The organism is Micromonospora sp. L31 (assembly GCF_052068075.1).
GTDB lineage: Bacteria > Actinomycetota > Actinomycetes > Mycobacteriales > Micromonosporaceae > Micromonospora > Micromonospora purpureochromogenes.
In genome coordinates, this window is sequence record NZ_JBQHDC010000020.1 from 1 (window position 1) to 46,495 (window position 46,495).

49 protein-coding genes and 3 pseudogenes are annotated in these 46,495 nt (G+C 74.5%); 26 read left to right on the forward strand and 26 right to left on the reverse strand.

Translation table 11 applies throughout. The annotated features are described in order from the left end of the window. Nucleotides 1-1,152 precede the first annotated feature (1,152 nt). Complete coding sequence (locus tag ACTMS9_RS29870) at nucleotides 1,153-2,781, forward strand: alkaline phosphatase D family protein (RefSeq protein WP_441166567.1); 1,629 nt, start codon at nucleotides 1,153-1,155, stop codon at nucleotides 2,779-2,781. Nucleotides 2,782-2,859: 78 nt separating this feature from the next. On the opposite strand, the pseudogene ACTMS9_RS29875 reads toward ACTMS9_RS29870, so the two are convergent. The 4 genes and pseudogenes from ACTMS9_RS29875 to ACTMS9_RS29890 all read right to left on the reverse strand — a co-directional run. Then, nucleotides 2,860-3,291: pseudogene (locus ACTMS9_RS29875) on the reverse strand (hypothetical protein); the annotation flags it as partial. 81 nt (nucleotides 3,292-3,372) lie between these two features. Further along, nucleotides 3,373-3,552: pseudogene (locus ACTMS9_RS29880) on the reverse strand (hypothetical protein); the annotation flags it as partial. Between the two features lie 255 nt (nucleotides 3,553-3,807). Continuing rightward, nucleotides 3,808-4,917 carry a DUF3626 domain-containing protein gene (locus ACTMS9_RS29885; RefSeq protein WP_441166568.1) on the reverse strand — a complete coding sequence of 370 codons (1,110 nt, stop codon included), beginning with the start codon at nucleotides 4,915-4,917 and terminating at the stop codon, nucleotides 3,808-3,810. A gap of 53 nt (nucleotides 4,918-4,970) precedes the next feature. Further along, entirely contained in the window at nucleotides 4,971-5,435 is a 465-nt protein-coding gene (locus ACTMS9_RS29890) for a VOC family protein (RefSeq protein WP_280840859.1), read from the reverse strand. Between the two features lie 196 nt (nucleotides 5,436-5,631). Between ACTMS9_RS29890 and ACTMS9_RS29895 the strand changes: the two genes are divergently transcribed. Genes ACTMS9_RS29895 through tsaA form a run of 3 tightly spaced genes read left to right on the forward strand, consistent with a single transcriptional unit; the run spans nucleotide 5,632 to nucleotide 7,849 of the window. Continuing rightward, complete coding sequence (locus tag ACTMS9_RS29895) at nucleotides 5,632-6,489, forward strand: MEDS domain-containing protein (protein ID WP_441149591.1); 858 nt, start codon at nucleotides 5,632-5,634, stop codon at nucleotides 6,487-6,489. After that, nucleotides 6,486-7,439: an anti-sigma factor RsbA family regulatory protein gene (locus ACTMS9_RS29900; protein WP_441149592.1), complete on the forward strand. Its 954-nt coding sequence runs from the start codon at nucleotides 6,486-6,488 to the stop codon at nucleotides 7,437-7,439. Before ACTMS9_RS29895 ends, ACTMS9_RS29900 begins: the two co-directional genes overlap by 4 nt. Continuing rightward, nucleotides 7,436-7,849: a tRNA (N6-threonylcarbamoyladenosine(37)-N6)-methyltransferase TrmO gene (tsaA, locus tag ACTMS9_RS29905; protein WP_441166569.1), complete on the forward strand. Its 414-nt coding sequence runs from the start codon at nucleotides 7,436-7,438 to the stop codon at nucleotides 7,847-7,849. Before ACTMS9_RS29900 ends, tsaA begins: the two co-directional genes overlap by 4 nt. A 23-nt stretch (nucleotides 7,850-7,872) precedes the next feature. Here the strand turns inward: tsaA and ACTMS9_RS29910 are convergent, their stop codons facing one another. Continuing rightward, nucleotides 7,873-8,502 carry an MBL fold metallo-hydrolase gene (locus tag ACTMS9_RS29910; RefSeq protein ID WP_441149594.1) on the reverse strand — a complete coding sequence of 210 codons (630 nt, stop codon included), beginning with the start codon at nucleotides 8,500-8,502 and terminating at the stop codon, nucleotides 7,873-7,875. Continuing rightward, nucleotides 8,499-9,587 carry an S-(hydroxymethyl)mycothiol dehydrogenase gene (locus tag ACTMS9_RS29915; protein ID WP_441149595.1) on the reverse strand — a complete coding sequence of 363 codons (1,089 nt, stop codon included), beginning with the start codon at nucleotides 9,585-9,587 and terminating at the stop codon, nucleotides 8,499-8,501. Before ACTMS9_RS29915 ends, ACTMS9_RS29910 begins: the two co-directional genes overlap by 4 nt. A gap of 143 nt (nucleotides 9,588-9,730) precedes the next feature. Here ACTMS9_RS29915 and ACTMS9_RS29920 point away from each other — a divergent pair, with 143 nt between their 5' ends. Further along, a complete protein-coding gene (locus ACTMS9_RS29920) occupies nucleotides 9,731-10,150 on the forward strand; it encodes a hypothetical protein (protein WP_154936846.1) in 420 nt (139 codons plus the stop codon). Between the two features lie 13 nt (nucleotides 10,151-10,163). Here the strand turns inward: ACTMS9_RS29920 and ACTMS9_RS29925 are convergent, their stop codons facing one another. The 3 genes from ACTMS9_RS29925 to ACTMS9_RS29935 all read right to left on the reverse strand — a co-directional run bounded on the left by ACTMS9_RS29925 (nucleotide 10,164) and on the right by ACTMS9_RS29935 (nucleotide 13,332). Further along, the gene (locus tag ACTMS9_RS29925; RefSeq protein WP_441149596.1) at nucleotides 10,164-11,459 is read right to left on the reverse strand and encodes an MFS transporter; all 1,296 of its coding nucleotides are present in this window, start codon (nucleotides 11,457-11,459) and stop codon (nucleotides 10,164-10,166) included. Further along, nucleotides 11,456-12,118, reverse strand: a complete 663-nt coding sequence (locus ACTMS9_RS29930; RefSeq protein WP_441149597.1) for a GntR family transcriptional regulator — start codon at nucleotides 12,116-12,118, stop codon at nucleotides 11,456-11,458. Before ACTMS9_RS29930 ends, ACTMS9_RS29925 begins: the two co-directional genes overlap by 4 nt. A 92-nt stretch (nucleotides 12,119-12,210) precedes the next feature. Then, complete coding sequence (locus tag ACTMS9_RS29935) at nucleotides 12,211-13,332, reverse strand: CapA family protein (protein ID WP_441149598.1); 1,122 nt, start codon at nucleotides 13,330-13,332, stop codon at nucleotides 12,211-12,213. Between the two features lie 99 nt (nucleotides 13,333-13,431). On the opposite strand from ACTMS9_RS29935, the gene ACTMS9_RS29940 reads away from it, so the two are divergent. Further along, nucleotides 13,432-14,346, forward strand: coding sequence for a glycosyltransferase family 2 protein (locus tag ACTMS9_RS29940; protein ID WP_441166570.1), 915 nt, complete (start codon nucleotides 13,432-13,434; stop codon nucleotides 14,344-14,346). A gap of 42 nt (nucleotides 14,347-14,388) precedes the next feature. On the opposite strand, the gene ACTMS9_RS29945 is transcribed toward ACTMS9_RS29940, so the two are convergent. From ACTMS9_RS29945 to ACTMS9_RS29955, 3 genes are read right to left on the reverse strand one after another with little or no spacing between them, the layout of a single operon-like run. Next, nucleotides 14,389-15,297 carry an alpha/beta fold hydrolase gene (locus ACTMS9_RS29945; RefSeq protein WP_441166571.1) on the reverse strand — a complete coding sequence of 303 codons (909 nt, stop codon included), beginning with the start codon at nucleotides 15,295-15,297 and terminating at the stop codon, nucleotides 14,389-14,391. After that, nucleotides 15,294-16,196 carry an SDR family NAD(P)-dependent oxidoreductase gene (locus ACTMS9_RS29950; protein ID WP_441166572.1) on the reverse strand — a complete coding sequence of 301 codons (903 nt, stop codon included), beginning with the start codon at nucleotides 16,194-16,196 and terminating at the stop codon, nucleotides 15,294-15,296. The genes ACTMS9_RS29945 and ACTMS9_RS29950 overlap by 4 nt, the downstream gene beginning before the upstream one ends. 38 nt (nucleotides 16,197-16,234) lie before the next feature. Continuing rightward, on the reverse strand, nucleotides 16,235-17,734 hold the full coding sequence (locus tag ACTMS9_RS29955; RefSeq protein WP_441166573.1) for a flavin-containing monooxygenase: 1,500 nt from the start codon (nucleotides 17,732-17,734) through the stop codon (nucleotides 16,235-16,237). 112 nt (nucleotides 17,735-17,846) lie between these two features. Here ACTMS9_RS29955 and ACTMS9_RS29960 point away from each other — a divergent pair, with 112 nt between their 5' ends. Beyond that, nucleotides 17,847-18,503, forward strand: a complete 657-nt coding sequence (locus tag ACTMS9_RS29960) for a TetR/AcrR family transcriptional regulator (RefSeq protein WP_441149603.1) — start codon at nucleotides 17,847-17,849, stop codon at nucleotides 18,501-18,503. A 35-nt stretch (nucleotides 18,504-18,538) separates the two neighbouring features. Here the strand turns inward: ACTMS9_RS29960 and ACTMS9_RS29965 are convergent, their stop codons facing one another. Together ACTMS9_RS29965 and ACTMS9_RS29970 are read right to left on the reverse strand one after the other, a co-directional pair. After that, nucleotides 18,539-18,997 (reverse strand): hypothetical protein, encoded by a 459-nt coding sequence (locus ACTMS9_RS29965; RefSeq protein WP_441149604.1) that lies wholly within the window; start codon nucleotides 18,995-18,997, stop codon nucleotides 18,539-18,541. Continuing rightward, nucleotides 18,994-19,470, reverse strand: coding sequence for a hypothetical protein (locus tag ACTMS9_RS29970; RefSeq protein WP_441166574.1), 477 nt, complete (start codon nucleotides 19,468-19,470; stop codon nucleotides 18,994-18,996). The genes ACTMS9_RS29965 and ACTMS9_RS29970 overlap by 4 nt, the downstream gene beginning before the upstream one ends. A gap of 44 nt (nucleotides 19,471-19,514) precedes the next feature. Here ACTMS9_RS29970 and ACTMS9_RS29975 point away from each other — a divergent pair, with 44 nt between their 5' ends. Then, nucleotides 19,515-20,555: a helix-turn-helix transcriptional regulator gene (locus tag ACTMS9_RS29975; protein WP_441166575.1), complete on the forward strand. Its 1,041-nt coding sequence runs from the start codon at nucleotides 19,515-19,517 to the stop codon at nucleotides 20,553-20,555. Between the two features lie 2 nt (nucleotides 20,556-20,557). Here the strand turns inward: ACTMS9_RS29975 and pdxR are convergent, their stop codons facing one another. Further along, nucleotides 20,558-22,048, reverse strand: a complete 1,491-nt coding sequence (gene pdxR / locus ACTMS9_RS29980) for a MocR-like pyridoxine biosynthesis transcription factor PdxR (protein ID WP_441166576.1) — start codon at nucleotides 22,046-22,048, stop codon at nucleotides 20,558-20,560. A 29-nt stretch (nucleotides 22,049-22,077) separates the two neighbouring features. On the opposite strand from pdxR, the gene ACTMS9_RS29985 reads away from it, so the two are divergent. Further along, nucleotides 22,078-22,686: a LysE family translocator gene (locus tag ACTMS9_RS29985; protein ID WP_441166577.1), complete on the forward strand. Its 609-nt coding sequence runs from the start codon at nucleotides 22,078-22,080 to the stop codon at nucleotides 22,684-22,686. Nucleotides 22,687-22,693: 7 nt separating this feature from the next. Further along, a complete protein-coding gene (locus ACTMS9_RS29990) occupies nucleotides 22,694-23,392 on the forward strand; it encodes a B3/B4 domain-containing protein (RefSeq protein ID WP_441166578.1) in 699 nt (232 codons plus the stop codon). A 412-nt stretch (nucleotides 23,393-23,804) separates the two neighbouring features. Here ACTMS9_RS29990 and ACTMS9_RS29995 read toward each other — a convergent pair whose 3' ends face one another. After that, entirely contained in the window at nucleotides 23,805-24,410 is a 606-nt protein-coding gene (locus ACTMS9_RS29995) for an MBL fold metallo-hydrolase (RefSeq protein WP_441149609.1), read from the reverse strand. Nucleotides 24,411-24,619: 209 nt separating this feature from the next. Here ACTMS9_RS29995 and ACTMS9_RS30000 point away from each other — a divergent pair, with 209 nt between their 5' ends. Beyond that, entirely contained in the window at nucleotides 24,620-25,303 is a 684-nt protein-coding gene (locus ACTMS9_RS30000) for an esterase/lipase family protein (protein ID WP_441149610.1), read from the forward strand. Between the two features lie 54 nt (nucleotides 25,304-25,357). Here the strand turns inward: ACTMS9_RS30000 and ACTMS9_RS30005 are convergent, their stop codons facing one another. After that, nucleotides 25,358-25,690, reverse strand: a complete 333-nt coding sequence (locus ACTMS9_RS30005) for a hypothetical protein (protein ID WP_441149611.1) — start codon at nucleotides 25,688-25,690, stop codon at nucleotides 25,358-25,360. 59 nt (nucleotides 25,691-25,749) lie between these two features. Between ACTMS9_RS30005 and ACTMS9_RS30010 the strand changes: the two genes are divergently transcribed. Then, complete coding sequence (locus tag ACTMS9_RS30010) at nucleotides 25,750-26,175, forward strand: archease (RefSeq protein ID WP_441149632.1); 426 nt, start codon at nucleotides 25,750-25,752, stop codon at nucleotides 26,173-26,175. A 5-nt stretch (nucleotides 26,176-26,180) separates the two neighbouring features. On the opposite strand, the gene ACTMS9_RS30015 is transcribed toward ACTMS9_RS30010, so the two are convergent. Continuing rightward, entirely contained in the window at nucleotides 26,181-27,599 is a 1,419-nt protein-coding gene (locus ACTMS9_RS30015; RefSeq protein WP_441166579.1) for an RtcB family protein, read from the reverse strand. Between the two features lie 76 nt (nucleotides 27,600-27,675). On the opposite strand from ACTMS9_RS30015, the gene ACTMS9_RS30020 reads away from it, so the two are divergent. The 4 genes from ACTMS9_RS30020 to ACTMS9_RS30035 all read left to right on the forward strand — a co-directional run bounded on the left by ACTMS9_RS30020 (nucleotide 27,676) and on the right by ACTMS9_RS30035 (nucleotide 30,587). Next, nucleotides 27,676-28,485, forward strand: coding sequence for an SDR family oxidoreductase (locus ACTMS9_RS30020; protein ID WP_441149613.1), 810 nt, complete (start codon nucleotides 27,676-27,678; stop codon nucleotides 28,483-28,485). 299 nt (nucleotides 28,486-28,784) lie between these two features. Further along, complete coding sequence (locus ACTMS9_RS30025) at nucleotides 28,785-29,204, forward strand: SSI family serine proteinase inhibitor (RefSeq protein WP_441149614.1); 420 nt, start codon at nucleotides 28,785-28,787, stop codon at nucleotides 29,202-29,204. Nucleotides 29,205-29,384: 180 nt separating this feature from the next. Next, the gene (locus ACTMS9_RS30030) at nucleotides 29,385-30,290 is read left to right on the forward strand and encodes a pentapeptide repeat-containing protein (RefSeq protein ID WP_441149615.1); all 906 of its coding nucleotides are present in this window, start codon (nucleotides 29,385-29,387) and stop codon (nucleotides 30,288-30,290) included. A gap of 42 nt (nucleotides 30,291-30,332) precedes the next feature. Beyond that, nucleotides 30,333-30,587 carry a hypothetical protein gene (locus ACTMS9_RS30035; protein WP_280840885.1) on the forward strand — a complete coding sequence of 85 codons (255 nt, stop codon included), beginning with the start codon at nucleotides 30,333-30,335 and terminating at the stop codon, nucleotides 30,585-30,587. Nucleotides 30,588-30,761: 174 nt separating this feature from the next. Here the strand turns inward: ACTMS9_RS30035 and rnhA are convergent, their stop codons facing one another. Together rnhA and ACTMS9_RS30045 are read right to left on the reverse strand one after the other, a co-directional pair. Then, entirely contained in the window at nucleotides 30,762-31,262 is a 501-nt protein-coding gene (rnhA, locus tag ACTMS9_RS30040; protein WP_441149616.1) for a ribonuclease HI, read from the reverse strand. Between the two features lie 62 nt (nucleotides 31,263-31,324). Beyond that, complete coding sequence (locus ACTMS9_RS30045; protein ID WP_441149617.1) at nucleotides 31,325-31,837, reverse strand: hypothetical protein; 513 nt, start codon at nucleotides 31,835-31,837, stop codon at nucleotides 31,325-31,327. Here ACTMS9_RS30045 and ACTMS9_RS30050 point away from each other — a divergent pair. After that, nucleotides 31,836-31,976, forward strand: coding sequence for a hypothetical protein (locus ACTMS9_RS30050; protein WP_441149618.1), 141 nt, complete (start codon nucleotides 31,836-31,838; stop codon nucleotides 31,974-31,976). The genes ACTMS9_RS30045 and ACTMS9_RS30050 overlap by 2 nt on opposite strands. On the opposite strand, the gene ACTMS9_RS30055 is transcribed toward ACTMS9_RS30050, so the two are convergent. From ACTMS9_RS30055 to ACTMS9_RS30070, 4 genes and pseudogenes are all read right to left on the reverse strand, one after another. Beyond that, nucleotides 31,961-33,181: a lycopene cyclase family protein gene (locus ACTMS9_RS30055; protein ID WP_441166580.1), complete on the reverse strand. Its 1,221-nt coding sequence runs from the start codon at nucleotides 33,179-33,181 to the stop codon at nucleotides 31,961-31,963. The genes ACTMS9_RS30050 and ACTMS9_RS30055 overlap by 16 nt on opposite strands. Before the next feature lie 27 nt (nucleotides 33,182-33,208). Then, nucleotides 33,209-34,456, reverse strand: coding sequence for an IS607 family element RNA-guided endonuclease TnpB (gene tnpB, locus ACTMS9_RS30060; RefSeq protein WP_441166581.1), 1,248 nt, complete (start codon nucleotides 34,454-34,456; stop codon nucleotides 33,209-33,211). Further along, nucleotides 34,405-34,668, reverse strand: coding sequence for a helix-turn-helix domain-containing protein (locus ACTMS9_RS30065; protein WP_441166582.1), 264 nt, complete (start codon nucleotides 34,666-34,668; stop codon nucleotides 34,405-34,407). Before ACTMS9_RS30065 ends, tnpB begins: the two co-directional genes overlap by 52 nt. After that, nucleotides 34,584-35,021 (reverse strand): annotated as a pseudogene (locus ACTMS9_RS30070) (recombinase family protein); the annotation flags it as partial. The pseudogene ACTMS9_RS30070 and the gene ACTMS9_RS30065, both read right to left, overlap by 85 nt. A gap of 344 nt (nucleotides 35,022-35,365) precedes the next feature. Here ACTMS9_RS30070 and ACTMS9_RS30075 point away from each other — a divergent pair. After that, a complete protein-coding gene (locus ACTMS9_RS30075) occupies nucleotides 35,366-36,112 on the forward strand; it encodes a serpin family protein (RefSeq protein ID WP_441166587.1) in 747 nt (248 codons plus the stop codon). A 91-nt stretch (nucleotides 36,113-36,203) separates the two neighbouring features. Then, nucleotides 36,204-37,274 carry a Gfo/Idh/MocA family protein gene (locus tag ACTMS9_RS30080; protein ID WP_441166583.1) on the forward strand — a complete coding sequence of 357 codons (1,071 nt, stop codon included), beginning with the start codon at nucleotides 36,204-36,206 and terminating at the stop codon, nucleotides 37,272-37,274. 4 nt (nucleotides 37,275-37,278) lie between these two features. Here the strand turns inward: ACTMS9_RS30080 and ACTMS9_RS30085 are convergent, their stop codons facing one another. Beyond that, nucleotides 37,279-38,535, reverse strand: coding sequence for an MFS transporter (locus tag ACTMS9_RS30085; protein ID WP_441166584.1), 1,257 nt, complete (start codon nucleotides 38,533-38,535; stop codon nucleotides 37,279-37,281). Between the two features lie 79 nt (nucleotides 38,536-38,614). On the opposite strand from ACTMS9_RS30085, the gene ACTMS9_RS30090 reads away from it, so the two are divergent. From ACTMS9_RS30090 to ACTMS9_RS30120, 7 genes are all read left to right on the forward strand, one after another. Next, nucleotides 38,615-39,439, forward strand: a complete 825-nt coding sequence (locus tag ACTMS9_RS30090) for a class I SAM-dependent methyltransferase (protein ID WP_441166585.1) — start codon at nucleotides 38,615-38,617, stop codon at nucleotides 39,437-39,439. Between the two features lie 68 nt (nucleotides 39,440-39,507). Beyond that, complete coding sequence (locus tag ACTMS9_RS30095; protein ID WP_441149626.1) at nucleotides 39,508-40,026, forward strand: pyridoxamine 5'-phosphate oxidase family protein; 519 nt, start codon at nucleotides 39,508-39,510, stop codon at nucleotides 40,024-40,026. Between the two features lie 766 nt (nucleotides 40,027-40,792). Beyond that, nucleotides 40,793-41,287: a hypothetical protein gene (locus ACTMS9_RS30100; RefSeq protein WP_441166586.1), complete on the forward strand. Its 495-nt coding sequence runs from the start codon at nucleotides 40,793-40,795 to the stop codon at nucleotides 41,285-41,287. 95 nt (nucleotides 41,288-41,382) lie between these two features. After that, nucleotides 41,383-42,015, forward strand: coding sequence for a class F sortase (locus ACTMS9_RS30105; protein WP_441149628.1), 633 nt, complete (start codon nucleotides 41,383-41,385; stop codon nucleotides 42,013-42,015). Nucleotides 42,016-42,085: 70 nt separating this feature from the next. Further along, nucleotides 42,086-43,180, forward strand: coding sequence for a magnesium and cobalt transport protein CorA (locus ACTMS9_RS30110; RefSeq protein ID WP_441149629.1), 1,095 nt, complete (start codon nucleotides 42,086-42,088; stop codon nucleotides 43,178-43,180). Nucleotides 43,181-43,377: 197 nt separating this feature from the next. After that, on the forward strand, nucleotides 43,378-44,145 hold the full coding sequence (locus tag ACTMS9_RS30115; RefSeq protein WP_357617454.1) for an SGNH/GDSL hydrolase family protein: 768 nt from the start codon (nucleotides 43,378-43,380) through the stop codon (nucleotides 44,143-44,145). Nucleotides 44,146-44,194: 49 nt separating this feature from the next. Next, on the forward strand, nucleotides 44,195-44,941 hold the full coding sequence (locus tag ACTMS9_RS30120) for a TIGR02452 family protein (protein WP_441149630.1): 747 nt from the start codon (nucleotides 44,195-44,197) through the stop codon (nucleotides 44,939-44,941). 4 nt (nucleotides 44,942-44,945) lie between these two features. Here ACTMS9_RS30120 and ACTMS9_RS30125 read toward each other — a convergent pair whose 3' ends face one another. Continuing rightward, nucleotides 44,946-45,563: a mycothiol-dependent nitroreductase Rv2466c family protein gene (locus ACTMS9_RS30125; protein WP_441149631.1), complete on the reverse strand. Its 618-nt coding sequence runs from the start codon at nucleotides 45,561-45,563 to the stop codon at nucleotides 44,946-44,948. Nucleotides 45,564-46,495: the final 932 nt, after the last annotated feature.

Consider the following 46,495-nt stretch of genomic DNA (forward strand, 5'->3'; position numbering starts at 1 on the left):
TTCGCCTCAGCGGCCGGGGTGGCGTGGGCCTCGGTGACCGGGCCGGCGAAGACGCCACCGGCGAAAGCCAGACCAGCAATACCCAGAACGCTCTTACGCAGAATGGTCGTGTTCATCAGAGTGGCTCCATTCGGGGGTTGGCGACGTGCCCAAAGGGGGATCGGACACGCGCAAGCACCACGACAAGGCGCTCAAAGATCAGGGGGAAAGTCTTCGCCCGGCGGGCTTCGCGAGCGGGGGGCTCCGGCGCCGGGTCCATGTGTAACGACCGGCGGCCCACCATCATTCCGGGGCCCGGCATCCCGGGCGGCCCTATGTATCGGGCCAGGCCAGCGGGTGCTGCTGCGATCGTCCAGGTGATGTAACGACCCGGGGCCCGTCGTCATTCCGGGGCCCGGGCACCCCGGTCGGCCCACGTGATCGGGCCAGGCCAGCGGGGGTGCTATTGCGATCGTCCAGGTGATGTAACGACACCGGCCCGGCCACCATTCCACCGCCAGGGTGCCCAGAGCACCCGACTCCCGGAGCGATCCGCCCACAACCGGACGCCAAGCCGCCCGAATATCGGACGCGCGAGGCGGCGAGGACCGGCCACCGTATCGACCTGGGACACGGCGCGACGCGGACATCTGGCACAGGCCCGAGCGGTCGGTCGAGATTCGCCGTAGCGCTGAACGAGTCGTCGCTCTGCGATCCGGACAGACCGGCCGAGCCCGAACACTCGGCCCAGACCGCCCCAGCGGACCGCCCGGGATTGCCGAGCCCAAACACTCGGGCCATGCCGCCCAGCGGACCGCCCAGGCACAGGCGTCGCAACCACCCGAAATCCGGGCGGCGGGCACAGGCGTCGCGACCGCCTATGTCCGAGCGCCGCACGACGAGCGGAACCCCACGGCTGTCTCCGGAGGCGGGAGACAACCCTGACGTCCCACGGGTCGGCGGCGGGAGGGTTGTGGCCGGCGGTGAACACCACCATGCAGCGGATTTGTCGGTGCCGGCGGGCAGGCGGACGGGACTCGGCCAGTTGGTCCACAAGGGACGCCGTTAACAAAGTGATCGTCGGACGGGAAAGCGAAACACAATGGAAAGACTGGCGAACAGTCGCCCCAGGGGGCAGCGGGAACGCGGTGGGTACCGGTAAACACATAGACCATGACCAACACCCTCGACCGCCGCACCCTCCTGCGCATGGCCGGCGCATCCGCCGGCACGGCCGTCCTCGCCGGCGCCACCCTTGCCGGCGCCGGTGCCGCCCACGCCGCCGGTGGCGCCTTCCTGCACGGCGTCGCCTCGGGCGATCCGCTGCCGGACGGCATCCTGCTCTGGACCCGGATCACCCCGACCCCTGACGCGACGCCCGGCTCCGGCGTCGGCCCCGATGTGGAGGTGAGCTGGCAGGTCACCACCGACCCTGACTTCGCCACGGTGACCGCACAGGGCCAGCTGACGACCGGCACCGCCCGCGACCACACGGTGAAGGTGGCGGTCTCCGGTCTGGTGCCGGCGACGACGTACTGGTACCGGTTCGGGTACGCCGGCGGATGGTCGCCGACGGGCCGGACCATGACCGCCCCGGCCACCGATGCGGCCATCGACCGGTTGCGGATGGGCGTGGTGTCCTGCTCGAACTGGGAGGCCGGCTACTTCGCGGCGTACCGGCGGCTGGCCGACCGGGGCGACCTGAACCTGGTGGTGCACCTCGGCGACTACCTGTACGAGTACGGCACCGGCCAGTTCGACGCGGGGGGCACGGTGGTGCGCAAGGTCGAGCCGGCGCACGAGGTGCTGACCCTGGCGGACTACCGGATCCGGCACGGGCTCTACAAGTCCGACCCGGACCTGGTGGCGCTGCACGCCGCGCTGCCCTGGGTGATCACCTGGGACGACCACGAGGTGGCCAACGACGCCTGGTCGGGCGGGGCGGAGAACCACACCCCGTCCACGGAGGGCGCCTGGGCGGACCGGGTGGCCGCCGCGCGGCGGGCGTACCAGGAGTGGATGCCGGTGCGGATGGGCGAGGACGGCGCGATCTACCGGCGGTTCCGGTACGGGCAGCTCGCCGAGCTGTCCATGCTGGACCTCCGGACGTACCGCTCGCAGCAGGCCTCGGGCACAGCGGTGGACGACCCGCGTCGCACCGTCACCGGCGACGCCCAGATGACCTGGCTCAAGGCCGGCCTGGCCGCGTCGACGGCGCGCTGGAAGCTGGTCGGCAACCCGGTGATGATGGCGCGGGTCGACGTCGGCTCACTGCCGGCGTGGCTGCTCGGGCCACTCGGCACGCTGCTCGGCATCCCGCAGAACGGCGCGGTGCTCAACGCCGACCAGTGGGACGGCTACAACGCCGACCGCAACGAGCTGGTCGACCACCTGCGGGCGACCGGGACCCGCGACGTCGTCTTCCTCACCGGTGACATCCACACGTCGTGGGCGAACGAGGTGACCACGAAGTCGACGGGGTTGTCCAACCCGGCCGCGGCCGAGTTCGTGGTGCCGTCGGTGACCAGCGACAACGTCAACGACTTCCTCAAGCTGCCGGCCGGCAATCCGCTGAGCGCCCTCGGCGCCGGGCTGATCCGGTCGACGAATCCGCACGTCAGGTGGACGGAGTTGGACGGGCACGGGTACGGCGTGCTGGAGGTGACGCCGCAGCAGTGCCGGATGGACTGGTACCACCTGGCCGACCGGACCCGGGCCGGCAGCGCGAGCCGGTGGGTGGCCGGGTTCTCGGTGGGCGCGGGGTCGGCGAAGCTGCGCCGGGAGACCGCCCCGACGCTCTGAGCCGGGGGTACGCCCGCGAACGACGACCGGCCGGCCCCCGTGACGGGGACCGGCCGGTCGTGCTGCTCGTTCAGGCGGTCACCAGAGCTGCTGGACGATGTCCGCAGCCTGCTCCTCCCACTGCGCGTACGCGTACGGGAAGGCCGAGATCTGGACGGTCTGCGCCGCGGTGGTCAGCGGCAGGTCCTCCCAGCCGTGCACGTTCTTCAGTGCCTCGAAGAACGCCCGCGACGAGTACTCGGGGTCGGTGATCTCCTCCGGCGTGCCCCAACCCGACGACGGGCGCTGCTGGAACAGCCCCTGCGAGTCGTGGTCGTTGTACGCGCCGAGGTGCCCCAGGTTGTAGAGCTTCGACTCCTGCAGCGAGGTGGCGATGCCGATCACCGCGCCGCGCTCCCCCACGCCGGTCTTCTTGGCCGTCTTGACGATGGCCTTGGCGTTGGCGAGCTGGTCGTCGTCGAGCGGGATGCGGGACTGCGCGCCCTCCACGCCGTGCGGGATGAGCTTGTCCTTGCCCGGCTTGCCGGTCGGGACCTTGCCGGTCGCGCTGCCGGTGGTCAGGCCCGACTCGACCGTGGCGCCCTGCCGGCTCTTGCCGGTGGCGAGGTCGATGGCGGCCACGGCCCCGGCGTGCGGTCCGCTGGTGACGGGGGCGGCCACAGCGGCGGGTCCGAACGCCAGGCCGCCGAGACAGGCGACGCCGGCGACCTTCAGTGCGGTGGTGCGGTTCCTCGCGATGGCGGGGAGCCATCGAGTGAAGTCGGCCCTCACGATGGTTGCCCTTTCGTCGTGTCGACGCGCTCGCTCAGTGAGCGCCCCTCGGGGGAACTACCTGGCCCGCCGGGGTTTGCCTACCGGCGGTTCTGGGGACACAACCAGGTTCACCTGTCGGGCATTCCGGAAATACCACGACCCCTGGGGGCTGCGGCGCGGGTCACCCCGAGGATCGGACGGCCGCGACCGAACCGGACGCCGGCCGCGAGCGTGCCGAACCGGACGCCGGCCGCGAGCGTGCCGAACCGGACGTCAGGCGCGGGGCGCCCCGAACCGGACGAGGACGTGCCAGAGCTGCTTGAGGTGCTGGAGGGTGTCGGCGGTCGACCCCCGGTCCGCCCAGCGCTGCGGCTCGCGGACCACCGAGCCCGCCGCCCGGCCGATCAGCGCGGCGTCGACCGGCGCTCCCGGCGTACCGAACTCGGCGTGCACCCGGGCGGCCAGCACCGGGATGGCCGGTCCCCGGAAGTCCGGGTCGACGTCCTCGACGGGCAGCGCGAAGCCGGGGTGGAACAGCAGCTCGATGCCGCACCGGTGGGCGATCCGGGCCAGTACGCGCCCGGCGTCCGTGTCCTGGAACGAGGGGTCGACGACGATGGCCTCGACGTCCCGGGCCAGTTCGACGCCGCCGTGGACCTGCGCCTCGACGTAGTCGTCCAGGGCGCGGCCGGCGGACCCGGGCGTCCACGCCTGCCGCTCCCGCCAGCGCAGCAGCGTCGCGACGAGGCGCGCGGTGTCCATGCCGGCGACGCCCAGGCTGACACCGGTGCCGGCGGTCACCTCCAGCAGGGCGGCCAGCACCGGCTCGGCGACGTCGACCGTGCCGAAGTCCTTCGGCCCCAGGTGGCTGTCGCCGAAGCAGAGCGTGGTCCGGGCCAGCACCTCGGGACGCAGCCGCAGGTGGCAGGAGCCGAAGCGGGGGCAGGCGCCGTCGGGGTGGTCGAGCAGGTTCAACCCGCCGTAGACCGGTCGCTCGGCGGGGCCTACGCCGCGGGCCTGGTACGCACCGCCGAACATCGCCTCCTCCCAGCGGTCCCGGTCCCCGCCCGGGTACGCGGTGAGCCCGCCGTTGGAGATGCCGGTGACGAACTGGCTGCGGTAGCTCCCCTCCTCGGCGAGCACCTCGGCCACGGTGCGACCGTCGGCGATCAGCCGGTCGGGGTGGAAGTTGACCGTCAGCCCTCCCCCGGCGGTGATCGCGGCGATCAGCTGCTCGGGGTGGTGGCCGGCGCCGGACCCGGCGAGGTGTCGGGCGATGGTGGCCAGCGCGGTCGAGCGGTCCCGCAGCGCGACGGTGCGCACGTGGCGCAGCGCGGCGGACTGCGCCGGGGTGAGGACGACGGGGCGGGTGGCGGCCGGCATGGGCAGCAGTATCGGCGGCGGCCCGCGGCCAGTCGACCGGTTTCGGGGCGGCGTCAGCGCTCGCGATCGGTGCCGAAGCCGTCGAGGGTGGCGCGGTCGTCGAGGTCTCGCAGCTCCTCGAAGAGGGTGAGCTGCAACCCGGCCGGCGCGTCGAGGCGTGAGTTGAGCGAGTGCCAGGGCGTCACGGTGGGCGGGGCGATCTCGGTCGCGCCGGCGGCCACCAGCCGGGCAGTGGCGGCCGGCGCGTCGTCCACCTCGAACGCCACCCGGATCTTCGGGGCCACCTGCCGGCCCACCTCAACCTCGTCGATCATGCGCTTCTGGGCCGGGTTGGCGATCTCGAGGGTGGCCCGGCCGGCGTCGAGGATCACCACGCGGGCGTCGCCGGCACCGGAGAACGCGGCCTGCTCCGGCAGGCCCAGGGCGTCGCGGAAGAAGGCGACCGCGGCGTCGTAGTCCTCGGCCTCCACCACCAGGCGCAGCTGTCGTACGGTCGGCGGTCGGTCGTCGGTGCTCATCCGGTCGATCCTAGAACCGCGGCTGTCCGGTCGTCGGCAGGGCCGCAGTCCTTTGACTATCCACCTAGGACGGCCAGGCAGGTTCGGCGGCAGCGCGGACGGGGGCGGACCGGCGGGCACCAGGCGTCCGTCGGCGTTGGGCGGTGCCGGGGCGCGGGCTAGAGTGGGGGCGCGCGGCGACCGGAAGGCGATGAGGGTGACTGCAAGCGCGGTGGTCGACCAGCTACACCTGGGTGACCACGTCTGCTGGGTGGACGACGACGAGACCGGCAGCCTGCACGCCGCCGGCCGCTTCGTCGCCAGCGGTCTCCGCCTCGGTCAGAAGGTCGTCTGGTTCACCGACGGGGTCTCCCCGACCGCCGTCCGGGCCCACCTCGACGGTGCGGGCGTGCCCACGGAGGCCGCGCTGGCCGGCGGCCAGCTGCGGATCGCGCCGGCGGTGGAGGGCTACGCCGCCGGGGGTCGGTTCACGCCGGACGAGATGATCGGCAACCTCACCACCGAAATCCTGCGGGCCCGGCGCGAGGACCGGGCGGGGGTACGCGTCGTCGGCGACATGGGCTGGGCGATCCGCCAGGGCATCTCCGTCGCCGACCTGGTCCGGTACGAGGCCGAGGTCAACCGGCTCTTCCTCGACGGCGAGGCCGCCGCGATGTGCCTGTACGACCGGCGGCTCTTCCCCGCTGAGTACCTGCTGCCGGCCACCGCCGCCCACCCCGCCACCGTGGGACGCAACGCCGGCCGGGCCTGGGCGCCGATGCTGCGGGCGTACCGGACGCGGGAACCGCACGGACTGCGCCTGGTGGGCGAGGTCGATCAGAGCAACCGGGGGGCCTTCGCCGCCATGCTCGACCACGTGACCGGTCCGGGCACCAACCAGCGGACGGCGGTGCTCGACGTCTCCGAGCTGCGCTTCGCCGACGTCGGCGCCGCGAGCGCGCTGGCCCGCGTCCGCCGCAACGCCCCCTCGCAGGTACGCCTGGTCGGCTGCCGCCCGGCGTTGACGCGGCTGCTCGACCTGGTCGACGGCGCCGACCCGGAGCCACCGGCGTGACGGCCGCGGCGGCGACCGGGCCGATACCCGGGGGCCTGGTCCACGAGGGAGCGTTCTACCGGGACGCCGCGGAGTTGCTGGCGCTGACGGTGCCCTTCGTCGGGGACGGTCTGACCCGGGGGGAACCGGTGCTGGTAGCCGCCCCGGAGGACCGGCTGGCGCTGATCCGGGCCGCCGTCGGCGCGGACGACGACCGGGTCCGGTACGCCGACCTGACCGTGCAGGGGCGCAACCCGGGGCGGATCATCCCGTGGGTGTTGCAGGCCTTCGTCGACCGGCACCCCGACCGCCGGGTGCGGATCGTCGGCGAGCCGGTGTGGGCGGAGCGTACCGAGCTGGAGCAGCCGGCCTGCGCGCAGCACGACGCCTTGATCAACGTGGCGTTCGCCGAGCGGGACGTCGCGATCCTCTGCCCGTACGACGTGTCGCGGCTCGCCCCCGCGGTGCTCGCGGACGCGTACCGCACCCACCCGGTGCTGGTCGACGGGGCCGGTCGGCGGCCCAGCCCCACCTTCGCGCCGGAGCAGGTCGTCGCCGGGCACAACACGCCGCTGCCGGTCCCGGCCGAACCGGTCGCCGTGCTCCGCTACGACCTCGACACGCTGGCCGACGTGCGCCGCTTCGTCACCGGGCACGCGCAGGCCGCCGACCTGCACCCGGATCGGGTGGCCGACCTGCAGATCGCGGTGACCGAGCTGGCCACCAACAGCATCGCCCACGCCGGTGGCGGCGGTGTGCTCCACGTGTGGCGCACCGCTGAACACCTGGTGTGCGAGATCCACGACGGCGGCTGGCTGAGCGATCCGCTCACCGGCCGGCTGGTGCCCCGGCACGACGGCATCGGCGGGCGCGGCCTGGTCATCGTGCAGGCGCTCTGCGACCTGGTGCTGGTGCACACCACCCCGGCCGGCACCACCGTCCGGCTGCACCTGCGCCTGGCGGGCGCGTGAGCGGGGCGTACGAGCTGCGGCCGGTCGGGTGGGTGGAGTCCCCGCTGACCGAGGCGGATCTCGCGCCGAAGCAGGGGGACGAGGGCGCGCCGGAGGCGTGGCTGGTCTTCTCCCCCGCCGTCGGCGCGGGCCTGCGCGACCTGCGGCCGGGCGCGGAGGTGCTGGTACTGACCTGGCTGGACCGGGCCCGCCGGGACGTCCTCGCGGTGCATCCGCGTGGCGATCGGAGCCGGCCGGAGACCGGGGTGTTCAACACCCGATCCCCGGACCGGCCCAATCCGATCGGGCTGCACCGGGTGCGGGTGCTGGTGGTCGACGGCCTGCGGGTGCGGGTGGCCGACCTGGAGGCCCTGGACGGCACGCCGGTGCTGGACGTCAAGCCGGTGCTGGCGGGGCTTGGGGAACGCTGAGCCGACTCAGGTACCGGCGTCGGTCAGTGCCCCCGGGCCAGCCAGTCCGGAAGGTGCGGGGCTTCCGCGCCGATGGTGGTGTCGTCGCCGTGCCCGGTGTGCACCACGGTCTGCGGCGGCAGGGTGAGCAACCGGTCGCGGATCGACGCGACGATGGTGCCGAAGTCGCTGTACGAGCGGCCGGTGGCGCCGGGACCGCCGGCGAACAGGGTGTCGCCGGTGAAGACCGCGCCGAGGTCGGGGGCGTGGAAGCTGCACGCGCCGGGACTGTGCCCGGGGGTGTGCAGCACCCGCAGGGTGGTGCCGGCGACGTCGATCCCCTGCCCGTCGGTGAGTGTCCCGTCGGGCGGCAGGTCGGGGTGGACCAGGTCCCACAGCACCCGGTCGGCGGGGTGCAGCAGCACCGGCGCTCCGGTGGCCTTCGCCAGCTCGGGAGCGACCCGTACGTGGTCGTCGTGGGCGTGGGTGGCCAGGACGGCGACGACCCGGCGGCCGGCGACCGCGCGCCGGATGGCGTCCACGTCGTGCGGGGCGTCGATCACCACGCACTCGGTGTCGTCACCGACCACCCAGACGTTGTTGTCGACGTCGAAGCTCTGGCCGTCGAGGGAGAAGGTGCCGGAGGTGACGGCATGGTCGACGCGGGCGGTCACGGGAACACCACCACCGAGCGCAGCACGTCGCCGTGGTGCATCCGGCGGAACGCCTCCTCGACCTGGTCCAGGGCGATCTCCTCGGTGACGAAGGCGTCCAGGTCGAGGCGGCCCTGCAGGTAGAGCTCGGTGAGCAGGGGGAAGTCCCGGCTGGGCAGGCAGTCGCCGTACCAGCTGGACTTGAGTGCGCCGCCCCGGCCGAAGACGTCCAGCAGGGGCAGCTCGACGGTCATCTCCGGGGTGGGCACCCCGACCAGCACCACCGTGCCGGCCAGGTCGCGGGCGTAGAACGCCTGCTTCCAGGTCTCCGGGCGGCCGACCGCGTCGATCACCACGTCGGCGCCGAACCCGCCGGTGGCGGCGCGGATCGCCTCGACCGGGTCGTCCGCGGAGGCGTTGACGGTGTGGGTGGCGCCGAACCTGCGCGCCCACTCGAGCTTGCGGGCGTCGGTGTCCACCGCGATGATCGTGGTCGCGCCGGCGAGGGCCGCGCCGGCCACCGCGGCGTCGCCGACCCCGCCACAGCCGATCACGGCGACCGAGTCGCCCCGGGTGACCTGGCCGGTGTTCATCGCCGCGCCGAGCCCGGCCATCACTCCGCAGCCGAGCAGCCCCACGGCGGCGGGCCGGGCGGCGGGGTCGACCTTCGTGCACTGCCCGGCGTGGACCAGCGTCTTCTCCGCGAAGGCGCCGATGCCCAGCGCCGGGGCGAGCTCGGTGCCGTCGGCGAGGGTCATCTTCTGGGCGGCGTTGTGGGTGTTGAAGCAGTACCAGGGCCGCCCGCGCCGGCAGGCCCGGCACACGCCGCAGACCGCCCGCCAGTTGAGCACCACGAAGTCGCCCGGCGCGACGCCGGTGACCCCCTCCCCCACCTGCTCGACCACGCCGGCCGCCTCGTGGCCGAGCAGGAACGGGTACTCGTCGTTGATCCCGCCCTCCCGGTAGTGCAGGTCGGTGTGGCAGACCCCGCAGGAGCGCACCTGCACCACCGCCTCGCCGGGCCCCGGGTCGGGCACCACGATGGTGGTGACCTCGACCGGCGCGCCCTTGCGCCGCGACACGACTCCCCGGACTTCCTGGCTCACGGTGTCCTCCCGGCTGCGCCCACGATCATGCCTCCCGCGAACCTACCGCCGCGCAGGCTCGCGGACCCAGCCCCGCGCGGCGGGTTATCGCGGACCGGTACGGGGTAGGCGGCGGCACGATTCTCCGCGGGACGGGAGTGGACATGAAGCTCACGCATGCGCCGTTGCGGCTCATCATCGGCGCGTTCTTCCTCAATTCGGGGCTCGGCAAGCGGACGCTGGAGGGTGAGGCCGCCGAACAGCTGCACGGCATGGCCGCCGGGGCGCTCCCCCAGCTGCGGCAGATCGACGCGGCCCGCTTCGCCCGGCTGCTGTCCGCCAGCGAGATCGCGCTGGGCGCCGCCCTGCTCACCCCGTTCGTGCCGTCCCTGCTGGGCGGGCTGGGGCTGACCGCGTTCGGGGCCGGACTGGTCCAGCTCTACGTGCGTACGCCCGGCCTGCGCGAGCCGGGCAGCCTCAAGCCCACCCAGGCGGGCATCGGCATCGCCAAGGACTCGTGGCTGGTCGGCGCCGGCCTCACCCTCGTCCTGGACTCGCTCACCCACCGCCGGTTGGTCCGCTGACCGCCGCGCACGGTCAGCGGCCGGCCACGACGTCGACGGGTACGGCCTCGGCGGCGAGCCGGCGGCGGGCGGCGTTGCGGTAGCGCAGCACCTGGACCGCGCCGAGCGCCCAGAGCAGGTACTGCACGGCGAAGGCCCAGCGGTAGGCGTCCAGCGTCGGGGCCGCCTGTCCGGCCGGGCCGGCCAGGTCCAGCACCACGCCGACCGCGAGGATCAGCAGGATCGAGGCGACGAACCCGCCGACGTTGACGATGCCGGTGGCGCTGCCGATCCGGTGCACCGGGTTGAAGGTGCGCGCGTAGTCGAACCCGATCACCGAACCGGGACCGTTCATCGCCAGGACCAGCACCAGGACCACCAGCAGCCAGTGCGGCGCGCGACCCGGCCAGGCCAGCACCACGGCCCAGACCGCGGCGGTCCCGGCGGTGATGGCGAAGACCACGACCGAGCGGCGGAACGGGTGCCGCGCGCACAGGTGCGCGACGACCGGGCCGCTGAGCAGCGTCGCCACGGTCATCAGGGTGAGCAGGCCGGCCGCCGCGGTGGGTGACAGACCCTGCCCCTGCACCAGGAACGGGTAGCCCCAGAGCAGCGCGAAGACCGCCCCGGAGAACTGGGTGACGAAGTGCGTCCACAGGCCCAGCCGGGTGCCCGGCTGCGCCCAGGCGGCGGCGAGCTGCCGGCGTACGGTGGCGAGGTCGGGGGCGAGGGCGCCGGCGTGTTCCCGGTGCGGGGTGTCCCGGACGCCGGCGGCCACCATCAGCAGCACCGTCGCGCCGAGCGCGGCGGCGGTGAGGAAGGCCGGGGTCCAGCCGGCCTGGTGCAGCAGCGCCACCAGCGGCACCGCGCCGAGGATCGCCCCGAGCTGGCCGAGGGTGCCGGTGAGCTGCACCATCAGCGGGTTGCGCCGGCCGGGGAACCAGAACGCGACGATCCGCAGCACGCTGATGAAGGTCATCGCGTCGCCGAGGCCGACCAGCACCCGGGCGGCCACGGCCAGGCGTACGTCGGTGGCGACGGCGAAGCAGAGCTGCCCGGCGACCATCAGCGCGCCGCCGACGAGCAGCAGCCGGCGGGAGCCGTACCGGTCGAGCAGCACCCCGACCGGCACCTGCATGGCCGCGTACACGGCCAGCTGCGCCACCGAGAAGGTGGCCAGGGCGGCGGCGTTGATGTCGAACCGGTGCGCGGCGTCGACCCCGGTCACCCCGAGCGAGCTGCGGTGGAACACGGCCGCCACGTACGCGCTGAGCGCGACCGCCCAGACCAGCGCGGCGGACCGGCGCGGGATGGCCGGGGCGGCGCTCACCGCAGGGACCGGAAGACGGTGGCGGCGCTGTCGATGTGCGCGCCCACGGCGTCGAGCCAGGCGTGCGGGTCGTCGCCGTCGAGGGCGGCGAGCTGGCCGGCGTGCTCGGTGAGCGCCACCCGGGCCCAGCCGGGCGAGAGCCGGAAGCTGGCCTCCCCCATCCGCAGCTGGCGGTCGCGCAGCCGGTGGTACAGCTCGGCGAGGATCTCGTTGCCGGCCGCCTCCACCACGCTGGCGTGGAAGGCCCGGTCGGCCTCCATCAGCGCGCGCAGGTCACCGGCGGCGTGGGCCGCGCGCATCCGGTCGAGCCAGTCGGCGAGCACCGGGCGCAGGGCGTGCCGCTGCGGCCAGACCCGCTCGGCGGCGTGCAGCTCGACCAGCCGCCGGGCCTCGACGACGTCGGTGATCTCGCGGGCGGAGACCGGCCGGACCAGCGCGCCACGCTTGGGGTAGAGCGCGACCAGGCCCTCGGCCTCGAGCCGGAGCAGCGCCTCGCGGACCGGGGTGCGGGAGACCCCGGCCGCCTCGGCGATCTCGCCCTCGCTGATCAGCGACCCGCCCGGGTGGACCTGCTCCAGGATGGCCCGCTTGAGGTGGCGGTAGGCCCGTTCCGCGGCCGACGGCACGGCGGCGCGCGGCGGCGAGCTGGGATGCGTCATGCATCTATGATGCGTCCCTGACTCGTGGGGTCGCTGTGGCGGGAGGGGCGGGGGTGGGGCCCGCCACACCGCCGGCGGCCGGGCCGGCCGGATCAGGCGGTGCCGCCGCCGGCCGGGTCGAGTGCGATCAGGCCGTCGTCGCCGAGGCGGAACCGGGTCCGGTACGGCGTGCCGAGGCGGTCGGCCAGCTCGGCGAGCCAGCGGGCCTCGTCGGGCGCCGCCCGCTCCAGCCGCATCCGGCGGACCCGGACCGGCACCAGGCGCAGCCCGGCCAGACCGTCGGTGTCGAAGGTGGGCAGGTACAGCGTCCGCAGTTCCGGGCGGAACGACTCCTGCCCGCCGATCCCCTCGTAGTCGTCGATCAGGTCACCGCAGCCGTACAGGATCAGCCCGCCCCGGTACGCCTCGATCGGTCGGGGGTGGTGCGAGGAGTGGCCGTGCACCAGGTGCACCCCGGCCGCCACCAGCCGGCGGGCAAAGCTCACCTGCTCCGCCGGCACCTGGTAACCCCAGTTCGATCCCCAGTGCACGGAGACCACCACCAGGTCGCCCGGCCCGGCCTCGCCGGCCACCCGCTCGGCGAGCGCGTCGGCGGAGGCCTCGGTCGTCTCCGGCAGGTACGCCACCCCCGGTCGCCCCTCGGTCGCCGCCCACTGTGGCGGGACCCCGGCGGACGGGGCGCCCACCGACCAGAGCAGCAGCCGGCGGCCGCCCGCCAGGTCGATCCGGGCCGGCCGCCAGGCCTCCGCCGCGTCCCGGCCCGCACCTGCCGGCGTGATGCCGACCCGGCGCAGCCCGTCGAGGGTGTCGGTGAGCCCGTCCGGGCCGAAGTCGAGCACGTGGTTGTTGGCCAGTGCGCAGACGTCCAGCCGGGCGGCGCTGAGGCAGGCCAGGTTGTCCGGGTGCATCCGGTAGTGGATCTGCTTGCCGGCGGCGAACTCGCCCCGGCCGGTCACCGAGGTCTCCAGGTTGACGATCCGCACGTCCGGTCGCAGGTCGTCGAGCAGCCGCAACGCCTCCCCCCACGGCCAGTCCGGCGGCACCGGGCGTGGGATGGGCCCGGACGCCCGCTCGGCCAGCTCCACGTACCCGCGGGCGTCGCCCACCATCGGCTCCCGCAGCTCCGGCGGTCCCGGTCGGGGCAGGATCTGGTCGACGCCGCGACCGGTCATCACGTCGCCACTGAGAAACAGGGTCACCTGGTCGCCGGGCATGACGCCAGCTTCCCCGCACCGGCGGCGTCGTACCCCGACCATGGTGGGAATTGCACCCACGATTGCGTGAGTCACCCGGATCGGGGTACCAGGGCCGCCATGACGGTGGACGTGACGGTGGTGGTGGCCACCCGGAACCGGCGCGAGCAGCTGCTCGACGTGCTGCGCCGGCACTCCGGGCCGGTGATCGTGGTGGACAACAACTCCGACGACGGCACCCCGGAGGCGGTCGCGGCGGCCTTCCCCGAGGTACGGGTGGTGCCGCTCGGCACCAACCTGGGCGCCGGCGCCGCCCGCAACGCCGGGGTGGCGCTGGCCCGTACCCCGTTCGTGGCCTTCGCCGACGACGACTCCTACTGGGCGCCGGGGGCGCTGGACCGGGCGGCGGAGCTCCTGCGGGCGCACCCGCGTACCGGGCTGCTGACCGCCCAGGTGCGGGTCGGCGCCCAGTGTCGGCTCGACCCGGTCTCCGCCGGGATGGCGCGGGCGCCGCTGGGCACCCCGGCGGGCGCGCCGGGTCCGGCGGTGCTGGGCTTCCTGGCCTGCGCGGTGGTGCTGCGCCGCGCCGCGTTCGCCCAGGTCGGCGGGTTCGCCGACCGGCTGGGGACGTACGGCGAGGAGGCGCTGCTGGCGATGGACCTGGCCGCCGCCGGCTGGCACCTGGCGTACGTGGACGAGCTGGTCGTGCACCACCTGCCGCTGCCGGCCGGTCGGGACCTGCTGGCCCGGCACCGGCAGGAGGCGCGCAACCGGGTGCTGACCGCGGCGCTGCGCCGGCCGGCGCGGGTGGTCGCCGGGGTGGTCCGCGAGACCTGGCGGCACCCGGAGCGCCGGGTCGGCCTGCTCGACGCGGCGCGACAGCTCGGCTGGGTGCTGCGGGAGCGCCGGCGGTTGCCGGCCGCCGTCGAGGCGGACCTGGCGGTGCTGGAAGGCGCCGCCCCGCCGCGGGTGCCCGCCCAGGGCGCACCGGTGGCGCGCACGGTGCCGGCGCCGGCCGGCACGGAGCTCGGATAGCCTCCGCTCCGGCCGGCGCCGGACACGGTCAGCCGGCCTCGGTCAGCCGGCCTCGGTCACCGCCGGCCGCTGCGCGGCGGCCTCGTCGGCGAGGTCGCCCGCCTCGGCCGCGGCCCAGAAGTCGACCAGCAGTCGGTGGAACTCCTCGGCCCGTTCGATCTGCGGCATGTGCCCGCACTCGGCGAACAGGTGGGTCCGGGCCCGGGGCAGCCGGGCCCGCGCGGCATCAAGGTGCCCGGCGGGGAGGATCAGGTCCCGGTCGCCCCAGACGATCAGGGTCGGCACGTCGAGCCGGGAGACCTCGGTCAGCAGCTCCTCGCGCCACTGCGGGCGGACGCCCCGGAAGGTGCCCAGGCTGCGACACGTCTCCAGCATCACCCGGGCGGCGTACGGCTGGCGGGCCACCTCCAGCGCGTAGGCGATCCGCTCCTCGGTGGCGAACGACGGGTCGTGGAAGAGGGAACGCTCGACGCGGCGGGCCATGGACCGGTTGGGGTGCAGCAGCAACCGGCCGAACGGGCGCAGCGCGAGCACCCGCAGGACGACGGCGACCTCCTGGCCGAACCCGGCGCTGTTGACCAGCGCGAGGCTGGCCACCCGGGCCGGCTCGGTCACGGCGAAGCGCATCGCGACGGCCCCGCCGAGCGAGTTGCCGACCAGATGCACGGGCTCGTCTAGGCCGACCGCGTCGAGGTAGTGCCCGACGAAGCGGCCTAGCGCCGGCAGGGTGCACGGCTCGGCCATCGGCAGCGACCCGCCGTACCCGGGCAGGTCGACGCTGTGCACCCGGAAGCCGCGGGCGAGCAGCTCGTGCTGCTCGGTGAAGTCGCGCAGGGTGCGCCCGATGCCGTGCAGCAGCACCACCGGCGGGCCGTCGCCGTCGACCCGGTGGCGCACCCGGCGCCCGTTCACCGTGACGTGCCGGGGGCGTGGGTCGGTCGTGGCGGTCATGCCCGCTCCCCCGCGGACAGTTCCGGCGTGGTCGCCGTGGGCGTTCGACCGGCCTGGGGCGCCGGATCGGCGGCGCCCCGGTTGAGCCCGGCCACCAGCACCCGGTGGTACGACGCGGGGGCGACCCGGGCCAGCAGGTCGGGCAGCTTCGCCGACCAGCCGATCAGCACCCGGCCGCGCCGCCGCTCGACGCCGCGCAGGATCACCTCGGCGGCCTTCGCGGGCGGGATGGAGAGCAGTTTCTCGAACTGCCGCAGCCCGGCCTCGTACTCCTCGGGCGCCACGCCGCTGCCGATCCGGGCGTTGCGGGCGATCCGGGTGGCGATGCCGCCGGGGTGCACCGAGGTCACCCCGATGCCGTCGTCGGCCAGCTCGTGGCGCAGCGCCTCGGTGAAGCCGCGCACGGCGAACTTGCTGGCCGAGTAGGCGGCCTGGCCGGCGGGGGCGATCAGTCCGAAGAGGCTGGAGACGTTGACCAGGTGGGCGCCGGGCTCGGCCTTGAGCGCCGGCAGCAGGGCGTGGGTCAGCCGCACCACCGCCCGGAAGTTGATGTCGACCACCCAGTTGAACTCGTCGAGGGTGACCTGGTCGAACCGCCCGCCGAGGGCGACCCCGGCGTTGTTGACCAGCAGCCGGATCCGGGGGTGCCGGGCCCGGATCTCCTCGGCGACCCGGTCGGTGGCGGCCGGGTCGGCCAGGTCGACCAGGTGCGTGTCGACCTGCCGGTCGGGGTGCGCGGCGTGGATCGCCGCCGCCACGGTGTCGAGCCGGTCGGCGTCCCGGTCGAGCAGCACCAGGTCGGTGCCGCGCCGGGCCAGCCCGTGGGCGAGCGCCTCACCGATCCCGCTGGCGGCGCCGGTGATCACGGCGGTTCCGGCGGGGAAGACGAACCTTCGCACGGCGTTCTCCTTCTGCGGTGCGGGTGGCGGAGCCCGGGTCAGGCGACCGGGGCGTCGGCGGTACGGGCGCCGGCGGCGGCCGGCGCGGCCCGGGAGAACCGGATCCCCTCATCGACGAGCCGGCCGCGCTTCATCAGCAGCACGTCGCGGGCGTAGTTCTGGTAGAGCCGCCAGGGGGCGCGGGGACCCTGCTTGGGCAGCGAGTCGACGCTGCGCAGCACGTAGCCGGACTTCAGGTCGATGATCGGCTCCAGCTCGCCGGAGTCCGGCGGGACCGGGGTGACGACCTGCTGCCCGGTGGCGTCGAGGTGGCGCAGCAGCCGGCAGACGTAGGTGGCGACCAGGTCGGCCTTCAGGGTCCAGGAGGCGTTGGTGTAGCCGATCGTGAACGCGAAGTTGGGCACGCCGGAGATCATCATCCCCTTGTACGCCACGGTCTGCCCCAGGTCGACGTCGACGCCGTCCACGGCGAGGGTCATCCCGCCCAGGGCGAGCAGGTTGAGCCCGGTGGCGGTGACGATGACGTCGGCCGGCAGCTCCTCGCCGGAGCCGAGCCGGACGCCGCGCTCGGTGAACGTGTCGACGGTGTCGGTGACCACCGATGCCCGGCCCGCCCGCACCGCCTGGAACAGGTCGCCGTCCGGGACGATGCAGAGCCGCTGGTCCCAGGGGTTGTAGCGGGGCGAGAAGTGCCGGTCCACGTCGTAGCCGACCGGCAGCCGGCCCTTGGCGGCCCGGCGCAGCAACGACCTGACCAGTTTCGGCGCGCGCCGGCTGAGCTGGAAGTTGGCCGTGCCGAGCAGCACGTTCTTCCAGCGCACCACCGGGTACGCGGCCTTCGCCGGCAGCCAACGCCGCAGCGCGTCGGCGACCACGTCGCGGGAGGGCAGCGACATGACGTACGTGGGTGAGCGCTGGAGCATGGTGACGTGGCCGGCGCGTTCGGCCATCGCCGGGACCAAGGTGACCGCCGTGGCGCCACTGCCGATCACCACCACCCGCTTGCCGGTGTAGTCGAGGTCCTCCGGCCAGTGCTGTGGGTGCACCAGCTCCCCGCTGAACCGCTCGGCTCCGGGGAACTCGGGCGTGTAGCCGGCGTCGTAGCGGTAGTAGCCGGAGCAGGCGAAGAGGAACGCGCAGGTGAGGACGACGTCCTCGCCGGTGTCGTCGCGGTGCGCGTGGACGGTCCACCGGGCGCTCGCGCTGTCCCACTCGGCGCGCAAGACCCGGTGGCGGAAGCGGACGTGCTCCTCGACGCCGTACTCGCGGGCGGTCTCGCGCACGTAGCTGCGGATCGCGTCGCCGTCGGCGATGGCCTTCGGGTCGGTCCACGGCTTGAAGGCGTAGCCGAGGGTGAACATGTCCGAATCGGAGCGGATGCCCGGGTAGCGGAACAGGTCCCAGGTGCCGCCGATCGCGTCGCGGGCCTCGAGCACCGCGTACGTCTTGTCCGGACAGTTGCGCCGCAGATGGCAGGCCGCGCCGACGCCGGACAGGCCGGCTCCGACGATGAGGACGTCGACGTGGTCGGAGGCCATGGCAACTCCCTGGCTGAGGCGGTGGACGGACACTATCCACCACCGTCGACGCCCGTCAACACTCTGTCGAGAGCAATCGACACCCTGTCGAGCGCGTGTAACATCGGCGTTCATGACGACCGTCCGTACCTCCACCGGCGCCGCAGCCGGGCGCGGACGACGGGCCGGACGGTCCGCGGGCGACGACCGCGAGCTGGCCATCCTGGCCACCGCCGAGCGGCTGCTGGAGCAGCGCGCGTTCGGCGAGATCTCCATCGACGACCTGGCCCGGGGCGCGGGCATCTCCCGGCCGACCTTCTACTTCTACTTCCCCTCCAAGGACGCGGTGCTGCTGACCCTGCTGGACCGGGTCACCGAGGAGGCCGACACCGCTGCCGGTGACGTGCTGGTCCACCTCGCCGAGAACCCCCGGGCCCGGTGGCGGGAGCTGATCAGCCGGTTCCACGCCACCTTCGGCGGCCACCGGGCAGTGGTGCTGGCCTGCGCCGAGGTGCGCGGCACCAACGCCGAGGTGCGTCGGCTCTGGGCCCGGGTGCTGGAGCGGTGGGTGCAGGCGGTGGAGGCCGCCATCGAGGCGGAACGCCGCCGCGGCGCCGCCCCACCGGGCCTGCCCGCGCGGGACCTGGCGATCGCGCTGAACTCGATGAACGAGCGGGTCTGGTACGCGACCTTCGCCGGCGACGGGCCGGCGGTGGCCGAGCGGGACGTGGTGGACGTGCTGCTCGACGTCTGGCTGACCGGCATCTACCGCACCACCGATCCGGGCTGACGGCGTGGCGGCCCTGCCGCCACGCCCCCGATCCCTCAGCCGGCCCGGGTGAAGTCCATGATCCAGTTGGTCTCCCAGGTCGTCCCGTCGTCGATGGAGAATGCCTGTTCCCACCGGCAGGAGGTGGCGGTGATCCCGGACCAGACGAACCGGCACCGGATCGGGCGACCCTCGTCGCTGTCGTCGGCGTAGAAGGTGCCCACCTGATCGGTGAACCCGCCGACGACCGGGGGCAGTTCCAGCTGGCCGCGCTGGCTGTGCATCCAGTAGATCGACCACTGCGCGGAGACCGGGTCGAAGATCCGCACGGTGGCACCGGAGAAGCCCCTGGTCGGGCAGGTCATCTCGTCGAAGCTGCCCGCGCCGGCGAAGAACCGGTGGGCGACCATGGTGGCGGGGAACTCGTCCCAGTCGTCGCTGCCGACGTGCCGCCGGGTGAGGCGACGGTTGGCGACGTCCCACCGGCCGGCCAGGAAGTCGAAGTCCCCGCTCACCGGCCCACCGGTCCTTCCGCCCGACTGTCGGCCAGGTACCCGGCCAGGTCCGGCAGGTCCGGGGCCAGCACGTGGCGGACCCAGGCGGCCCGCTCGTGCTCGAGCACGCCGAGTTCCCAGACGCAGCCGACCCCGGGCCGGTCCAGCGGCACGAAGTGCGCCGGGTCGTCGTCCGGGCAGCGCAGCGCCGGCTGCCCGGCCACCGCGATCCGGCACTCCACCACGTTGTCCCAGAACCACGTGTACGCCAGCAGGTAGGCGCCGGTGTCCGCGCCCCGGTGCAGCACCACCCAACCGGCCGGCGGGGTGCCGCCGTCGGGCGGAGGCAGCAGGCGGGGCAGGAAGGCGTACGCGGCGCGCTCCACCTCCGGCATGAGGCGCGGCTCCGGCTGGTCGATGTGGTAGCGCTTGAGCTGCCGCCCGGCGACCGTGACCGGTCCCGGCGTCCGCAGCTCCTTGTCTCGGAAAGCCATGCCGGGACGGTAGACCCGATCTGCTGACAACTAGTGTCAGCGGAATGCGCGCCAGTCGCCTGCTCTCGGTCCTGCTCCTGCTCCAGACGCACGGCCGGATGACCGCTGCGGCGCTCGCCGAACGGTTGGAGGTCTCCACCCGCACCATCTACCGGGACGTCGAGTCGCTGCACGCCGCCGGCATTCCGCTCTACGGCGAGGCCGGGCACGCCGGCGGTTACCAACTGCTCGACGGCTACCGCACCCGGCTGACCGGGCTGACCACCGAGGAGGCCGAGCGGCTCTTCCTCGCCGGGCTGCCCGGCCCGGCCGCCGAACTCGGCTACGGCACCGTGGTCGCCGCGCTGCAACTGAAGCTGGATGCCGCGCTGCCGGCGGCGCTGCGGGACCGGGCCGAGGCGCTCCGCCAGCGATTCCACCTGGACACCCCGAGCTGGTACTCCGACGGCGACGCCTCGCCGTACCTGGCGTCCACGGCGGACGCGGTGTGGCGGCAGCACCGGCTGCGCGTGCGCTACCGCAGCTGGCGCGGCGAGCGGACGACGGTGCTGGCGCCGTACGGGCTGGTGCTCAAGGGCGGTCGATGGTACGTGGTCGCCGACGGGGGAAACGGTCCAGCCAGCTACCGGGTCAACCAGATCCTCGACCTGACCGCCCTGCCGGAGACCTTCGAGCGGCCGGCCGGCTTCGACCTGCCGGCCTGGTGGCGGGCCCACGTCATGGATTTCCGTGCCCGCCTGCACCGGGACGAGGCGGTGATCCGGCTCTCCCCCGCCGGCCGGGAACGACTCCGGGACATCGGCAGTGCGGTGGTGGTCGCGACGGCCGAGGCGGGCGCGGGCGCCCCCGACGCCGATGGATGGGTCACCACCGTGGTGCCGATCGAGTCGCTGACCCACGCCCACGGCGACCTGCTGCGGCTCGGCGCCCAGGTGGAGGTTCTCGCCCCGACCGAGCTGCGCGACCTGCTGGCGGAGACGGCGGCCGGGCTCGCCGCCCTCTACCGGACCGCGACCGCCCCGTCATCGGGGCCCTGCTTCCCGGAAGTGGCGGCCTCGACGCCGGGCCAGCGACCACGTCCCTGACGTCACGCGGGACCCTGACGGCCGCGCAGCACCGCGCCGATCGTGGCGACGCCCTCGTCGATCTCGCTCGCGGTGTTCGCCGCGTAGCCGAGGACCAGTCCGGGCGGATACGGGCGCTGCGCGTGCCAGGACAGCGGCTGGGTCTTCACCCCCCGGCGCAGCGTGGCGGCGGCGAGATCGGCGTCGGGCAGGTCGCCGGCGAAGGTGACGGTCAGGTGCAGCCCGGCCGCCGCGCCGTGCACCGTGGCCCCGGGCAGGTACGCGGTGATCGCGCGGATCATCGCGTCCCGGCGGCGCACGTGCCGGCGGCGCAGCAGCCGCAGGTGCCGGTCCAGGTCGCCGGAGGTCATCAGCTCGGCCAGCACCAGTTGCGGCAGGACGGCGTTGCCGAGGTCCGCCATCCGCTTCGCCGCCACCAGGGCGTCGAGGTGGCGCGGGGGCACCAGCACCCAGCCCACCCGCAGGGCGGGGGCGAGCAGCTTGGAGACGCTGCCGGTGTAGCAGACGCGCTCGGGCAGCGCGCCGCGCAGGGCGGGCACGGGCGGGCGGTCGTACCGGTGCTCGGCGTCGTAGTCGTCCTCCAGGACCAACCCGCCGCGCCGCGCCCAGTCGAGGAGCTGGCGCCGGCGGTCGCCGTGCAGCACCACGCCCGTCGGGAACTGGTGGGCCGGGGTGAGCAGGACGGCGGGATGACCGGCGGCGGCCAGTTCCCCGACCCGTAGCCCGTGCGCGTCGACCGCGACCGGCGGGGTGTCCAGCCGCCAGTTGCGCAGGTGCTGGCGGACACCGAGCGAGCCCGGGTCCTCGACCGCGACGGTGTGCACGCCGTCGGCGTGCAGGACCTGGGCGAGCAGGCCGAGGGCCTGGGACACCCCGGCCACCACGACCACCTCCTCGGGTTCGGCGCGGATGCCCCGGGTCCGGGCCAGCCGCTGCGCCACCGCGAGCCGCAGCGCGGGAGCGCCGCGCGGGTCGCCGTACCCGAGGGCGGCGGCGTCGAGGCGGCGCAGCACCGCCCGTTCGGCGCGCAGCCAGGCCGCGCGCGGGAAGGCCGCCAGATCGGGTACGCCGGGCGTCAGGTCGATCCGCGCGGGGGCGGCCCGCAGCGCCTCGAAGATCTCGGTGCCGGGGGCCGGCCCGAACAGCGCCTCGGGCGGTGGCACTGCCGCCCTGGCCGGTGCCGCCGACGGGGTGGCCGGGGCGGCGACCACGACCGTGCCGGCCCGCCCCCGCCCGGCGACCTTCCCCTCCTCGGCCAGCCGCTGGTACGCCTCGGTGACCACGCCCCGGGACACGCCGAGCTCGTCGGCGAGCACCCGGCTGGCCGGCAGTCGCCCGCCCAGTGGGAGGCGGCCGTCGGCGATGGCGGCGCGCAGCCGCCCGGCCAGCCAGTCGGCCCGGCCACCGGGTGGGGCGGCGCCGACGTCGAGCTGGAGGAAGTCCGATCCGGCGGTTATGGACTCGTCGGATGCGCTGGCTTTGGCCCTGTCCACCGGACCATTGTGGCCGCAGGGTGGAACCCGTGAGTATCGCGTTCCTCCTGGCCACGCTGGTCGTGGTCGCCACCCCGGGCACCGGGGTCGTCTACACCCTCTCCGCCGGGCTGTCCCGGGGACGCCGCGCCGGGGTGATCGCCGCGTTCGGCTGCACGGTGGCCGTGGTGCCGCACCTGGCCGCCGCGTGCACCGGGCTCGCCGCGCTGCTGCACGCCAGCGCCCCGGCGTTCCGCCTGGTCCAGTACCTCGGCGTCGGCTACCTGCTGTACCTGGCATGGTCGACCTGGCGGGACCGCTCCGGCTTCGCGGCCGGCGACGCGGCCGCCCGCCCGGCGCACCGGGTGATCCTGTCGGCGGTACTGGTCAACCTGCTCAATCCCAAGCCGACCCTCTTCTTCGTGGCGTTCCTGCCGCAGTTCGTGCCGGCCGGCGGGCCCGGCGCGACCGGCCGGATGCTGACCCACGGGGCGGTGTTCATGCTGGTCACCTTCGGGGTGTTCGCCGCCTACGGCAGCTTCGCCGGCACGGTCCGCGACCGGGTGCTGGCCCGGCCCCGGCTGACCGACTGGCTGCGCCGTGCCTTCGCCGGGTCGTTCGTCGCGCTCGGCGTCTCCCTGCTGCTCGCCGAGAGATAGGAGTTCCATGCGTTTCCACCACGCCCCTGGCGTCCGGTCGGCGCATCCGACGCTGGTCGCCGGCGTACTGACCGCCGACGGCGTCACCCCGGACGTCGGGGTGGACGCGCGGGTCGCGCACTTCGCCGGCCTGGCGCGGCAGCGGTTGGCCGCCGGCGCCGAGAGCGGATTCCCCGAGATCCGGGCCTGGCGGCGCGCCTTCGCCGCGATGGGACTGCCGCCGACCCGCTACCGGTGCGCCGCCGAGTCGCTGCTGCGCCGGTTCCGCCGGGACGGCGAGCTGCCCCGGCTCCATCCGCTGGTCGACCTCTGCAACGCGGTGTCGCTCGCGTACGCGATCCCCGTCGCGGCGCTGGACGTCACGCGGGTCGACGGCGATCTGGCCGTCCGGCCCGCCACCGGCGAGGAGGAGTACGTGACCCTCAGCGGGGACGTCGAGCGCCCGGAGCCCGGGGAGGTGGTCTTCGCCGACGGGGCGGGACGGGCGCACTCCCGGCGGTGGACCCACCGGCAGAGCGGCTGGTCGGCGGTGCGCGACACGACCGGGACCGTGCTCATCGTGGCCGAGGCGCTGCACGATTCGGCCGGCCGGGACGTGCCGGCGCTGCTGGACACGCTGACCGCGGAGCTGGCCGCCGGCTGGCAGGTCGACACGCGGGGCGCGGTGCTGACGGCCGCCGCACCGACCGTCGACGTACCCGGCTGAGGTCCCCCGGCGTTCCCGGCGGGGACCGGCGTCCGCCGCCCCGCGGCGACATCCGGCAGCGGAGCGCCGCGGGGAGCGGGCCTCGGCCCGGACCAGGACGGCGCGTCATCCGACGACGGAGCCGGCCACGGCGCCGCGAACAGGGTCGCCACGGCCAGGCCGCGACCCGGCACGTGCCCGTGCCGCCGTCCGCCGTGGCCGGCACCGCCCCGTGCGCCCTTGCGGCGTGTCGCGGTATCCGGCCCCCGCGACACCGCGACACGCCGCAATCCGCGTAGAGCCGGGACAGCGACACCGCGACACACCGCAACTCGGGCAGGGCCGGATGGGGACCCGGCAGCGCGGTCGGGGCGCACCGACGCCGGGAGCCGGCGGCGACGCCGCGAGGACGCCACGGCCGGCCACGCTCGGGTCAGGCCGTCTCGCCGGGCGCGAGGTAGCGGTAACCGTCGCCGAGCGTCTCGGCGAACCAGCCGTTCACGCTGGCCAGGCCCCGCTCGTTGAGCTGCGCGTCGTGGATCGGGTGGGTGCGCGCCGCGGCGACCGCACGGGCGAACCCGATCGCCTCGGTCAGCTTCAGCCAGGAGGCCTGGGCCGGCACCAGCAGCGTCCGCACCGGCTGCCCGGGCAGGTGCAGGGAGTCACCCGGGTGGTAGACCTCGTCGTCCACGACGTACCCGAGGTTGGCGCAGTCGGGCTGGCCGTCGTGGATGCTGGCGTGCCGGCCACCCACCGCGGCGACCGCGAAGCCGGCGGCGGTGAACCGCTGTCCGGCCCGTACCCGCTGGACCGGCAGCGTGGGCAGGGCGGGAAGCTCGGCGCCCTCGGGTGCGAAGACCGGTACGCCGAGGCCGGCCAGCCGCAGCACGTCGATGTGGTCGGCGTGTTCGTGGGTGACCAGGACGGCGTCCGCGCCCACGAGAGCGGCCGGCTCGCTCCAGGTGCCCGGGTCGACGACGAGCACGCGACCGTCGCGTTCCAGGCGTACGCAGGCGTGGGTGTACTTGGTGATCCGCATCGGACGGACGCTACCGCAGCCCTGCTCGACGTCGCTGTCCGTGCCCCGAGCAGCACAGATTGATGTATTGACATCAAAAGGCAACCCGTCAGTAACATCTGTCACATCGGAGTACCGAGACCCCCGTCGACCGACGTCCGACCACCAGTTGGGCGTCGGTCCGCGCACACCCCCCTTCCCGCGCGGGCATCCGAGAAAGACAGACGACCATGAGGACGTACATCAGCAGGTGGCTGTTCGCGGTGGCCGTGGCGGTCGCCGCCGTCGCCGTCGCACCCACCCCCGCACAGGCCGCCGCGTACACCCCGTCGAGCAACCCGATCCTGTTCGTGCACGGCTGGAACAGCAGTGCCAGCACCTGGAACACGATGATCAGCCGGTTCCAGGCCGACGGCTGGCCGTCGAGCCGGCTGCGCGCCTTCTCCTACAACACCAGCCAGTCCAACGCCACCACCGCGCAGCAGGTCGGCCAGGAGGTCGACAAGCTGCTCGCCAGCACCGGCGCGACGACGGTGGACATCGTCACCCACTCGATGGGCGGACTCTCCTCCCGCTACTACCTGAAGAACCTGGGCGGCGGGGGCAAGGTGGACCGCTGGGTCTCCCTCGGCGGCCCCAACCACGGCACCAGCTCCGCCAACGCCTGCTACAGCACCGCCTGCACCGAGATGCGGGTCGGCTCGACCTTCCTGGCCAACCTCAACTCGGTCGACGAGACCCCCGGCGTCCCGACGTACGGCACCTGGCGGTCGAACTGCGACGGCGTGATCAACCCCGTGGACAGCACGGTGCTTGCCGGGGCGAGCAACACGCTGGCGGGCTGCGTGGCACACAACAGCCTGCAGAGCAACGCCACCATCTACGGCCAGGTGCGCGACTTCGTCAACCCGTGACGGCGGTGGGGCCGGCGGTAGCGCGGACCCACGCCGCAGGCCCCCCCGGGGGGGTCAGCCTCGGGTCGTGCCCCCGTCGTCGTCCATGATCTCGTGGAACTCCGCCGGGGTGATCTCCCCCTCGCGCAGCCGCCGGGCGTTGGCGGCGAACTTGCCGATCGCCGCGCCCCGGGCGGACTCCGGCGTCGCCGGAGCTTCGTCGGGCTCGCCGTGCAGCCGGCGCAGCGCGTCGGCCAGCCGGGCGTCGGCGGCCGGGCCGGTGCCCCAGTCGCGGGCCAGCTCGACGGTGCGGCCGAGGGTGTCGGCACCGGGCCGTTCGGCGGCGAGAACGGTCCGCATCATGCGGTGGAACGTGACGGCCAGGGCGTCCGCGTCATCGGCGATCATGGGAGCAACCTAGCGTCCCGGTGCGACAGTTCCGGCCGCCGGACAGCCGTGGCGGGGGCATGATCGGGGGCATGGACCGAGGACACCGCGCCGTCCCGCACACCGCCGACGTGCGGATCGAGGCGTGGGCGCCGGACCGGGAGGGCTGCCTGGCCGAGGCGGTCGCCGCGCTGGTGCAGACCTTCGTCGACACCACCGGCGCCCACCCGGACGGCGAGACGACGGTCGAGCTGCCGGCCGACCGGGACGAGGACCTGCTGGTGGGGATCCTCGACGAGGTGATCTTCCGGTTGGAGACCGAGGGCACGGTGCCGCTGGTCACCGAGGCACAGCCGAGCCCCGACGGCCTGCGGGTGTGCTGGCACACCGTCGGCACCGACGCGGTGGAGCTGGTCGGCGCGGTGCCGAAGGCGGTCTCGCTGCACGAGCTGCGGTTCGCCGGCACCGACTCCGGCTGGCGCTGCGCGGTGACCGTGGACGTCTGACCGGCTCAGCCCTTCACCACGCCGAGCGGCACCAGCCGGGCCACCTTCCGGCACAGGCCGGCCCCCTCGGCCGCCGCCACCACGGCGGTGACGTCCTTGTATGCGGCCGGCATCTCCTCGGCCAGCCCGCGCCGGCTGGCGCCCCGCACCGCGATGTCCTGCGCCTCCAGCTCCCGGCGCGGGTCGTGCCCGCGGACCGCCTTGGTGGCCTGCTTGCGGCTCTGCACCCGGCCAGCGCCGTGGCAGGTGGACGCCCAAGCCGGCGAGCCGGCCACGCCGGTGAGCACGTACGAGCCGGTGCCCATCGAGCCGGGGATGAGGACCGGCTGCCCGGCCGGGCGCAGGTCGTCGGGCAGCTCGGGGTGTCCCGGCGGGAGAGCCCGGGTGGCGCCCTTGCGGTGCACGCAGAGCGGCCGGGGCGTCCCGTCCACCCCGTGCGTCTCGATCTTGGCGAGGTTGTGCGAGATGTCGTACACCAGGTCGAGGTCGCAGCCGGTGACCCGGGCGAAGACCTGCCGGGCGGCGTGGGCGAGCAGCTGCCGGTTGGCCCGGGCGTAGTTGGCCGCGGCGGCCATCGCCCCCAGGTAGGCCCGGCCCTCGTGGGACGAGACCGGCGCGCAGGCCAGCTGCCGGTCGGGCACGTGGATGCCGTGCCCGGGCATCACCTTCTCCATCTCCCGGACGTAGTCCGTGCAGATCTGGTGGCCCAGTCCGCGCGAGCCGGAGTGGATCATGACGCAGATCTGGCCGGCGCGCAGCCCGAAGGCCCCCGCCACGGCCTCGTCGTAGACCTCCTCCACCGCCTGCACCTCGAGGAAGTGGTTGCCGGAGCCGAGGCTGCCCACCTGGCGGGCGCCGCGCTCCACCGCCCGCTCGCTCACCTGGGCCGGGTTCGCGTCGCCCACCGCGCCGTAGTCCTCGCAGCGGTCCAGGTCCCGCTGGACGCCGAAGCCGCGCTCGACGGCGTACCGGGAGCCGCCGCGGAGCACGGCGTCGAGCTCGGCCCGGTCGGTCAGGTGCCACACGGCGCCCTTGCCCATGCCGCGCGGGGTGGACTCGCTCAGGCCGTCCATCACGGCGTCCAGCCGCGGGCGCAGCGCGGCCCGGTCCAGGTCGGCGGTGAGCAGCCGCACCCCGCAGGAGATGTCGAAGCCGACCCCGCCGGGCGAGACCACTCCCCCGTCCTCGACGGCGGTGGCGGCGACCCCGCCGATCGGGAAGCCGTAGCCCCAGTGCACGTCCGGCATGGCGTAGGAGGCGCCGACGATGCCGGGCAGGGTGGCCACGTTCGCCACCTGCTCCAGCGACTTGTCCGCCCCGGCGTCCGGGAGCAGAGCCCGGGACGCGAACACCACTCCCGGTACCCGCATCGGGTCGTGCCGGTCGATGCGGAACCGGTACGGCGACTCCTCGACCAGGTCCATGACCCGCCGCCTACCCGTCGCGCGGCGCGGCACACCTGCCGGGATTGGGCCGACCCGGGCGGGGTAGTGCGCGAGCATGCCGCAGCGATACGAGAACTACCCGAAGGTCGCCATCGTCACCGGCGCGGACTCCGGCATCGGCAAGGCCTGCGCCGTCGCCCTCGCCGAGGCCGGCTTCGACATCGGCATCACCTGGCACCGGGACCGCGCGGGCGCGCAGCGCACCGCCGCAGAGGTCGGCGCCCTGGGCCGCCGCTGCGAGGTCGCCGAGCTGGACCTGACCAGGCTGCCGGAGGCCGCCGCCGTCGTGGACGAGCTGGCCGACCGGCTCGACGGGATCGGCGTGCTGGTGAACAACGCCGGCACCGGGGCGTCCGCCCCGTTCGTCGACACCGGCTGGGAGCAATGGCGCGAGGTGCTCTCGGTGGACCTGGACGGCCCGTTCCTCTGCTCGCAGCGGGCGGCCCGGCGGATGCGCGCCGCCGGGCGGGGCGGTCGGATCGTCAACATCACCAGCGTGCACGAGCACGCGCCCCGGGTCGGGTCGGCCGCGTACTGCGCGGCGAAGGGCGGGCTGGGCCTGCTCACCCGCGTCATGGCGCAGGAGCTGGCCGCCGACGGGATCACCGTCAACGCGGTGGCCCCCGGCGAGATCTCCACCCCGATGACCGGCCAGGAGGACGTCGACCCGTTCACCGAGGACCGTCCGGGCGTACCGGTGGGCCGGCCCGGCGACGCGCGGGAGGTCGCCGCGGTGGTGGCGCTGCTCGCCTCGCCCGCGGCGGCGTACGTGACCGGCGCGTCCTGGCCGGTGGACGGCGGCATGCTGCTGATGGGCCCGCAGGCCGGCTCGCACCTGCGCTCGGACGACTGGCGCTCGGTCTGAATCGTCCGGGGGTGCCCGGCCGGGGCGAACGACGACGTGCGGCCGGCGCCGGCGGGTGGTCGGCAACACCGCGGCAACTCATGGGTCGGGCCGGAGACCATGTCGCGGCGGACCACCGCCCTCCCGGCGCACGCCGGCCCAGGTTGTCACACCTGACGTCCTCCGGAGCGCAGGCGGTGTAACAAATCGTGACGCTTCGCGTTCACACCGTCCACCTAGGGTTCTCGACGGCCCGGCCACACGACGGACGGGCCGTCCACCGGCCCCGACCCGGGGTCCCGCAACGGAAGGACGTCACGATGCCCTTCGCCCGACGCGCCGCCGCCACGGCGGCCGCCCTCGCCGTCGCCGTAATGACCGCCCAGGCGGCCCTGCTCCCCCAGGCCGCCCAGGCCGCACCCCGATCCGGCCCGGAGACCCCGTCGGTGCTGCTGCTCGACATCGACCGGCCCGGCACCGCCGAGGACCGCTCGGCCGTGCTGGTCTGCGGACCGACCGGCGGCACCCACCCCGACGCGGTCGCCGCCTGCCGCACCCTGGCCAGCGTCGACGGCGACCTCTCCGCCCTGTCGGCCGACCCGGGCCCCTGCACCTTCGACTACGCGCCGGTCACGGTCCACGCCTGGGGGTTCTGGCAGGACCGGCCGGTGACCTGGTCGAAGTCGTACGAGAACCGGTGCCTGCTGCTGCGCGGCACCGGCGCCTTGTTCGCCTTCTGACCGGATCGGCGCGGCGCCCGTCCCTGGGGAACGGGCGCCGCGCCTCTCGGTCACGAGACGAAGCCGAGACCGATCAGAGCCCTCCCCCGGGCGGCCCGGGCACCCCGCTGGCGGACAATGGGTACGCCGGCCCGGGCGACCCGGGCGGCAGACGAACCAACCAGTGGGAGACCGGTCAGCGTGTCCGAAACACCCCGAGGCGGCACCGAGCTGCGCGCCGACTGCGCCCGCTGCGTCGGGTTGTGCTGCGTCGCGCCGGCCTTCGCCGCCTCCGCGGACTTCGCGCTGGACAAGCCCGCCGGGCAGCCCTGCCCGAACCTGGGCGCCGACTCGCGCTGCGGCATCCACCCGCAGCTGCGCGAGCGGGGCTTCCCCGGCTGCACCGTCTTCGACTGCTTCGGCGCCGGCCAGCACGTCACCCAGGTCACCTTCGGCGGGCGGGACTGGCGGGACCACCCGGCGACGGCGTCGGCCATGTTCGCCACCTTCGCCGTGGTGCGCCCGCTGCACGAGCTGCTCTGGTATCTCACCGAGGCGCTGGCGCTGACCCCGGCGGGGGCGCTGCGCGACGAGCTGCGGGCGGCCGTGGACGAGACCCGCGGCCTCAGCGCCGGCGGCGCCGACGCGCTGCGCGACGTGGACGTCGACGCGTACCGGGGGCGGATGAACCCGCTGCTGGTGCGGGCCAGCGAGTTGGCCCGGGCCGGCCACGACGGCGTCGACCGGCGGGGCGCGGCGCTGCTCGGCGTCGACCTGCGCGGGGCGGACCTGGTGGGAGCGAACCTGCGCGGCGCGTGCCTGATCGGCGCGGACCTGCGGGGGGTGCGGCTGCGGCTGGCCGACCTCACGGGCGCGGACCTGCGCGGCGCCGACCTGCGCGGCGCGGACCTGTCCGGCGCGCTGTTCCTGCACCAGTCGCAGCTCGACGCGGCCCGCGGCGACCGGCGCACCGTGCTGCCGCCCGCGCTGCACCACCCGCCGCACTGGTCGGGGCTGGGCATCACCCCGGTCGGCCGTCCCCGCCCGGGCGGGACCCGCGCCGCGGGCCGCCCGACCGCCCGGCGCAAGCGCGACCCCCGCCGCTGACCGGCGCGTTTGCCGGCCGGCCAGACGGGCAGGTAGGTCGGTATGACGGATGAACAGCGCACCGACCGGGCCGACTCCGACGAACCGGACGGCACCCCCGCGTACGAGGCGTCGCTGCGCCCGCCGGGCGACTCGCTGCGCAGCACGGACGACACCGGCGACGACTTCGCGGACCTGCCCGCCGAGGAGCACCTCTCGGCTCGGGACACCAGCCGTGCCGGCTACGACGTGGACGCGGTATCCGGCACGGCCGACCCCTCCCAGGAGGAGGCGGTCAATCCCCCCACCGAGCGGTGACGGCGCCCCGACCCGGGTCGGGCCCGGCCGGCGGCGTCCGGCCGGGCCCGACGACGTAGCGGGACGGCGCGAGACGCCCGCGGATCATCGAGCTCTTCCTGGCCGACCCGACCGCCGCGCACGGCTCGGTACGCGGCTACGCCGGCGACGCGCTCGGCGACGAACCCGCCCTGGTCAGCGCCCTGCGCGAGCGCCCGCCGGAGCGCTGAGCGGCGCAGCCGCCCGCGCCTCGGTCATCCCCTTGTTGGCCAGCGCGTCCGCCCGCTCGTTCTCCGGGTGGCCGTTGTGCCCCTTGACCCACAGCCAGGTCACCTCGTGCCGGGCGCAGGCCGCCTCCAGCCGCTGCCACAGGTCGGCGTTCTTGACCGGCTGCTTCGCCGCCGTCAGCCAGCCGTTGCGCTTCCACGACGCCAGCCACCCGGTGATGCCGTTGCGCACGTAGGTGCTGTCGGTGTGCAGCCGCACGGTGACCGGTCGGGTCAGGCTCTCCAGCGCCTCGATGGCGGCGGTCAGCTCCATCCGGTTGTTGGTGGTGGGGGTGGCCTCGCCGCCGCAGATCTCCCGCTCGTGGCTGCCGTAGCGCAGCAGCGCGCCCCAGCCGCCCGGGCCGGGGTTGCCGCTGCACGCCCCGTCGGTCCAGATCTCCACGACCCTGCCGTCCGCCGCCTCCACCATGCCGCAGAACCTACCGGGTACGGGCGGGCGGCGACCCGGGCGGCCGGTCCCGGCCCTCTGCGTCACCACATCCCGCCGTGGTCCTGTTCGCAGTCGACGAAGAGTTGGAGCACATCGAGCGACCCGGCGTACCAGCCGTCGACCTCGGCCCGGGAGAGCCCCTCCTCGTGGTGGCCCAGGGTCTCCCCGTGCCGCAGCCGCGTGACGATGACCCGACAGGTGCCGGACTCCGGGCTGCGGCCCTCGCCAGCGGCGAAGTCTTCCCAGAACCGGTCGACCACACGCGTGTCGGGCACGAGGACCAGTCCCCCGCCGGTGAAGACGGCCACCGGGTCGACGTCGACAGGGCCGACGAACGACCGGAGCAGGTTGCAGCCGCAGGTCCCGTCGCTCCAGTCAGAGTCGGCGAGTTGCCGGTAGCCCTGGCCGACGGTCAGCTGGTCGGCGTAGGCGACGGCGTGGGCGTTCTCCGGGCGCAGCAGCAGGAACGCGCTGCCGGCCACGAGTCCGCCGCAGCAGAGCAGCGCGACGGCCACCGTCGCGGCGACCAGCCCGATCAGGTGTCCACGCCGCATGTCCGTCCCCGTTCCCGACCGTCCCGGCCGGTCGCGCCCGGGTGACCGGGCCGGCCGAAGACCGGTGGCGGAAGCGCGCCCGCTGGGCAGCCTCACCACCGTCACCCGGGTGGTGATCGCGACCTACGAGCCGGTCTGACCCGCCCGGTCCGGGGCCGTACCGACGGGTCCCGGCTGGGGCCGCAGCCGGGCGCGCAGCCGGCCGACGGCGTCACCGACCACTGCCGAGGTCATCGGCAGCAGCGGACTGGACCGCATCACCGCCAGGTCCTCCGCCGGGCTGGTGGCGCCGTCGAGGAAACGCAGCACCCGCGGCACCGGGTTGCGGTCGAAGAGCCGGTCGAAGAACTCCGGGCCGCCGACCGCCCCGCGGTCCAACGCCCGCAGCGCGACGGCGTCCATCCACCGGTGCCGACGCGGGTACGCCGGCCGGGGCACGGGGGCCCGGCCGGCGGCCAGCGCCCGGGCCACGTCCTCGGCCTGTCGGTGCATGGCAGAGAAGGTGAACCCGGTCGACGGCCGAGTGGCCCCGCCGGCAGTGCCCAGCCGCACCACCCTAAGCGACGGCCGGCTGTCGAACGGGGCGTCGGTCATCGGGATCACCCCGTCCTCCACCTCCCGCACGGTCAGCGCGGAAAGGTCGAGGCCGAGCAGGTCGGCGTAGCCGCGCAGCGCGGCGTCGTAGCCGGCGTCGGTCAGCCGTCGCGGGGAGAACTCGGTGTACTCGACCAGGGCGTACCGGTCGCTGACCGGCAGCACGTAGCCGAAGGAGACACCCCGCGCCGGCTGCGGGGTGCGGAAGTCCATCAGCACCGCCCGGCCCGGGTCGAACACCGGCCCGGGCGACTCCAGCCACCAGCCCCGGAAGTGCTGCAACCAGCTCGTCCGCCCCGCCCGCCGGGGTGGCCGGGGACGGGAGTCCAGCACCCACCGGGCCCGCAGCAGCGCCGCGCCGTCGGCGTCCCGGACGGTCACCGACCCGCCGTCGTCGTCGAGGGCGCCGACCGCCGCGTCGACCCGGGTGGCGCCGAGGCGCCGCTCCGCCTCGGCGGCCCGCTCGTAGACCGGGGCGGAGCGCAGCATCGCGTACCGCAGCGGGGCGAGGTCGAGCCGGCGCCGCCCGGCCGGCGTGGTCACCTCCACCTGCCGCCAGCTCGCGCTGAGCATCAGCTCCAGGTCGGTGCCGGGCGTACCCCAGAACGCCCAGGTGCGGTCCTGGCCGCGCTTGCGCACCGGGTCCACCACGGCGATCCGCAGCCCACGCAGGTCGTGCCGGTCCAGCGCGGCGAGGACCAGGGAACCGGCGCCGCCACCGCCGACGACCGCTAGGTCGACGTTGTCCACCCGACCACGCTGTCACACCGTTGCGAGTCAGTGAGCATGAGTAAGCTCACGCCTCGCAGTCGTCCGTTGCCGGACGACGGTCCCGGTCTTGCCCGCCGGGGCGGTGCCGGGTTGACGCTTCGTCGCCACCGGCCCACCGAGGCGGGTCTTACGGTCGGCTCCACGTCCGTTTACGGTCTCCGGGCCACTCCCGGCGACCACGAGCTGGGCGAGGTTGCGGGCGGCGTTGACGTCCCGATCCAGGACGAGGCCGCACGGGTCGCAGGTGAATCTGTGGGCGTGCAGCGGCAGCTTGGCTTTCACCGCGCCGCAGCCCGAGCAGGTCTTGCTGGATGGGTACCACCGGTCGGCGGTCACGAGCCGTCCGCCGTTCCAGGTGGTCTTGTAGGCGAGCTGTCGGCGGATCTCGCCGAACCCGCAGTCGGAGACCGCCTTTGCGAGGCGCCGATTGCGGAGCATGCCCGCGACGTGCAGGTCTTCCACCACGATGGTGCCGTACTGGGCGGCCAGTCCGGTGGTGAGCTTGTGCAGCGCGTCGCGGCGCTGATTCGCCACGCGGGCGTGTGTGCGGGCCAGATCGGCGCGGGCGTGGTCCCACCGCTTCGACGGCCGCTGTCCGGTGCGCCGGTCCGGGCCGACCTTGCGGGACACCGCGCGGGCCATGCGCCGCAGCCGGCGTGTGGCGCTACCCAGGTGGCGTGGGTTGGCGACCAGTTCGCCGGTGGACAACACTGCTAGGTGGCGCACGCCGACGTCGACGCCGAGCACCGCGTCCGGGCGGGCCGGGGCGCGTTCGGCGCGCTTGACTTCGCAGGTGAAGGCCACGAACCAGCGACCGGCCTGCGGGCGCAGGGTCGCGGATAGGATCCGGGCGGTGCCGGCTTCGAGGCGACGGGCGAGCTTTCGGGCCGACTCGTGCAGCTTGATTCGGCCCAGACGGGGCAGCGTGACATGCATGCGGTCGGCTTCGACGCGGATGGTGCCGGTGGTGAAGCGAACGCTCGGCGTCGTGCGCCGCTTCGACCGGAACCGGGGGAAGCCGACCGGGCGACCAGGACGTTTGCCGGATCGCGAATCCAACCAGTTGGTCAACGCGCGGGCCAGTGCGTCCAGGCCGGTGTTGTACGCCTCCTTGGAACACTGCGCCCACCACGGCGCCACCTCGCCCTTGGCGGCGTTCCAAGCCCGGCGCAGAGCCGGCAGGTTCCAACCGATCGACTGGGTCAGCTTCTCGTCTGCGATGCCGTAGGAGCGTTCGGCCGCGCGCTGGTCCATGACGGCCTTGACCCGGGCCAGGCCCAGTTGAACGCCACCCGGGCCGCCCCGGCGTGCCGCAACACCTCCCGCTCCTGTGCGGGAGTGGGGTCGAGGGCGAACCGGTACGCCTGAGTAACCGTGAGGCTCACGGCTGCTCGCTTGCGGTGGCCACCGCCACCGCCTTCGCCGCCCGGCGTGCCGCCGACCGTCGCCCGTACCGCCGTGCGCACAACGAGGTGAGGACCTCGGTCACGTCGAACCGGATCAGCCAATCGCGGTGCTCCACGACCAGCACACTAACGGCCGGGTCCGACAACAGACCGGTCAGCTTGCGGCGGTGTCCGTTCATCCCGGACCCGACCTCCGTGACCACCTGGTCGACCGACAGGCCCCGCTCGGTCGCGCCAGTCACCACCCGCCCGGCCTGCCGCTCCAGGTCATCACGCTGGTCAGCCGACGACACCCGGGCACACGCCACCACCCGGCCGCAACAGTTGGCAGCCCCCCGGCCCCCGCCGGGCGGAGCCCCCACGGCGCGCCGCCCGGCCGGTACGGTGCCACGGCATGAGCAGCACGCCCGCCAACGCCCTCACCGCCCGTTGGGTCGCCCTGATCGACGACCGGCAGACCGTCCTGTCCGGCGCCGGGGCGTACCCGCTGCTGGCCCTGCTCGCCCGGCACGCGGCCGGTCCGGCCCGCGACGAGCTGTCCGCAGTCGCCCCGGACGCCACCCCCTACGACCTGGCCGCCTCCCCCACCACCCGGCTGGCGCTGGGCTTCTGGGCCCGACGCGACCTGCGACTGAACCCGGCCTGGCTGCGCGCGGTCCCCGCGTCCATGCGGGGTGAGCTGACCGGCGACCGGGCCGTGGACCAGCCCGTGCTGGACCGCTGGGCGTCCACCCACACCGACGGGCAGATCCAGCAGATGCCGATCACGGTCACCCCGGACACGGCGCTGGTGCTGGCCAGCGCCCTGTCGGTGTTGACCAACTGGGCGGCGCCCTTCCAGGAGGGCCGGTGCGAGCCCCGGCAGGGTCCCTGGCAGGGGCGGCGGCTGATCGGTCTGCACCGGTACGGCGGCGACCCCCGGGCGTTGCGGGTGGCCGACACGCCGGCCGGACCGGTGAGCCTGCTGACCGTCGCCGGTGAGGCGGACGTCGACGTGGTGCTGGCCCTCGGCGAACCCGGGCGCCCGGCCGGTGCCGTGCTGCCGGCCGCGATCCGCGCCCTCACCGGCGGCCCGACGCTCCCCGATACCGCCGGGCCCGGCGTCACCGAGGAGACCGTCGAGGCGTTCGACGACCGGCCGCAACTGGCCGTGCACACCGTCGCGTTCCGCGTCGACGCCGACCACGACCTGCTCGACCGCGCCGAGCTGTACGGGCTCGCCGCCGCCACCCGCCGCGACGCGGACAACTTCCCCGGCATCGCCCCGCTGCTCTACGTCTCCCAGGCCCGGCAGACCGTCACGGCCGAGTTCAGCGCCACCGGCTTCCGCGCCGCCGCGGTCACCGCCATCGCCATGGCACCCGGGTCCGCGCCACCCCGGCACCGCGTACGGGCGCGGCGGGTCAGCCTCGACGTCGACCGCCCGTTCGGGTTCCTGGCCGTGCACCGCCCCACCGGTCTGGTCCTCGTCGCCGGCTGGGTGACCGAGCCGACTCCCCGCTGACCGGGCGGCACACCGGTCCGGGCCGGCGCGTAGGTTCGTACCGGCACAACCTGGAACGACCAGGGCACGGACGGGAAACCGGGGGGACACCATGGCGAACACGCCGGCACCACTGCGGGTCGGACTGCTCGGATACGGGCTGGCGGGCCAGGTCTTCCACGCCCCGCTGATCGCCGCGACCCCCGGGCTGCGGCTGGACGCCGTCGTCACCGGCAACCCGCAGCGGCAGGAGCAGGCCCGCAAGGACCACCCGGACGCCCGCGTCCTCGACGACGCCGACCGGTTGTGGGAGTCCGCGGACAGCCTCGACCTGGTCGTGGTGGCGACGCCGAACCGCACGCACGTGCCGATGGCCCGGGCCGCCGTCACGGCCGGGCTGGCCGTCGTGGTGGACAAGCCGCTGGCCGTCACGGCGGCGGAGGGTCGCGGCCTCATCGAGGAGGCCGACCGGCGTGGCGTGCCGCTGACGGTGTTCCAGAACCGCCGCTGGGACGGCGACTTCCTGACCGCTCGCCGGCTGATCGCCGAGGGTGAGCTGGGCCGGGTCCTCCGCTTCGAGTCCCGGTTCGAGCGGTGGCGGCCGGCGATCAAGGAGGGCTGGCGGGAGAGCGCAGCCCCCGGCGAGGCCGGCGGCGCCCTCTACGACCTCGGCGCCCACCTGGTCGACCAGGCGGTGCAGCTGTTCGGGCCGGTGCGCAGCGTGTACGCCGAGGTGGACCGGCGGCGACCCGACGCCCAGGTCGACGACGACGCCTTCGTGGCACTCACCCACGCCGGCGGCGTCCACTCCCACCTCTGGATGAGCGCCGTGACCGCGCAGCTCGGTCCGCGAATGCGCGTCCTCGGCGACCGCGCCGGCTGGACCAGCTACGGCCTGGACGTGCAGGAGGAGGCGCTGCGCGCCGGGGGCCGCCCGGACGCGCCGGGCTGGGGTGAGGTCCCCGCCGAGCGGTACGGCCGGCTCGGCGTCGACGGCGACCTGCGCCCGGTGCCCACCGACCCGGGCCGCTACCAGGACTTCTACGCGCAGGTGGCGGTGGCGCTGCGGGACGGCACCCCGATGCCGGTCGACCCGCGCGACGCCGTCGCCACGGTGGAACTGATCGAGCTGGCGCACCGCTCCGCGGAGCGGGGCGAGGTGCTGGCCGTCCCGGCCCGCTGACCGCTCAACCGACCGGGACGACGGGCTGCCGGTCGTCCGGGTCGGCGTACGCGGCGGAGACCGTGGCCCGGTCGAACACCCGCCAGGTGGCCGCGGACACCGCCACCGCCACCACGAACCCCACCCAGTACGGCGCGGTCAGTCCGAACGTCGTGGCGATCACGCCGCCGAGCAGGGCACCCGCGCAGTTACCGCCGGCGGCGATGAACAACGTCGTGCCGCCGACCCGCCCCTGCAACGCCGCCGGGGTCAGCCGCTGGCGCAGCGAGTTCGCGACCATGTTCCACAGCGCGCCGTGCACCCCGAAGGCGAACAGCGTCCCGCCGATCAGCCAGGCGCTCGTCGACGCCGCCAGGGCCAGGTGCAGGCCCGCCTCGACCAGCAGCCCGACCCGGATGGTCCAGGTGGCGCCGATCGCCGCGACCAGCCGGTCGCCGACCACCGCGCCGAGCAGCCCACCCACCGCCATGCAGGTGAACAGCAGGCCGTAGCCGACCGAGTCCAGACCCAGCCGGTCGGTGGCGAGCAGCACCAGCACCGCCAGCGCCGCGGTGAGGGTCAGGTTGAGCAGCCCGATCAGCACCGCCATGGTGCGCAGCAGCCGCTGCCCCAACAGCCAGCGGAACCCCTCCCCGATCTCCGCCCGCACCGACCGCGCCGGCGGGCGCCCCGCGTCCTCCCCACCCCGGTACGTCCCGGCGACCAGCGCGACGAGCACCGCGCTGAGCGCGTACGTGCCGGCGTTGACCAGGAACGGGATGCTCTCGGCGACGAGAAAGAGGAACCCGCCGAGCGGACCGGCCAGCATCCCGTTCATCAGCGTGGTGCCGCCGCCCAGCCAGCCGTTGGCCCGCTCCAACCGGGCCCGGGGCACCACCGCCGGCAGCATCGCCTGGCTGGCCGAACGGAACACGATCTCGCCCGTGTTGATCACGAAGAGCACCACGTACAGCAGCACCACCCCGGCTCGGCCGGTCACCATCGCGCCGGTCAGCACCGCCAGGGCGGCCACCCGTACCCAGTCGATGACGACCATCAGCCGCCGCCGGTCGACCCGGTCCGCCAACACCCCGCCCGGCAACGCGAACAGCAGCCAGGGCAGCCACGCCACCCCGGACGCCGCGGACACCACCAGCGGGTCGTCGGTGCGCGCCGCCACGTACAGCGGCGCCGCCACGGTGGCCATGCCACTGCCCAGCGCCGACAGGGTGCTCGCCGCCCACAGCTTCGCGAATCGCCCGTCCCACCGCTGCGCCGTCACGGCGAGGCAACCTACCAGCCCTGCGGGCGGCGACGAATCCCCGTTGAGCGGCGGCGGTGGGATGTGCGACGGTTCGCCGGTGACCGACTACCGCACCCTCAACCGGGCCAACTGGGACGAGCGCGCCCCCGCCCACGCCGCGTCGCCCGACTACGCGGTGGAGCGCTTCGCCGCCGACCCGGCGTACCTGAGCGAGGTGGTCCGCTTCGACCTGCCCCGCCTCGGCGACGTGGCCGGTCTGCGCGGCGTGCACCTGCAGTGCCACATCGGCACCGACACCGTCTCGCTGCACCGGCTCGGCGCGCGGATGACCGGGCTGGATTTCTCCGGCGCGTCGCTGGCCCAGGCCCGGGCCCTGGCCGAGCGGGCCGGCGCCGCCGTCGACTTCGTCGAGGCCGACGTCTACGACGCCCCGGAGGTGCTCGGCGTGGGCGGCTTCGACCTGGTCTACACCGGCGTCGGCGCGCTGTGCTGGCTGCCCGACATCCGCCGCTGGGCGGGCGTGGTCGCCGCGCTGCTACGCCCCGGCGGCCGGCTCTTCCTGCGCGAGGGCCACCCGATGCTGTGGGCGCTGGACGAGACCCACCCGGACGGGCTGCTGGTGGTGGAGCACCCCTACTTCGAGCGGGCGGAACCGCTGGTCTGGGAGGAGCCGGGCACCTACGTCAGCACCGAGGCCACGTTCCGGCACAACACCACCCACGAGTGGAACCACGGCCTCGGCGAGGTGGTCACCGCCCTGCTCGACGCCGGCCTGGACCTCACCATGCTCCAGGAGCACGACAGCGCGCCCTGGGACGCGCTGCCCGGCCGGCAGACCAAGGACGCCGACGGCGAGTGGCGGTTGGCCGACCGGCCGTGGCGGCTGGCGCAGACGTACACGCTCCAGGCGCGCAAGCGGTGATTCGTCCCGCACCGGGGCGGGTCCGCGACCGGATCTGAGGACCCGGGACGGGCATGGGACGATCCACCATGCCCGTCACGAACCCCTGGCTCGCCGGCCCCGCCCCCACCGCCCGCCTGGACCCCGAACGCCTCGGCGAGCGGATCCTCAACCTGCTGTCGTCGCAGAACATGTGCGTGCTCGCCACCGCCGGCCCGGACGGCCCGCTGGCCACCCCGGTCCGCTACTTCCACCTCGACTTCGCGGTCATGTTCACCGCCGCGGCCACCTCGCCGAAGATGCGCAACATCGCAGCCGACCCACGGGTGTCGGTCGGGGTGTTCGCCCCGCTCGTCGGGCAGGCCAGCAGCCGAGGCGCGCAACTGTTCGGCCGGGCCCGGGTGTTGCACGAGGGCGACGCGGACTTCGCGCACTGGTGGCCGGCGGTGCGCTGGCAGTCCGATCACGCGGAGCGGGGACGGTCGCTCGACGAGCCACCGAGCGGGCCGCTGGTCGTCATCGAGGCCGACCGGATCGTCTACACCGAACACTGGCTGCGCCGCGACGGGTATGCCCCACGCCAGTTCTGGCGACGCGCACCGCAGTAGTTCCCGCGACGCCGGCCGGGCAGCTCGACCGGCCACGCCACCCTGCTCCCCCGCAGCACTTCCCTGGTCGGACCGGTCCGGCTGCCCGTCGCGCGATCCCTCACAACCCGTAGGGCATCCTAGGAGGCTAGCTGATTGCTGAGTATCGGTCGGGGCGCGGACCGCTCGACGGCCTCGCTGTCCGCAAGGGACGGAGCCTGGGCGGCCTCTGCGACCGGACATCCCCCTCGCCGCCCTGAAGACCGCATTGGAGCGTCAACGGATGCAGTGCCCGCCGCCCAGCACTGTCGGGCCCGGCTGCGGCACACGTCCGCCGTCCATCCGGCCGCACCGAATCGTCGACCACAGTGGAGCGACATGGGTCTGGACCTCAGCAACAGTGCCCGGCCGTCCGGTAAGGCACCCTTGGCTCCGTCGTGAACCCGAGGACCGCTTCCAGCGCCGCGACCGCCGCCCGCCGAGAAACCGGTCGACCCGGGCAGCTCTTCCCACAAGGGGACGGGCCGCGCGGAAGGATGCTTCCCGCCGCAACGGGACGACCGGCACGAGCAGGTACGACCGAAAGGGCGTTGTGGGCGATCCTGTACGGGCATTTCCGCAGCTCCCCGGCGCGAGGGAAAACTCGGGACGGCAACGAAGATTTCTCATTTACGTCGGGCGCGACGCCCAACCCTCCTAGTGTTGGCCACACCGGTGCTAGTTACGGAGTTGGCCACCCGAACGACGTCCCACGCAGACAGCGGACGAAAAGTGAGGGAAGACGCGTATGAAGGCACAGTCAGTTCTCGTATCGACGGCGCTCGGCGTGGGGCTCGGCACGCTTCTGCTCCCGGCCGCCGCGCTCGCGCAGACCATCGTGTCACCGGCCACCACACCGGTCGGCGGGACGGTCGTACTCACCGCGACCACCTGCAACCCGAAGGCGGGCGACGCGATCTTCCGTGTCACCGGCCCGAACCGGGACCAGAACGTCCGCTCCACCACCGCCGCCGCCGGCGGCGGGCTGAGCGCGGAACTCTTCACCGCCGGCTTCACCCTCGGCACCTACACGGTGACCACCACGTGCGGTGACGGCAGTTCCGGCGGCAGCGCCACCTTCACCGTCACCCCGATCGGCGCGGCGCCGGCCGGTGGCGGCGGCGACGACGACGGCACCACAACCGGCCTGCTGGCCGCGGGCGGCGCGCTCGCCGGAGCCGCCGCGATCGGGGCGACCGTCATGGTCCGCCGCCGACGCCGAGCGGCCGCGCCCGTCGCCTGACCCGTACCTCACACCATCCCTAGGACGGGGTGCCCGCACCGGCGCGACCGGGACGGGCACCCCGACCGCATCGCCGTGTCGCGGGAGGTGAGGCGATGGCCCTCGGCAGGTGGTTCACGCGTACCCGGGCGTCGGTGGCGGCGGTGACGGTGGCCGGCGCCGCCGGACTCAGCCTGATCACGGTGGGGCTCACCGCATCGCCGGCGGGGCCGCCGCAGCCCGGCGTGGGCGCGCGCGGCGCCGACCGCAGCGGATCCCCCGGGCCGGTGCTGCCCCGCTCGGAACCGGTCCGCATCGACATCCCGGCCATCGGCGTCCACGCCGACCTGGTGTCCGTCGCCGGCGACCCGAACGGCACCCTGGAGGTGCCGCCGCTGGACCGCCCCACCGTCGCCGGCTGGTACCGGCCGGGCGTCAGCCCCGGTGAGGCCGGCAACGCCGTGATCGTCGGCCACGTCGACACCCGCGACGGCCCGGCGGTCTTCTTCAACCTGGGGCGGCTGCGGCCCGGCGACACCGTACGGGTCACCCGCGCCGACGGCCGGGCGGTGACGTTCGCGGTGGACGGCGTCGGGGCGTACCCGAAGCGGAGCTTTCCCACCGGGCTGGTCTACGGACCGGGCGGGCCGGGCGCGGGGCTGCGACTGGTGACCTGCGGCGGACGCTTCGACGAGCGCTCCCGCGACTACTCCGACAACATCGTCGTGCGGGCCACCGCCGTGGCCTGACCCACCACCACGGGCGGGAGCACCGCCGTACTACGGTGGGCCCCCGGATCGAGGGCGGCGGAGGTGGACGGTGGCGGCACGGCTCATTCCGCGACTGGGGTCGTTGGTCGGCCGGGTGCTCGGCCGCGAGGCCGAGGCGTCCGCGCCGGCCCCGCGGCGGTCCAATCCGGACGCCGTGGTCGACTGCGCGGTGTACGTCAACGGCCGCCGGGAGTCCGGCCGCCCGCACTACGCCGACGCGTACGCCCGCTCCCGGCGCGGCCGCAACGCCTTCGTCTGGCTGGGGCTGCACGACCCGGGCGCGGCGGTGATGGCGGCGGTCGGGCGCACCTTCGGCCTCGACGAACTCGTCGTGGAGCAGGCGCTCGCCGACGGGCACCGGCCCACCGTGCAGCGGCACGACGGGGTGACCCTGCTGGTGCTGCGCACCGCCAGCTACGTCGAGCACGCCGAGCTGACCGCGACCTCCGAGGTGATCGACACCGGGGACGTGATGGTCTTCCTGGGCGACCGGTTCGTCATCACCGTCCGGCACGGCGCCTCCGGCGCCCTGACCCCGGTCCGGCACGACATCGAGAGCCGCCCGGCGATGCTGGCCGAGGGGCCGTGGGCGGTGGGGTACGCGGTGGCCGCCCGGATGGTCGACCTGTACCTGGAGGTCGCGGCCCACCTGGAGAAGGACCTGGAACGCGTCGAGGAGAGCGTGTTCGCCCGCGACCGGGGCGCGGACATCCAGCACATCTACCAGCTCAAGCGGGAGGTGGTGGAGTTCAAGCGGGCGGTGCTGCCGTTGCAGGAGCCGGTGCGCGCGCTGGTCGCCGACCGGGACGGTGGGCCGCCGCCGGGGCTGCGCCGCTGGTTCGTCGACGTCGAGGGCCGGCTGAGCCGCGCGGTGGAGCGGGTCGCCGCGTACGACGAGCTGCTCAACTCGGTGCTCCAGTCCCGGCTCGCGCAGCTCGCCGTCGACCAGAACAACGACATGCGCAAGATCGCCGCGTGGGCCGCGATCGCCGCCACCCAGACCGCCGTGGCCGGCGTGTACGGCATGAACTTCACGCACATGCCCGAGTTGACCTGGCGGTACGGCTACGCCGGCGCCCTGCTGCTGATGGCGACCACCGCGGTGGTCCTGCACCGGCTCTTCCGCCGCTCCGGCTGGCTCTGAGCCCTCCGCCCTCCGCCCGACCCGGCGCGGACGGGACGAGCGGGATCAGGGCCGGATCTGGGCCGGATCGGGGCTGGCTCACGGCTCGGCGAGCGCGGCCAGCTCCCGGTCCAGCGAGAACAACCAGGCACACGCCCCCGTACCGGCCGCGCCCGGCGGACGGCGGCGGCACCGCCGCCCATAGGCTGTCCACCGTGATGTGGCAGCGGTACGTCGCCATCGGCGACAGCACGACCGAAGGGCTCGACGACCCGGACGACGCCGGCGGCTACCGGGGCTGGGCGGACCGGTTCGCCGAGGCGGTGGCCCGGGAGCAGGGCGGTCTGGAGTACGCCAACCTGGCGATCCGGGGGCGGACCACCGCCCGCATCCTCGCCGAGCAACTGCCGGTGGCCCTCGATTTGGCGCCGGACCTGTGCACGGTGGTGGCCGGCATGAACGACGTGCTGCGTCCCTCGTTCGACGCGCGGCGGATCGCCGCGGACGTGGCGACGATGCAGCGGGCGCTGGTCGGCCAGGGCGCCACCGTGCTGACCTTCACGCTGCCCGATCCGGTGCCGGTGATGCCGCTGGCCCGCCCGCTGCGCGGCCGGGTGGTCATGCTCAACGCGGCGCTGCGGCGGGTCACCGCCGAGACCGGGGCCACCCTGCTGGACTTCGCCGCGCACCCGGTCGCCTCCGACCCCCGGCTGTGGAGCGAGGACCGGCTGCACGCCAACAGCGCCGGCCACGAGCGGATCGCCGCGGCGCTCGCGCACACCGCCGGCCTGCCCGGGTACGACGACTCGTGGACCCGACCCCTGGCGGTCGCACCCCGGCGACGCGGGCACGAGGTGCTCCGCACCGAGTTGGCCTGGACCCGGCGGCACCTGCTGCCGTGGCTGGCCCGGCACCTGCGCGGCCGCTCCTCCGGCGACGACCGGGTGGCGAAGCGCCCGGTGCCACTGCCGGTCGAGCTGACCTGAGCCGACGGTCGGGTCGGCCGGGGTCGGCCCGGGCCGGCATGATGGGCCGGTGGACCGTACCGAACGGGCGGCGCTGGCCGCCGAGACCGACCGGCTCGTCGCCGCGGGCCGGTACGGGCCGGTACCGGCCGCCACCCTGCACCTGCCCGACGAGCCGCTGCCCGAGCCCGGCCCGGCGGGACCGTCCACGGTGGAGGTGACCGACGAGACGAGCCTCGCCGCCACCCGCCGGCTCGCCGGCACCGCCGACGGCCGGGTCGCCTGCCTCAACTTCGCCTCCGCGAAGAAACCCGGCGGCGGGTACGCCACCGGCGCGCACGCCCAGGAGGAGAGCCTGGCCCGATCCTCCGCTCTGGCCGCCAGCCTGCGGACGGCGCCAGAGTTCTACGCGTACCACCGGGCCCGGCCGGACCCGGTCTACTCCGACCGGGTCATCCACTCCCCCGACGTCGCGGTGTTCCGGGACGACTCGGGGCGGCTGATCGCGCCGTACCCGGTGGCCTTCCTGACCGCGGCGGCGCCGAACGCCGGTGCGCTGCGCGAGCCGGTCAACCTGCCCGGAGTGCTGCGACGCCGCGCCGGGCGGGTGCTCGGGGTGGCGCTGGCACACGGACACCGGCGGCTGGTGCTCGGCGCCTGGGGCTGCGGGGTGTTCCGCAACGACCCGCGCCAGGTCGCCGCCGCCTTCGCCGACCTGCTCGGGCCCGGCCGCCCGTACGCGGGCCGGTTCGACCTGGTGGTGTTCGCGGTGCCGGATCCGACGAACCGGGGCCCGTTCGCCGCGGCGTTCGGCTGAACGGTCAGCGGTCGAGCGGCGGCCGGGTCCGGGCCCGCTTCAGCTCGAAGAACCCGTCGGTGCCGGCGACCAGCACCACCCCGTCCCAGAGCCGGCCGGCGTCCTCGCCACGGGGGATCGGCGCGACCACCGGCCCGAAGAACGCGTTGCGCCGGCCGGCGTCGTCGGTGACGTGGATGGTCGGGGTGCCGAGGTCCTCGCCGACCGGTTCCAGGCCGGCGTGGTGGCTGGCCAGCAGCGCCTCGTCGTACGCGGTGGAGTCGGCCGCGTCGGCCAACTCCACGGGCAGCTCCACCTCGGCCAGCGCCGCCCGGTAGAGGTCGGGCCCGATCGGCGCCCGGTCGTGGTGGATCCGGTTGCCCAGGGCGGTGTAGAGGTCTCGCAGCACCTCCGGGCCGGCCTTCAGCTCCGCCGCCACCGCGACCCGCACCGGGCCCATGCCGGGCTTCAACCACTCCCGGTACCACTCCTCCAACCCCTCGCGGCCCTCGTTGAGCACGCTGAGGCTCATCACGTGAAAACGCACCTCGACCGGGCGGACCTGTTCCACCTCCAGCAGCCAGCGGGAGGCGTTCCAGGCCCAGGGGCAGCGCGGGTCGAACCACATGTCGGCCGTCGTCATCGTCGTTCCGGTCCTTCCAGGAATGTCGTTGTGCCTCGATCCTGGTCGGTGGGGTGGACCAGCGTGAGGGCCGATTTCCGGGTGACCGGCTGGGCCAATCGGCGACCGGCACGCCAAGGGCTCGCCGACCGGCAACGGCAACACGGCCGATCGGCTACTGCCAGTAGTGCATGGCCGGTCGATGGGCCGGTGAGCGATATGCCTGTGAGGCATATTTATGACTCACAGGCATATCGCTCACGAACATGTCTCCCCGGCGGAGATCTGACCCACCGGCCCGCGAGCTGACTAATCGGCGCCACCTCACCAACTGACCGGGAGCTGACAACCGACCGTGAGCTGTGAGCGCGGGGTGTCGGTCGGCCGACGGTAGGCGCCTGGGCTGAGGTGGTCACCCGGTCCGTCGGTTCAGTGCCGGATGTCCGGATTGAGGCCCGGTGGCTGCCACCCGGATGTCCGCTCTGACCTGCGGTGTCGGGTGGGCGGGGCCAGTCCGGGGGTGGAATGGCCGGCGGGGCGGGGTCGTTGTACATAGCAGACCGCCGTGGCCCCCGGCCCGGACGGTGAACCGGAGAGTCAGGCCCGGCGGAATGCCGGCCCACCCCGTTTGGTTACATCCCCCAGCACCATCCAGAGCAGGCCCCGGGCTTGTGGAATGCGAAGCCACTCGGGTTGGTTATATCCCCCCGGACTCCCGAGCAGAGCCCCTTGTGCGGCCGCCGGGCAGATCCCCTTCCTTGACTTCCTTTCGCGCTGTGCCGTCCCCCGACGGTGTGCGCGTATCCCCCGATCGAAAGGTGCACCCTCATGCGTACCAATCTGATCCGCAAGACCGTTCTGACCGCTGCTGGTGTTGCCGCTACCGCCGGTGGGATCGCCGGCCCGGCCCTCGCCGCGCACGCCGCCCCCACCGCGTCGATGCAGGCCGACCG

Excerpts from the sequence above, each read along its gene's own strand:
- ACTMS9_RS29870 (WP_441166567.1), top strand. The coding sequence starts at position 1,153 with ATGACCAACACCCTCGACCGCCGCACCCTCCTGCGCATGGCCGGCGCA.
- ACTMS9_RS29885 (WP_441166568.1), bottom strand. The coding sequence starts at position 4,917 with ATGCCGGCCGCCACCCGCCCCGTCGTCCTCACCCCGGCGCAGTCCGCC.
- ACTMS9_RS29890 (WP_280840859.1), bottom strand. The coding sequence starts at position 5,435 with ATGAGCACCGACGACCGACCGCCGACCGTACGACAGCTGCGCCTGGTG.
- ACTMS9_RS29920 (WP_154936846.1), top strand. The coding sequence starts at position 9,731 with ATGAAGCTCACGCATGCGCCGTTGCGGCTCATCATCGGCGCGTTCTTC.
- ACTMS9_RS29930 (WP_441149597.1), bottom strand. The coding sequence starts at position 12,118 with ATGACGCATCCCAGCTCGCCGCCGCGCGCCGCCGTGCCGTCGGCCGCG.
- ACTMS9_RS29935 (WP_441149598.1), bottom strand. The coding sequence starts at position 13,332 with ATGCCCGGCGACCAGGTGACCCTGTTTCTCAGTGGCGACGTGATGACC.
- ACTMS9_RS29940 (WP_441166570.1), top strand. The coding sequence starts at position 13,432 with ATGACGGTGGACGTGACGGTGGTGGTGGCCACCCGGAACCGGCGCGAG.
- ACTMS9_RS29945 (WP_441166571.1), bottom strand. The coding sequence starts at position 15,297 with ATGACCGCCACGACCGACCCACGCCCCCGGCACGTCACGGTGAACGGG.
- ACTMS9_RS29955 (WP_441166573.1), bottom strand. The coding sequence starts at position 17,734 with ATGGCCTCCGACCACGTCGACGTCCTCATCGTCGGAGCCGGCCTGTCC.
- ACTMS9_RS29960 (WP_441149603.1), top strand. The coding sequence starts at position 17,847 with ATGACGACCGTCCGTACCTCCACCGGCGCCGCAGCCGGGCGCGGACGA.
- ACTMS9_RS29970 (WP_441166574.1), bottom strand. The coding sequence starts at position 19,470 with ATGGCTTTCCGAGACAAGGAGCTGCGGACGCCGGGACCGGTCACGGTC.
- ACTMS9_RS29975 (WP_441166575.1), top strand. The coding sequence starts at position 19,515 with ATGCGCGCCAGTCGCCTGCTCTCGGTCCTGCTCCTGCTCCAGACGCAC.
- ACTMS9_RS29990 (WP_441166578.1), top strand. The coding sequence starts at position 22,694 with ATGCGTTTCCACCACGCCCCTGGCGTCCGGTCGGCGCATCCGACGCTG.
- ACTMS9_RS29995 (WP_441149609.1), bottom strand. The coding sequence starts at position 24,410 with ATGCGGATCACCAAGTACACCCACGCCTGCGTACGCCTGGAACGCGAC.
- ACTMS9_RS30000 (WP_441149610.1), top strand. The coding sequence starts at position 24,620 with ATGAGGACGTACATCAGCAGGTGGCTGTTCGCGGTGGCCGTGGCGGTC.
- ACTMS9_RS30005 (WP_441149611.1), bottom strand. The coding sequence starts at position 25,690 with ATGATCGCCGATGACGCGGACGCCCTGGCCGTCACGTTCCACCGCATG.
- ACTMS9_RS30010 (WP_441149632.1), top strand. The coding sequence starts at position 25,750 with ATGATCGGGGGCATGGACCGAGGACACCGCGCCGTCCCGCACACCGCC.
- ACTMS9_RS30015 (WP_441166579.1), bottom strand. The coding sequence starts at position 27,599 with ATGGACCTGGTCGAGGAGTCGCCGTACCGGTTCCGCATCGACCGGCAC.
- ACTMS9_RS30020 (WP_441149613.1), top strand. The coding sequence starts at position 27,676 with ATGCCGCAGCGATACGAGAACTACCCGAAGGTCGCCATCGTCACCGGC.
- ACTMS9_RS30025 (WP_441149614.1), top strand. The coding sequence starts at position 28,785 with ATGCCCTTCGCCCGACGCGCCGCCGCCACGGCGGCCGCCCTCGCCGTC.
- ACTMS9_RS30035 (WP_280840885.1), top strand. The coding sequence starts at position 30,333 with ATGACGGATGAACAGCGCACCGACCGGGCCGACTCCGACGAACCGGAC.
- rnhA (WP_441149616.1), bottom strand. The coding sequence starts at position 31,262 with ATGGTGGAGGCGGCGGACGGCAGGGTCGTGGAGATCTGGACCGACGGG.
- ACTMS9_RS30050 (WP_441149618.1), top strand. The coding sequence starts at position 31,836 with ATGTCCGTCCCCGTTCCCGACCGTCCCGGCCGGTCGCGCCCGGGTGAC.
- ACTMS9_RS30045 (WP_441149617.1), bottom strand. The coding sequence starts at position 31,837 with ATGCGGCGTGGACACCTGATCGGGCTGGTCGCCGCGACGGTGGCCGTC.
- tnpB (WP_441166581.1), bottom strand. The coding sequence starts at position 34,456 with ATGGACCAGCGCGCGGCCGAACGCTCCTACGGCATCGCAGACGAGAAG.
- ACTMS9_RS30075 (WP_441166587.1), top strand. The coding sequence starts at position 35,366 with ATGCCGATCACGGTCACCCCGGACACGGCGCTGGTGCTGGCCAGCGCC.
- ACTMS9_RS30080 (WP_441166583.1), top strand. The coding sequence starts at position 36,204 with ATGGCGAACACGCCGGCACCACTGCGGGTCGGACTGCTCGGATACGGG.
- ACTMS9_RS30095 (WP_441149626.1), top strand. The coding sequence starts at position 39,508 with ATGCCCGTCACGAACCCCTGGCTCGCCGGCCCCGCCCCCACCGCCCGC.
- ACTMS9_RS30100 (WP_441166586.1), top strand. The coding sequence starts at position 40,793 with ATGAAGGCACAGTCAGTTCTCGTATCGACGGCGCTCGGCGTGGGGCTC.
- ACTMS9_RS30105 (WP_441149628.1), top strand. The coding sequence starts at position 41,383 with ATGGCCCTCGGCAGGTGGTTCACGCGTACCCGGGCGTCGGTGGCGGCG.
- ACTMS9_RS30115 (WP_357617454.1), top strand. The coding sequence starts at position 43,378 with ATGTGGCAGCGGTACGTCGCCATCGGCGACAGCACGACCGAAGGGCTC.
- ACTMS9_RS30125 (WP_441149631.1), bottom strand. The coding sequence starts at position 45,563 with ATGACGACGGCCGACATGTGGTTCGACCCGCGCTGCCCCTGGGCCTGG.